Source organism: Streptomyces sp. NPDC051243 (assembly GCF_044455405.1).
Lineage (GTDB): Bacteria > Actinomycetota > Actinomycetes > Streptomycetales > Streptomycetaceae > Streptomyces.
On sequence record NZ_JBITES010000013.1, the window covers coordinates 1 to 54,441 of the forward strand.

53 protein-coding genes and 3 pseudogenes (1 of these 56 only partly in view) are annotated in these 54,441 nt (G+C 71.7%); 21 read left to right on the forward strand and 35 right to left on the reverse strand.

Translation table 11 applies throughout. The features are described 5' to 3' along the window. On the reverse strand, positions 1-629 hold a 629-nt coding region (locus ACIBAG_RS30630), incomplete at its 3' end, for a cbb3-type cytochrome c oxidase subunit I (protein WP_399109436.1). A gap of 105 nt (positions 630-734) precedes the next feature. Here ACIBAG_RS30630 and ACIBAG_RS30635 point away from each other — a divergent pair. Next, positions 735-1,268: an RNA polymerase sigma factor gene (locus tag ACIBAG_RS30635; protein WP_399109437.1), complete on the forward strand. Its 534-nt coding sequence runs from the start codon at positions 735-737 to the stop codon at positions 1,266-1,268. Continuing rightward, positions 1,261-2,250: a CU044_5270 family protein gene (locus ACIBAG_RS30640; RefSeq protein ID WP_399109439.1), complete on the forward strand. Its 990-nt coding sequence runs from the start codon at positions 1,261-1,263 to the stop codon at positions 2,248-2,250. The genes ACIBAG_RS30635 and ACIBAG_RS30640 overlap by 8 nt, the downstream gene beginning before the upstream one ends. Positions 2,251-2,310: 60 nt before the next feature. Here the strand turns inward: ACIBAG_RS30640 and ACIBAG_RS30645 are convergent, their stop codons facing one another. The 4 genes from ACIBAG_RS30645 to ACIBAG_RS30660 all read right to left on the reverse strand — a co-directional run bounded on the left by ACIBAG_RS30645 (position 2,311) and on the right by ACIBAG_RS30660 (position 4,597). Then, positions 2,311-2,577, reverse strand: coding sequence for a DUF4235 domain-containing protein (locus ACIBAG_RS30645; protein ID WP_399109441.1), 267 nt, complete (start codon positions 2,575-2,577; stop codon positions 2,311-2,313). After that, positions 2,574-3,026, reverse strand: a complete 453-nt coding sequence (locus ACIBAG_RS30650; protein WP_399109443.1) for a DUF3618 domain-containing protein — start codon at positions 3,024-3,026, stop codon at positions 2,574-2,576. Before ACIBAG_RS30650 ends, ACIBAG_RS30645 begins: the two co-directional genes overlap by 4 nt. Further along, positions 3,023-3,439, reverse strand: a complete 417-nt coding sequence (locus tag ACIBAG_RS30655) for a phage holin family protein (protein ID WP_399109445.1) — start codon at positions 3,437-3,439, stop codon at positions 3,023-3,025. Before ACIBAG_RS30655 ends, ACIBAG_RS30650 begins: the two co-directional genes overlap by 4 nt. 87 nt (positions 3,440-3,526) lie before the next feature. Continuing rightward, positions 3,527-4,597 carry a YihY/virulence factor BrkB family protein gene (locus tag ACIBAG_RS30660; RefSeq protein ID WP_399109446.1) on the reverse strand — a complete coding sequence of 357 codons (1,071 nt, stop codon included), beginning with the start codon at positions 4,595-4,597 and terminating at the stop codon, positions 3,527-3,529. A gap of 291 nt (positions 4,598-4,888) precedes the next feature. Between ACIBAG_RS30660 and ACIBAG_RS30665 the strand changes: the two genes are divergently transcribed. Next, positions 4,889-6,073, forward strand: coding sequence for an alanine--tRNA ligase-related protein (locus tag ACIBAG_RS30665; protein ID WP_399109447.1), 1,185 nt, complete (start codon positions 4,889-4,891; stop codon positions 6,071-6,073). A 41-nt stretch (positions 6,074-6,114) separates the two neighbouring features. Here the strand turns inward: ACIBAG_RS30665 and ACIBAG_RS30670 are convergent, their stop codons facing one another. Next, positions 6,115-6,480, reverse strand: a complete 366-nt coding sequence (locus ACIBAG_RS30670; RefSeq protein WP_399109449.1) for a nuclear transport factor 2 family protein — start codon at positions 6,478-6,480, stop codon at positions 6,115-6,117. 170 nt (positions 6,481-6,650) lie between these two features. Here ACIBAG_RS30670 and ACIBAG_RS30675 point away from each other — a divergent pair, with 170 nt between their 5' ends. Next, on the forward strand, positions 6,651-6,911 hold the full coding sequence (locus ACIBAG_RS30675; RefSeq protein WP_399109450.1) for a hypothetical protein: 261 nt from the start codon (positions 6,651-6,653) through the stop codon (positions 6,909-6,911). Positions 6,912-6,985: 74 nt separating this feature from the next. Here the strand turns inward: ACIBAG_RS30675 and ACIBAG_RS30680 are convergent, their stop codons facing one another. The 9 genes from ACIBAG_RS30680 to ACIBAG_RS30720 form a co-directional block, all read right to left on the reverse strand. Then, a complete protein-coding gene (locus ACIBAG_RS30680; protein ID WP_399109452.1) occupies positions 6,986-8,236 on the reverse strand; it encodes a type III PLP-dependent enzyme in 1,251 nt (416 codons plus the stop codon). Beyond that, positions 8,233-10,038 carry an IucA/IucC family protein gene (locus tag ACIBAG_RS30685; protein WP_399109454.1) on the reverse strand — a complete coding sequence of 602 codons (1,806 nt, stop codon included), beginning with the start codon at positions 10,036-10,038 and terminating at the stop codon, positions 8,233-8,235. The genes ACIBAG_RS30680 and ACIBAG_RS30685 overlap by 4 nt, the downstream gene beginning before the upstream one ends. After that, positions 10,038-11,234 (reverse strand): MFS transporter, encoded by a 1,197-nt coding sequence (locus tag ACIBAG_RS30690; RefSeq protein ID WP_399109456.1) that lies wholly within the window; start codon positions 11,232-11,234, stop codon positions 10,038-10,040. The genes ACIBAG_RS30685 and ACIBAG_RS30690 overlap by 1 nt, the downstream gene beginning before the upstream one ends. Then, positions 11,231-12,883, reverse strand: a complete 1,653-nt coding sequence (locus ACIBAG_RS30695; protein ID WP_399109459.1) for an IucA/IucC family protein — start codon at positions 12,881-12,883, stop codon at positions 11,231-11,233. Before ACIBAG_RS30695 ends, ACIBAG_RS30690 begins: the two co-directional genes overlap by 4 nt. Further along, complete coding sequence (locus tag ACIBAG_RS30700; protein ID WP_399109461.1) at positions 12,880-14,052, reverse strand: acetyl-CoA carboxylase biotin carboxylase subunit family protein; 1,173 nt, start codon at positions 14,050-14,052, stop codon at positions 12,880-12,882. Before ACIBAG_RS30700 ends, ACIBAG_RS30695 begins: the two co-directional genes overlap by 4 nt. A gap of 89 nt (positions 14,053-14,141) precedes the next feature. Continuing rightward, entirely contained in the window at positions 14,142-15,161 is a 1,020-nt protein-coding gene (locus tag ACIBAG_RS30705; protein WP_399109462.1) for an ABC transporter substrate-binding protein, read from the reverse strand. Positions 15,162-15,189: 28 nt separating this feature from the next. Continuing rightward, positions 15,190-16,005: an ABC transporter ATP-binding protein gene (locus ACIBAG_RS30710; protein ID WP_399109833.1), complete on the reverse strand. Its 816-nt coding sequence runs from the start codon at positions 16,003-16,005 to the stop codon at positions 15,190-15,192. Positions 16,006-16,049: 44 nt separating this feature from the next. Beyond that, positions 16,050-17,099 (reverse strand): FecCD family ABC transporter permease, encoded by a 1,050-nt coding sequence (locus tag ACIBAG_RS30715; protein WP_399109464.1) that lies wholly within the window; start codon positions 17,097-17,099, stop codon positions 16,050-16,052. Continuing rightward, complete coding sequence (locus ACIBAG_RS30720) at positions 17,096-18,088, reverse strand: FecCD family ABC transporter permease (protein ID WP_399109835.1); 993 nt, start codon at positions 18,086-18,088, stop codon at positions 17,096-17,098. Before ACIBAG_RS30720 ends, ACIBAG_RS30715 begins: the two co-directional genes overlap by 4 nt. Positions 18,089-18,295: 207 nt before the next feature. On the opposite strand from ACIBAG_RS30720, the gene ACIBAG_RS30725 reads away from it, so the two are divergent. Next, the gene (locus ACIBAG_RS30725; RefSeq protein ID WP_399109466.1) at positions 18,296-19,144 is read left to right on the forward strand and encodes a (2Fe-2S)-binding protein; all 849 of its coding nucleotides are present in this window, start codon (positions 18,296-18,298) and stop codon (positions 19,142-19,144) included. Positions 19,145-19,190: 46 nt separating this feature from the next. Here the strand turns inward: ACIBAG_RS30725 and ACIBAG_RS30730 are convergent, their stop codons facing one another. From ACIBAG_RS30730 to ACIBAG_RS30745, 4 genes are read right to left on the reverse strand one after another with little or no spacing between them, the layout of a single operon-like run. After that, positions 19,191-20,975, reverse strand: coding sequence for an ABC transporter ATP-binding protein (locus ACIBAG_RS30730; protein WP_399109469.1), 1,785 nt, complete (start codon positions 20,973-20,975; stop codon positions 19,191-19,193). Continuing rightward, on the reverse strand, positions 20,975-22,489 hold the full coding sequence (locus ACIBAG_RS30735; protein ID WP_399109471.1) for a TIGR00730 family Rossman fold protein: 1,515 nt from the start codon (positions 22,487-22,489) through the stop codon (positions 20,975-20,977). Before ACIBAG_RS30735 ends, ACIBAG_RS30730 begins: the two co-directional genes overlap by 1 nt. Next, positions 22,486-23,814 (reverse strand): FAD-binding protein, encoded by a 1,329-nt coding sequence (locus ACIBAG_RS30740; RefSeq protein WP_399109473.1) that lies wholly within the window; start codon positions 23,812-23,814, stop codon positions 22,486-22,488. Before ACIBAG_RS30740 ends, ACIBAG_RS30735 begins: the two co-directional genes overlap by 4 nt. After that, positions 23,811-24,581, reverse strand: coding sequence for an isopentenyl transferase family protein (locus tag ACIBAG_RS30745; RefSeq protein WP_399109475.1), 771 nt, complete (start codon positions 24,579-24,581; stop codon positions 23,811-23,813). Before ACIBAG_RS30745 ends, ACIBAG_RS30740 begins: the two co-directional genes overlap by 4 nt. Positions 24,582-24,831: 250 nt before the next feature. On the opposite strand from ACIBAG_RS30745, the gene ACIBAG_RS30750 reads away from it, so the two are divergent. Continuing rightward, positions 24,832-25,425: a transketolase gene (locus ACIBAG_RS30750; RefSeq protein WP_399109477.1), complete on the forward strand. Its 594-nt coding sequence runs from the start codon at positions 24,832-24,834 to the stop codon at positions 25,423-25,425. On the opposite strand, the gene ACIBAG_RS30755 is transcribed toward ACIBAG_RS30750, so the two are convergent. Continuing rightward, the gene (locus ACIBAG_RS30755; protein WP_399109479.1) at positions 25,418-26,011 is read right to left on the reverse strand and encodes a rhodanese-like domain-containing protein; all 594 of its coding nucleotides are present in this window, start codon (positions 26,009-26,011) and stop codon (positions 25,418-25,420) included. The two genes, ACIBAG_RS30750 and ACIBAG_RS30755, sit on opposite strands and share 8 nt — an antisense overlap. Before the next feature lie 64 nt (positions 26,012-26,075). Here ACIBAG_RS30755 and ACIBAG_RS30760 point away from each other — a divergent pair, with 64 nt between their 5' ends. Beyond that, positions 26,076-26,363, forward strand: a complete 288-nt coding sequence (locus tag ACIBAG_RS30760) for a metal-sensitive transcriptional regulator (RefSeq protein WP_399109481.1) — start codon at positions 26,076-26,078, stop codon at positions 26,361-26,363. Positions 26,364-26,426: 63 nt separating this feature from the next. Here ACIBAG_RS30760 and ACIBAG_RS30765 read toward each other — a convergent pair whose 3' ends face one another. The 3 genes and pseudogenes from ACIBAG_RS30765 to ACIBAG_RS30775 all read right to left on the reverse strand — a co-directional run. Continuing rightward, positions 26,427-27,176 carry a sulfite exporter TauE/SafE family protein gene (locus ACIBAG_RS30765; protein WP_399109483.1) on the reverse strand — a complete coding sequence of 250 codons (750 nt, stop codon included), beginning with the start codon at positions 27,174-27,176 and terminating at the stop codon, positions 26,427-26,429. Between the two features lie 81 nt (positions 27,177-27,257). Further along, on the reverse strand, positions 27,258-27,590 hold the full coding sequence (locus tag ACIBAG_RS30770; RefSeq protein WP_399109837.1) for a rhodanese-like domain-containing protein: 333 nt from the start codon (positions 27,588-27,590) through the stop codon (positions 27,258-27,260). Further along, positions 27,588-28,946 (reverse strand): annotated as a pseudogene (locus ACIBAG_RS30775) (rhodanese-like domain-containing protein); the annotation flags it as partial. The pseudogene ACIBAG_RS30775 and the gene ACIBAG_RS30770, both read right to left, overlap by 3 nt. A gap of 208 nt (positions 28,947-29,154) precedes the next feature. Between ACIBAG_RS30775 and ACIBAG_RS30780 the strand changes: the two are divergent. From ACIBAG_RS30780 to ACIBAG_RS30795, 4 genes are all read left to right on the forward strand, one after another. Further along, positions 29,155-30,243, forward strand: coding sequence for an S-(hydroxymethyl)mycothiol dehydrogenase (locus ACIBAG_RS30780; protein ID WP_399109485.1), 1,089 nt, complete (start codon positions 29,155-29,157; stop codon positions 30,241-30,243). Further along, positions 30,243-30,872, forward strand: coding sequence for an MBL fold metallo-hydrolase (locus ACIBAG_RS30785; RefSeq protein ID WP_399109487.1), 630 nt, complete (start codon positions 30,243-30,245; stop codon positions 30,870-30,872). The genes ACIBAG_RS30780 and ACIBAG_RS30785 overlap by 1 nt, the downstream gene beginning before the upstream one ends. Positions 30,873-30,924: 52 nt before the next feature. After that, positions 30,925-31,299: a DUF4180 domain-containing protein gene (locus ACIBAG_RS30790; protein WP_399109489.1), complete on the forward strand. Its 375-nt coding sequence runs from the start codon at positions 30,925-30,927 to the stop codon at positions 31,297-31,299. 106 nt (positions 31,300-31,405) lie between these two features. Beyond that, complete coding sequence (locus ACIBAG_RS30795; protein ID WP_399109490.1) at positions 31,406-32,320, forward strand: SDR family oxidoreductase; 915 nt, start codon at positions 31,406-31,408, stop codon at positions 32,318-32,320. Here the strand turns inward: ACIBAG_RS30795 and ACIBAG_RS30800 are convergent. Beyond that, complete coding sequence (locus ACIBAG_RS30800; RefSeq protein WP_399109492.1) at positions 32,311-32,859, reverse strand: hypothetical protein; 549 nt, start codon at positions 32,857-32,859, stop codon at positions 32,311-32,313. The two genes, ACIBAG_RS30795 and ACIBAG_RS30800, sit on opposite strands and share 10 nt — an antisense overlap. Before the next feature lie 50 nt (positions 32,860-32,909). On the opposite strand from ACIBAG_RS30800, the pseudogene ACIBAG_RS30805 reads away from it, so the two are divergent. Both ACIBAG_RS30805 and ACIBAG_RS30810 read left to right on the forward strand, forming a co-directional pair. Then, a pseudogene (locus ACIBAG_RS30805) lies at positions 32,910-33,708 on the forward strand (SDR family NAD(P)-dependent oxidoreductase). Between the two features lie 176 nt (positions 33,709-33,884). Continuing rightward, positions 33,885-34,586: a L,D-transpeptidase family protein gene (locus ACIBAG_RS30810; protein ID WP_399109494.1), complete on the forward strand. Its 702-nt coding sequence runs from the start codon at positions 33,885-33,887 to the stop codon at positions 34,584-34,586. Between the two features lie 49 nt (positions 34,587-34,635). On the opposite strand, the gene ACIBAG_RS30815 is transcribed toward ACIBAG_RS30810, so the two are convergent. Genes ACIBAG_RS30815 through ACIBAG_RS30830 form a run of 4 tightly spaced genes read right to left on the reverse strand, consistent with a single transcriptional unit; the run spans position 34,636 to position 39,140 of the window. Then, a complete protein-coding gene (locus tag ACIBAG_RS30815) occupies positions 34,636-35,838 on the reverse strand; it encodes a Gfo/Idh/MocA family protein (RefSeq protein ID WP_399109839.1) in 1,203 nt (400 codons plus the stop codon). A 14-nt stretch (positions 35,839-35,852) separates the two neighbouring features. Beyond that, on the reverse strand, positions 35,853-37,202 hold the full coding sequence (locus ACIBAG_RS30820) for an ABC transporter substrate-binding protein (RefSeq protein ID WP_399109496.1): 1,350 nt from the start codon (positions 37,200-37,202) through the stop codon (positions 35,853-35,855). Positions 37,203-37,224: 22 nt separating this feature from the next. After that, positions 37,225-38,157 (reverse strand): carbohydrate ABC transporter permease, encoded by a 933-nt coding sequence (locus ACIBAG_RS30825; RefSeq protein ID WP_399109499.1) that lies wholly within the window; start codon positions 38,155-38,157, stop codon positions 37,225-37,227. A gap of 17 nt (positions 38,158-38,174) precedes the next feature. Beyond that, positions 38,175-39,140: a carbohydrate ABC transporter permease gene (locus ACIBAG_RS30830; RefSeq protein WP_399109501.1), complete on the reverse strand. Its 966-nt coding sequence runs from the start codon at positions 39,138-39,140 to the stop codon at positions 38,175-38,177. 179 nt (positions 39,141-39,319) lie between these two features. On the opposite strand from ACIBAG_RS30830, the gene ACIBAG_RS30835 reads away from it, so the two are divergent. The 3 genes from ACIBAG_RS30835 (at position 39,320) to ACIBAG_RS30845 (ending at position 41,691) form a co-directional block, all read left to right on the forward strand. Further along, on the forward strand, positions 39,320-40,480 hold the full coding sequence (locus tag ACIBAG_RS30835) for an ROK family protein (protein WP_399109503.1): 1,161 nt from the start codon (positions 39,320-39,322) through the stop codon (positions 40,478-40,480). A gap of 100 nt (positions 40,481-40,580) precedes the next feature. Next, positions 40,581-40,766 (forward strand): hypothetical protein, encoded by a 186-nt coding sequence (locus ACIBAG_RS30840; protein ID WP_399109505.1) that lies wholly within the window; start codon positions 40,581-40,583, stop codon positions 40,764-40,766. An 85-nt stretch (positions 40,767-40,851) separates the two neighbouring features. After that, complete coding sequence (locus ACIBAG_RS30845) at positions 40,852-41,691, forward strand: EamA family transporter (protein ID WP_399109507.1); 840 nt, start codon at positions 40,852-40,854, stop codon at positions 41,689-41,691. 12 nt (positions 41,692-41,703) lie between these two features. Here ACIBAG_RS30845 and ACIBAG_RS30850 read toward each other — a convergent pair whose 3' ends face one another. Next, positions 41,704-43,074 carry a S1 family peptidase gene (locus tag ACIBAG_RS30850; protein WP_399109508.1) on the reverse strand — a complete coding sequence of 457 codons (1,371 nt, stop codon included), beginning with the start codon at positions 43,072-43,074 and terminating at the stop codon, positions 41,704-41,706. A 96-nt stretch (positions 43,075-43,170) separates the two neighbouring features. Further along, positions 43,171-44,187, reverse strand: coding sequence for a hypothetical protein (locus tag ACIBAG_RS30855; protein ID WP_399109840.1), 1,017 nt, complete (start codon positions 44,185-44,187; stop codon positions 43,171-43,173). Positions 44,188-44,212: 25 nt separating this feature from the next. Between ACIBAG_RS30855 and ACIBAG_RS30860 the strand changes: the two genes are divergently transcribed. Both ACIBAG_RS30860 and ACIBAG_RS30865 read left to right on the forward strand, forming a co-directional pair. Next, positions 44,213-45,391: a MalY/PatB family protein gene (locus ACIBAG_RS30860; protein ID WP_399109510.1), complete on the forward strand. Its 1,179-nt coding sequence runs from the start codon at positions 44,213-44,215 to the stop codon at positions 45,389-45,391. Positions 45,392-45,518: 127 nt separating this feature from the next. Then, complete coding sequence (locus ACIBAG_RS30865) at positions 45,519-45,905, forward strand: PPOX class F420-dependent oxidoreductase (protein WP_399109512.1); 387 nt, start codon at positions 45,519-45,521, stop codon at positions 45,903-45,905. A gap of 39 nt (positions 45,906-45,944) precedes the next feature. Here ACIBAG_RS30865 and ACIBAG_RS30870 read toward each other — a convergent pair whose 3' ends face one another. Beyond that, positions 45,945-48,608, reverse strand: a complete 2,664-nt coding sequence (locus ACIBAG_RS30870) for an alpha/beta hydrolase family protein (protein WP_399109514.1) — start codon at positions 48,606-48,608, stop codon at positions 45,945-45,947. Positions 48,609-48,851: 243 nt separating this feature from the next. Here ACIBAG_RS30870 and ACIBAG_RS30875 point away from each other — a divergent pair. Further along, positions 48,852-50,239, forward strand: a pseudogene (locus ACIBAG_RS30875) (Gfo/Idh/MocA family protein). Here the strand turns inward: ACIBAG_RS30875 and ACIBAG_RS30880 are convergent. Both ACIBAG_RS30880 and ACIBAG_RS30885 read right to left on the reverse strand, forming a co-directional pair. Further along, a complete protein-coding gene (locus tag ACIBAG_RS30880) occupies positions 50,221-50,634 on the reverse strand; it encodes a Zn-ribbon domain-containing OB-fold protein (protein WP_399109516.1) in 414 nt (137 codons plus the stop codon). The pseudogene ACIBAG_RS30875 and the gene ACIBAG_RS30880 overlap by 19 nt on opposite strands. Before the next feature lie 158 nt (positions 50,635-50,792). Next, complete coding sequence (locus ACIBAG_RS30885; protein ID WP_399109517.1) at positions 50,793-51,533, reverse strand: TetR family transcriptional regulator; 741 nt, start codon at positions 51,531-51,533, stop codon at positions 50,793-50,795. 153 nt (positions 51,534-51,686) lie between these two features. Here ACIBAG_RS30885 and ACIBAG_RS30890 point away from each other — a divergent pair, with 153 nt between their 5' ends. Together ACIBAG_RS30890 and ACIBAG_RS30895 are read left to right on the forward strand one after the other, a co-directional pair. Continuing rightward, positions 51,687-52,520: a hypothetical protein gene (locus ACIBAG_RS30890; protein WP_399109519.1), complete on the forward strand. Its 834-nt coding sequence runs from the start codon at positions 51,687-51,689 to the stop codon at positions 52,518-52,520. Between the two features lie 108 nt (positions 52,521-52,628). Continuing rightward, positions 52,629-53,405 carry a cellulose binding domain-containing protein gene (locus ACIBAG_RS30895; RefSeq protein WP_399109520.1) on the forward strand — a complete coding sequence of 259 codons (777 nt, stop codon included), beginning with the start codon at positions 52,629-52,631 and terminating at the stop codon, positions 53,403-53,405. Positions 53,406-53,410: 5 nt separating this feature from the next. On the opposite strand, the gene ACIBAG_RS30900 is transcribed toward ACIBAG_RS30895, so the two are convergent. After that, entirely contained in the window at positions 53,411-53,785 is a 375-nt protein-coding gene (locus ACIBAG_RS30900) for a hypothetical protein (RefSeq protein ID WP_062714808.1), read from the reverse strand. A gap of 351 nt (positions 53,786-54,136) precedes the next feature. Further along, on the reverse strand, positions 54,137-54,441 hold the final stretch of the coding sequence (locus ACIBAG_RS30905) for a MurR/RpiR family transcriptional regulator (RefSeq protein ID WP_399109521.1). Its footprint extends 619 nt past the window's final position; the window shows 305 of its 924 coding nt (coding positions 620-924); its start codon lies beyond the right edge, outside the window; the stop codon is at positions 54,137-54,139.

A 54,441-nucleotide genomic window follows, 5' to 3' on the forward strand; every position in this document is an offset into this window, starting at 1 on the left:
GCCGCCAGCACCGGGAAGGCCAGCAGGACCAGGACACCGGTCAGCAGCACGTTCCAGGTGAAGATCGGCATGCGGAACATGGTCATGCCCGGCGCACGCATGCAGATGATCGTGGTGATGAAGTTGACCGAGCCGAGGATGGTGCCGAAGCCGGAGAAGGCCAGACCCATGATCCACATGTCGGCGCCGATGCCCGGGGAGCGGACCGCGTCCGACAGCGGGCTGTAGGCGAACCAGCCGAAGTCGGCCGCGCCCTGCGGGGTGAGGAAGCCACCGACCGCGATGAGCGAGCCGAACAGGTACAGCCAGTAGGCGAACATGTTCAGCCGCGGGAACGCCACGTCCGGCGCGCCGATCTGCAGCGGCATGATCCAGTTCGCGAAACCGGCGAACAGCGGCGTCGCGAACATCAGCAGCATGATCGTGCCGTGCATCGTGAACGCCTGGTTGAACTGCTCGTTCGACATGATCTGCAGGCCCGGACGGGCCAGCTCGGCACGCATGAGCAGCGCCATCACGCCACCGATCACGAAGAACGCGAACGACGTGACCAAGTAGAGCGTTCCGATGGTCTTGTGGTCCGTGCTGGTCAGCCACTGGACGGCCTTGACGTCTCTGATCCTCTTCACGCCCCGCCTGTGTCCGCCCGCCGACCGGCCGTCACACTCTCAGGACGCGACAACAATCACGGAAACGGGTGTGACGATCCGGCGGGTGCCGGACACGAACGGAACATGAGCAACGACGAGATCTTCGCCGCTGCCTATCGCGAGCACTACTGGGCGGTCAGCCGCTATGTCGCGCGGCGACTGGACGGGCGCATGAGTGAGGTCGAGGAAGTGGTGGCGGAGGTGTTCACCGTCGCCTGGCGGCGCCGGGACGACCTCCCGGCCAGCCCGCTGCCCTGGCTGTACGGCGTGGCACGCAACTGCCTGGCGAACGCGGTACGCGGCTACGGGCGCCGTCGGCGACTGGTCGACCGGCTCGGCAACGACGACGCCGCGCACGGCCGGCACATCGAGGCCGGCCCCGACGCCGAGTCCCCCGGTGGCTGGGTGCACGAGGCGCTGGCCCGGCTGTCCCCGGCCGACCAGGAGGTGCTGCGCCTGACCGCGTGGGAGGAACTCGCCGTCGAGGAAGTCGCCGTGGCCCTTGGCTGCGGCAGACGGGCCGCGGCCATGCGGCTGCACCGCGCCCGCCGCCGGCTGAGAGCCGAGATCGACCGTATGAGCCCAGCGACCGCGCCCAAGGAACGAAACCATGGCTGACGAACTCGAACTGCTGCGCAGGGCCAACCCCGTACCGGTCGAGGGCCCGCACTACGGCGACGGCCCCCTGGACCACACCGCCGAACGCCACCTCGACCGGCTGCTGCGCGAACGCCCTCCCGCACCCCGCCGCCGCACCCGGCTGGCCTGGAGCCTCGCGGCCACCGCCGTGGTCGCGGCGCTCGTGTCGGCGCTGCTGCTCACCGGCCAGACCACCGCCCCCGCGGTCGCCGCGCCCCGGCCGCTGGTGGTACTGGCCGACTCCGCGCCGCTGCCCCTTCAGCGCCTGGCCGAGCGCGCCGCACAAGCGGCGTCCGCCGGCTCGCCCGCCCTGCGCAAGGGCACGCACGTGCAGTCGTGGAGCCTGGGGATGAGCGAGGACAAGCCGCCGATCACCCTCCCCGAGGAGCGCGTCGTGCGCTGGAACGCCGACGACAGCCACACGGAGATCGTCGTGGCGACCGACCCGCGCCACCCGGGCCGGCCCGTCCTCGTCGAGGGAGGCGGCGAGCCGCGTGTCGTCGACGACGGCCATGTCCTCAGCAGGCGGACGTATCCGCCCAGTTGGAGCGACGCGCCGCCCGAGTCACCGCCGCCCCACGACGCCGTAGGACTGAGCGCGTATCTGGCGGAAACGGTGCGCCCCTACCTGTCGGATCACAGCGAGCCGCTGACCACGCCCGAACTCCTCGACGCCACCGAGACCCTGCTCGACCACTGGACCCTGGGCGCCCGCGAGTCCGCGGCGCTCGCCCGGCTGCTGGCCGACGCCGAGGGACTGCGGCCCGTCGGCCGGGTGACGGACCGGTTGGGGCGCGGCGGGCAGGCGTACGTGTACGAGACGGCCGGCGCCCGCCGCATGCTGATCATGGATCCCGCCACCGGAGCCGTCCTCGGGCTGGAGACGACGTTCACCACGGCGGAGCCCGAGTACGGCGTCAAGGCCGGCGACGTGGTGTCGTACAGCGCCTGGATGCGCTGATCACACGCCGAGCCGCCGGGCGGTCGAGTCAGCCGTCTGCTCCTCGCCGGCGCACCGTCCTCAGCCGGGCCATGTTCCGGTCAGGCGGCGGGTTGCGACGGCCCCCGCCCGGTCCACGGCCGCCTTGACCCCGGCGAAGATGGCGCCCTGGATCGTGGCGGCCGTCAGGATCTCCCGCCAGTCGCGGTCCTCGTCGGTGGCGTCCGGCGCGTCCCTCTCGTGGCCGAGCATCTTCCAGGTCTGCTTGAAGGCCGCGCCGGCCAGCATGCCGCTGACGGCGCCGAGGGCGAGGCCCACGGGCTTGTAGGCGATCTTGGAGGTCTTCATCGGTGGCCTCCCGCGCGGCGGCGTGCCAGCAGCACGGCGCCGCCCACCGCGACGGTCCCGCCCACCGCGGCCGTCCCGGCCAGCAGCGCGCCCCGGTGCCGCTGGGCGATCCGCAGGCCACGGTCGGTCCGCGCCCGGATCGGCTCCGGTGTCCTGTCCTGCACCAGGTGGCCGGCCCGGGCCGCGGTGTCCCGGACCCGGTGGGAGGCCCGGTCGGCACTGTCCTGGACCGGCTGCGGCACCTTCTCCCGCAGGCGCCGGCCGACCCGGGCCGTCGTACGGCTCACCTGTTCCGCCGCCTCGTGGGCCTTGTCCTGGGCGCGGGCCCTGACGTCGGTCCGGGCGGCGAGCTCCTCCACGGTCCGGCCCAGTTCCTCGCGGGTGTGCTCGATCTCCCGACGCAGTTCCTCGGGCGTCGGGTCCTTGTCGGGCGTCGCGTCGCCGGTCATCGCTGTGCCCTTTCCTTGATCTCGGCCAGGTCGGCCTTGACGCTGTCGACGGTCTGCTCCGGGGTCGGCGGGGTGGCCCGTGCGACCTTCGCCCTGCCGAAGGCCGCCATCAGCGCGGCGACGACGAGCAGGGCCCCGGTGATGATCAGCGCGGCGGCCCACACCGGCAGCGGCACGGCCAGGGCCGCGATCGCGGTCGCGACCATCGCCTGCAGGGCGAGGAAGCCGACCAGTCCGGCTCCGCCGAAACTGGCGCCGCCCACACCGAGGCGCTTGCCCTTCTGCGTCATCTCCGTCTGCGCCAGCCGCATCTCGGCCCGGACCAGGTCGGTCAGCTCCTGAGAGGCCTCCTGGACCAGTTCGCCCACCGAGGCGTCGGAGCGGGAGCGGTACCGCGGGTGCGCGGTGGTCATGAGGTCACCTTCTCCTCTGCGTTGCGGTTCGCGGATGAGGCTGTTCCGCCGGGTACCCAGGGCGGCTCTCCCGTACCGTGCGGCACGTCATGGACCGCGCAGCCGGCGTCGGTCCTGCTCGTCCCAGGTGCGGGTGTCGCGCGGGGCGACGTACGGCTCCTCGTCCGGTGGGTGCCCGCCCGCGATCGCCCGCTGCCGGGCGGCCTCCGCGTCGAACTCGAGGCCCAGCAGGATGGCCAGATTGCCCACCCACAGCCAGATCAGGAAGACGATCACGCCCGCCATGGTGCCGTAGGTCTTGTTGTACGAGGCGAAGTTGGCGACGTAGAGCGCGAAGCCCGCGGAGGCGATCATCCAGATCAGCAGGGCGAGGAAGCTGCCCGGGGTGATCCACCTGAAGCCACGGATCCTGGCGTTCGGGGTCGCCCAGTACAGGATCGCGATCATGGTGGTCACCAGGACGGCCAGGACGGGCCACTTGGCGATGGCCCAGACGGTCAGGGCCGTGTCGCCGATGCCGAGCGAGTTGCCGACCTGCTGAGCCACCTCGCCGGTGAAGACGACGATCAGCGCGCTGAGCACGGCCAGCACCATGAGCGTGACGGTCACGCCGAGCCGCACCGGGAGGATCTTCCACACCGGACGCCCCTCCGGCATGTCGTAGACGGCGTTGGAGGTGCGGATGAAGGCCGCGACATAACCGGACGCCGACCACACGGCGAGGACGAGACCGACGACGGCCATGACCGAGCCGAGACCGCCGTTGCCCTGCAACTGCTCGACCGCGCGCGTGAGGATGTCGCGGGCCTCGCCCGGCGCGAGCCGCCTGATGTTGTCCAGCACCGCGTCGGTGGCCGACCTGCCGGCCAGACCGAGCACGGACACCAGCACCAGCAGGGCCGGGAAGAGCGACAGCACCCCGTAATAGGTCAGTGCCGCCGCGCGATCGGTCAGCTCGTCGTCCTTGAACTCTCGCAGCGTGCCCTTCAGCGCCGCCCACCAGGACCGTTTGGGCAGCTCGGTGGGTGTGTCGGGGGCCCGCCGCTCCACCTGCGCATCCGGACCGAACTGCTCCCGCGAGTCCTCGGGCGCCGACTGCGGGGGCGGACTGCGATGCTCCCGGTGATTCTTGTGCCTGGGCTTGAGAAGTCGAGTCATGAGCCCCGAGTATCCGGCCCGGCGCCGCTCACGCGCCCACGGCCCGATGCGCCGGGAATTGCCGGGACACCCGCGGCGCACGCTGTTAACGTCGACTCCATGAAGGTCATCAGGCACACCCGCACCGCAGCCGCGCGAGCGACCAGCTCCCCGGCTGCCGACGCCTGATCCCACTCCTCCCCGGCGGCCGGAAACGGACCGCCGGTGTGCGCCACCCTCTTCCTCCCGGTCGCGCTCCGCACCGCGGCTCGTTCCGGTCGCCATGACCCGACGACCCGAAGGAACACCGCGATGACCCCCACACCGACCACCGACCGGATCGTCCGCACCTTCACCGACTTCTTCCGTGAGCGCGGACACGAGCTGGTCACCGGCGGCACACTCCTGCCGCCGCCCTCCGACCCGGTGCTGTTCACCACCTCGGGCATGCACCCGCTCATCCCCTATCTGGAAGGCCGCCCGCACCCGCGGGGCCGGCGCCTGGTCAATGTCCAGCGCTGTCTGCGCACCAGCGACCTCGACGAGGTCGGCGACCCGACCCATCTGACGATGTTCGAGATGCTCGGCTCCTGGTCCCTGGGCGACTACGACCACTCACAGAGCCTGCGTTGGGGACACGAGCTGCTGCGTGACGGATTCGGTGTCCCGCCGGAGCGGATGCACGTCACCGTCTTCGGGGGAGACGACGAAGTCGGTCCCGACAGCCGATCGCTCGACACCTGGCGGGAGTTGGGGCTGCCCGTCGAGCTGACCGCCGACGAGAACTGGTGGTCCCACGGGCCCGTCGGCCTCTGCGGCCCCGATTCCGAGATCTTCGTCTGGACCGGTGACCCGGGCACCCCGCCTCAGGGCACTCCCACCACCGACCCCAGGTGGGTCGAGGTGTGGAACCACGTGAGCATGCGCTACCGCCGGCTCGGGGACGGCGGCCTCCAGCGCATCCCACGGCCCGGTGTGGACACCGGCATGGGACTGGAGCGGCTCGTGACCGTTCTGCAGGGCCACAACTCCGTCTACGACAGCGACCTGTTCGAACCCTGGACCAGGGTCCTGCCGCCGCTGTGGAACCTGGACGGGACGTCGAGGCGGCTCGTCTGCGACCACCTGCGGTCCGGCATCGTCGTCATCGGCGAAGGCGTGCGACCCGCCAACACCGGACGCGGCTACGTGCTGCGCCGGCTGATCCGCCGTGCCCTCACCACCCTGTGGCGCGACGACCCCGAGCGGACCTTGTCCGACCTGCCCGAGGAGGTCCTCCGGCACACGCAGGACCACTTCCGCCAAACGTGCGGAACGGGTCCCGTGCGCGAGGTGCTGCTGGACGAGGAACGGCGGTTCGGCAGGCTGCTGGAGCGGGGGCGTCGCGTGCTCGGCAGGCGGGAGTTCTCAGGCCCGCTGAGCGACGAGGACTACCGCTACCTCCATGACACCCACGGACTGCCGCGCGACCTCGTCACGACCCTGAGAACTCCCTGAGCAGGGAGAAACTCACCTCCAGCACGTCTCCCGCCTGTCTCCTACTCGTCCCACGCCTCGATCAGGATCTGCTGGGAGATCTTGCCGTCCCGCAGCGTGACCATCGACTCGGACAGGACACGCACCCCGTCCGCGTACTGGCAGGACTCGCTGTAGGCCGCGCGGTTGCCCTGGATGACGCATCCCTCCAGCTTGTGCGTCATGTCGCGGCTGTAGACGTCGTCGAGCATCTCGGCGATCTCGTTGCGGCCGTGCAGCACCCTGGGGTGGCTCGGCTGGCTGTTGCGGTTCACGACGCGCAGCTCCGCGTCGTCCGCGTACAGCGACAGAAGCGTCTCCGGGGTCTGACCTTCGATGCCCCGGCGCAGTGTCTCGGTGTCGAACGAGGGGCTTGTGGCGGTGCCCATGGTGACCTCCTTCGAGGCCCGCGGCAGGACGAGGGAGGGCCGCGAGGACCTCTCCTCCGAGACTCCTCCGCCCCGCCGGACTCGGCAAGCGCGGCCCGAGCGCTGGGCCTGACGGGTGAGCGCCGCCGGGCGGCCGTGTCCGGCGGTGGGCCGCCCGCGTTGCTGAAAGCATGATCTCAACACGACGTATCGCAGCCGCCGTTGGTCTCGCCGCCGGTCTCACCAGCCTCGCCGCTCCGCTCGCGAACGCGCACAACGCGGACACCCGGAACGCCGGCGCCCGGCTGAACCCGATCACCACGCTCGACTCGCTCGCCCAGACCGGCATCCCCCCGCAGCACCAGCACCGGGTCCCGCGGGTCTCCCAGCAGCTGGGCCACCTCGACCGCATCAACACCCTGAACCCGGCGCAACTGGGGCACCTCCGATAAGCCGCCGACCACACCGAAAGGGCCGCTCCGGTTCGAACCGGGCGGCCCTTCGTGTGCCGTGGGTGACGTGTTCGCTACCCGGCGCTCTCGGCCGGCGCCGACAGGAAGTGGAAGCCCGGCCTGGGATGCATCAGGAAGTCGTGGTGGGAGATGTTCCACGCGTAGGCACCCGCCAGCGCGAACACCACCCGGTCTCCGGCCCTGAGCCCGGCCGCGGGCACCCGGCGGGCCAGCACGTCCTTGGGCGTGCACAGCTGCCCGGCCACGGTGATCGTCCCCCGGGCCTCGTCCGTGGGGACTCCCATCGCGCTCCGCCGGCCGCCCGCCGCCGGCCGCGGCCAGGGGTGTGGCCAGGCGTCCACCGGCAGCACGGAACAGGGCTGGTCGTGGCCCTTCGTCGCCGGGGTACGCAGATGGTGGGTGCCCCCGCGCACGACGGCGAACTCCTCGCCGTGGCTGTGCTTCACGTCCAGCACCTCGGTGGCGTACCAGCCGCAGTACGCCGTGAGCGCGCGGCCCGGCTCGATCCGCAGGGTCAGCCCCGGGTGCCGCTCGGCCAGGCGGGCGAGGCCGCGGCCGTACTCGGCCCAGTCGAAGCGGCGCTCCGGGGCGCCGTAGTCGACGTGCATGCCGCCGCCGACGTTCACCTCGGCGAGTCGCACCCCGAGACTCGTCGCCCAGCTCACGACCGACTCCGCCACCGCGACCTGCTCGGCCGCCTCCAGGCCACTGGCCAAGTGGGCGTGGACACCGCGCAGTTCCAGGTGCGGATACGTCCCGTCGGAGAGGGACCGGACGACCTCGACGGCCTGTGCCGGGTCCATACCGAAGGGCGTCGGACGCCCTCCCATCGCCAGCGAGCTGCCCGCCAACGACCCGTCGGCCACCGGCAGGTTGACGCGCGGCAGCACCGCCACTCGCCGTCCCGGCGCGTGCGCCCGTGCCAACTCGGCGAGCATGCGCAGCTCGTAAGCGCTCTCCACGTGGAAGCGCTCGACTCCCGTCTCCAGGGCGGCCGTCACCTCGTCCGGCGTCTTGCCGGGGCCGCCGAAGGCGAGCGGCCGCCCCGGAACCGCCTTGGCGACATGGGTGAGTTCACCGCCCGAGGAGACCTCGTATCCGTCGACGTACGGCCCGAGCGCGGCCAGGATCTCAGGCTCCGGGTTGGCCTTGGCCGCGTAGTACAGCTCGACGCTCGACGGGAGGGCGGCCCGCACGGCAGCCGCGTGGCCGCGCAGTGCCGCCAGGTCATAGACGTACGCGGGCAGTTCGGCGGACGGCAGGGACAGGACGCGGTCACGGACCGCGGGTGTCGGCAAGGTCACCGGGCGCCTCCCGTCGTGTCACGCGGGCCCCCGGCCCTGGTCGCGCCGCCCAGGACGTCCTCGGCGAGCGGGGACGGCAGCCTGACGTATCCGGCCTCGCGGTCCGCCTTGCGTTCCCAGCGGGTGAGCAGGTTGGCCTTGGCGGGCAGCGGCACGCCGGCGAGCAGGGCCGCCAGGCGCGGCGGGCAGCCGAAGCGGTCGGTGTACGACTCGAGCGTGGCCCGCACCCGGCCCCACAGCGCGGCCTCGGCCCCCGGGTGCAGATCGGCGAGGGCGGCCAGCAGCTCGGCCACATGGTTGACCAGCAGGCAGTACACGACGCGGTCCCAGCCGCGCCGGGCGTCGTACGTCATCGGTCCCGCGACCTCGGGCGGCAGCGAGGCGAGCGTGTCCGCGTGGTGGTCCGGGACCAGCTTGGTGCCCTCCAGGTCGCGGAAGAGGACCTGGGCGGGCCTGCCGTCGGCGTCGACGCAGATCAGGACGTTCTGCAGGTGCGGTTCCAGGACCAGGCCGTGATCGAAGTACGCGGCGAGGACCGGCGGCAGGAGGAGGTCGAGATAGGCCGCCCACCAGTCCAGGGCCGCTTCCTCGCCCGCGCCGGCGAGGAGCCGGGAGAGGTGCGCGGCGCCGGTCGGGTACTCGTCGGCGACGGCCGCCGCCAGCAGGGCAGTGGTGCCCGGTGCGAGTCGCTGCGGCAGGCCCTCGCGGACGATGACGCCGAAGCCCTCGAAGAGCGCGCGGTCCGGCGTTCCGTCCGGGCCGGGCAGCGCCAGTGTGCGGTAGGCGGGCTCGCGCAGCACCGCACTGCCGGGGAAGCGCTCGGCCAGGTCGGCAAGGGCCGGGGCCAGCACGCGGGTGAGCGCGACGGCGCCCGACAGCTCGTAACTGCTGTTCTTGCGCAGGCAGTTGGTGATCCGCACGTTCAGGCTGAACTTCAGGAAGCTCTCCCCGTCGTACAGGGTGCGCACCGACGCGGTGGCGGCGAAGGGCCGGTCGCCGGGGCCGAGGTCGAGGACGTCGCCGCGGTCGAGGGCCGCGCGGAGCAACGGGTGCTCGCTGAGCGTCTCGTACTGCCAGGGGTGGGCTGGGAGCAGACGGTAGCCCTCGGGGACGTCGGTGCGCTGACCGTCCAGCGCGGCCACGGCCGAGGCGTCGGCGTACTCCTCGGCGATCAGGTCGGCGCGCACGGCCAGGTGCCGCAGCGGGAAGGCGGCCCCGGCCTCCGGGGCGTAGGCGGACCAGGCGCGGGGGTCGCCGGTGCGAGCCTTGGGCGTCGGGTGGAAGCGGTGGCCGAACACGAGGGACTGCTCGGAGGCGAGGTAGGCGGAGAGCCGGTCGGTCGGGCGCGAATCCGAGGAAGCCGGCTTGGTGGACAGAGCGGTCGCCACAGCCTCGTGGCTGGAGGCGATCTGCTCCAGGAACTCCTCGTTGCGCACGCCCGTACGCAGCGACAGCTCGTCGTGCGTGTATTCGGCGAGGCGCCGCCAGTCGACGTCGGCCCAGTCGCCGTCGCGCTGCTCTCTCACGGGGCCGGTGAACCGGTGCGCGCCGATCAGGGAGGTGCGGCGCAGGGCCACCCGCAGCAGGACGCCGCGCCGGGGCAGCCGCAGCAGCAGGTGGCCGTCGGCGACCACGCTCTGGTGCTCGGGGCCGGACACCTCGCGCAGCAGGCAGTTGAGCAGGGTGTGGGCCACCGCCTCGTCGGCGGTGGGAAGTTCGGCGGGGGCTGCGGTACTCCCGAGCGAGCGAAGCGAGTTGGGGGTACCCCCGGACGAAGTCTGGGGGACGGTCAGGGAGGGCATCAACGGCTCCGGCGGGTGCGGTGGTTCAGTGTGGGGAGGAGGGTCGCGAGGACGGTGACGGCAGCGGCCGCGCCGCCGATCAGCACGGGTGCGGCCGGTCCGAAGCGGGCACTGCCCGCCGCGGCGGCCAGGCCGGCGGCGACCGCGCCGGCCTTGGAGAAGAACTCGAGCGATCCGAACATGCCGCCCGGCGCACGCCCCTTGGCGCAGTCGGCGGCCAGCACCGACAGGCACACCAGGCCGAGGGTGAGTCCCACGCCCAGCAGCAGCCGGACGGCGATCAGCGAGGTCAGCGAACCGGCGGCCCCGTGCCCGCCGAGCCCGAGCGCGATACAGGCGAAGCCGAGCGCCAAACCGGCCCGCGGACGGTCCCGGAACGCGGCGTGCACCGCCAGTGCCGACACCAGATAGACCAGGTGGGGCAGGGCGAAGAGCACCCCGGACAGGGCCGGCGAGGTCCCCGGGACCCTTTCCTCGACGAGCGCGATCAGGTAGGGGAAGGAGACAACCGTGGAGAAGACGAAGGCGAACTCCAGGGCGTACAGCACTTTCAGCGAGACCACCGGGTTCGCCTCGCCGGCCGTCTCCGGCTCGCTTCGCTGCCGCTCGGCGGTCTGCGGTTCGGGCAGCGCGGCGAGCAGCAGGGCGGCCGTCAGCGGCAGTACGGCGAGCAGCGCGTACTGGCGGTGCGGGGAGAGCCAGCCCGACAGCGAACCGACCACGATCGGGGCCAGGACCAGGGCTGCCCGCGCGCTCCCCTGCATCAGGGTGAGCGCCTTCGACAACGCGGCGCCCTCCAGCGCGGCGCCCAGGTAGCCGTTGGACGCGGCGAACGTGCCGCCCAGGATGCCCTGCAGCACCAGCGCCACCGTGAAGGTGGCCAGCGAGTCCGCCCACCCCGCGAGCAGGAAGGACACGGCCAGCCCCAACTGGGCGCGCAGCAGCAGCCGTTTACGGCCGAACCGGTCCGCGAGCCGCCCCCACAGCGGGGCGCCGAGCGCGCCGAACACGGTCGGCACGATGTAGAGCACCCCGGCCCAGCGGGCCTGGCGGTCGCCCAGCTCCGGCAGGATCTCGGTGAGATACGGGGGCAGGCCCAGCGCCGCGAACGACGCCACGAAGTAGCAGCCGGCCACCGCCCGCACCTGTCCGCGCCCGAAACCCCGCCGCGGTATGCGCAGCGCCTGTGCGCTCATGCCGGACCACCGCAGGGCAGCAGGTAGTTGGGTCCGGTCGTGTAGTGCTTGTTGATGTCGGCCGCGCCGGAGCGCTCCTTGGACAACAGCGTCCCGGCCGACACCATCGCCTTCACCGGCAACCGCGGGGCGTCCAGGACACGGGCGCGCAGGACGGCCCCGGCGTCGCCGCCGAGCCGGTCCACGGCCTCCGACAGCCGGACGCGGATGAGATCCAGCAGGGCCGCGCGGTGCTTCGGCAGGCCGAACGCGTAGGACCCCGCGCACAGATGGACGGTGATCGTGGCGAAGACGTCGGCCACCGGGCCGTCGTCCCTGCCGAAGACGCGCCTGTCGTCGAAGGCCCATGGCCCGGGGAGCACGGCGTCCAGCCGCTCGGCGTTGACGCGCGGCCCGTCGTTGTCCTTGAACAGCAGCCGCAGCTCACCCGGCCGCAGCACCAGCGAGATGTTCTGCTGGTGCGACTCCAGCGCGATGCCATAGCCGAACAGTGTGGTCTGCCAGTCGAACAGCAGCGTCAGGAAGGCGTCCAGGAGGGCGAGCGGGTCGCCGCCGAAGAAGCGGTCGGCGAGCCCGTCGATCACCAGGCGCCCGTCCGGCGCCTCGGCCAGGAGCGCCGCCAGCGGTACCACCGTGCAGTCGTCGAGGCCGGCCGGGTAGCGGCGGCACAGAACGGCCAGCAACTCGTGCCCGGCGTGGGCGTACGTCGTCTCGTCGGCGTGCAGGACCGACTCCTGAAAGCGGGGCTCGCGGGCGATCACCGCTTCCAGCAGCCGCTGGCCCACCGCGCCGTCGACCAGCGTTCCTGGCTTGATGGTCCGCTTGTTGCGCAGCCCCAGCGTGGCGGTGGCGAGCGGCAGTTTGAGGTGCACGGACGGATCGGCGACCGTGGCCACGGTCCGCATGGAGAGGGTCGGTACGACGTCCAGGTATGCGCGGTCGGCCGGCGCGGCGTCGCCGGGCAGGGCGTCGACGGTCAGGGGATGGACAGGCAGCATCACATGCGTGTCCTGCAGCTCGGGCCGGGCGAGTGTGTGGGGCGTCGGCCAGAACTCCGGCAGCTTGCCCGTCAGGGTGACCCTGTCCCGGGGCACGGCGAGCCAGCGCAGTGCGAAGCGCGGACCGAACTCGGGGGCGTACGCGCGCAGTTGGTCCTCCGTCAGCCCGGAGCGGCCGCGTGCCGTCGGGTAGACGGGGTGGTCGTGGCGGGCGGCCAGCGTGTCGTACGTCAGGCTGCCCCCGAGGCCCGTCCCGTCCGTGAGCCGGGCCATGATCTGCGCCCGTGTCGTCGAGTGCAGCCGCATGGTCGCCAACGTCTGACGGCACTCCTCGGCGAACGCGTCGAAGCCGCCCCGATCCTCGGCATCGGCGAGCTCGCGCAGCGCGCCCAGCACGGTGTCGCACGACGTCAGCTCCGCGCCGTCCGACTCGCGCACGAGGAGCGGCAACCGGGCCGCGTACGCGCACTGGAAGCCGTCCTCGACGACCGGCAGCAGCAGGACGTCCTGTGCCGTGGGGAGCCGTAGCCAGAGACCGTCCTGCTTGTGCACGATCGTGCTGCTGGTACGCAGGCCGACCACGTCCTCGCGAAGGAGTGCGCTGAGTACCCGGATGAGGAGATCCGCCGCGGAAGTGTCCGTCGCGGTCACGGCTGGATCTCCCACTGCCGCTCGGCCAGGAACTCGGCCACCACCCGGTCCACCGTTCGCTGGTCGGGGCCGGTGGCGCGCAGCACGCCGAGGTAGTCGCGGTTGGTCATGTAGAGCTCGTGCCGCTCGCCCACGGACCGCAGCGGACGGTACGTCAGCCGCACACCGTCGACGTCGAGATCCGTGCTCCGGGGGGCGTCGACCAGGGTGCCGGCGCGGTCGGCGCACGGGTACTCAAGGCGGGCGGCGCCGTCGCGGCGGGCGCCCAGGTCGGCCGGGAGCGGCTCGCCCAGGTGGGTGCGCAGGATGTGCTCGAACAACGGGATCCGAAGCAGCCGGGCCAGCAGCAGGTCGCACTGGTCGCCGATGGCCCGGTAGTTGACCTCGATGATCCGCGCCCGCCCCTCGTGCACCACGAACTCGGTGTGGCAGGCGCCGAACCCGACGCCCAGCGCGTCCAGTTGCGCCAGGACCTGCTCGACGACCGGCTCGGGATGGGCGGGGACGAAGGTGAGGCGCTCCTCGATGAAGTACGGCGGCGGCGACAGCTCGGTGTGGAAGCCGCCCAGCACATGGCGGACGTTGCCGTCGCCGAGGGTCTCCAGGGTGAACAGCTCGCCGGGGAGGTACTCCTCGACGACCAATACCGAGCCCGGGCGGCGCTCCAGGATCTCCTTGGAGCGGGTCATCAGGTCCTCCGGGCCGTCGACGAGGACGACGTCCTCGCTGGCCACGCCCTCACGCGGCTTGACGACACAGGGGTACGGCGCGTCGAGCGCGGCCGGTTCGGTGAGCTCGGCGGACCATACGGTGTCCACGCCGGCCGCGGAGAGGCGGCGGCGCATCTCGGCCTTGTCCTTGCAGCGCAGGGTGGCCCGCCAGTCCTTGCCAGGGAGATCGAAGTAGGCGGCGGCCAGGGCGGCCTGGGTCTGGAGGTGGTCGCTGTTGGTGAAGACGGCGTCGGGGCGGTGGTGGGTCGAGATCCGGGTGATCACGGCCCGGAAGTCCCGGACGTCGCACTCCAGGACCTCCGTCTCCGGGTAGATGCGGCGGTGGGCGTCGGGCTGGTCGGTGAGGACGGTGACGTCCAGGCCGAGCCGGGCGGCGGCGGGCAGGAAGCCCTCGGTCACGGCGTCGGTCGGATTGAGGGCGAGCAGGTACAGGCGCATGGCAGGCAGACAACTTCCGCTGGCGGGTGGGGGGGTTGGGGCGGGCCGGGCCTGGTCGGACACGGCCCGCCCCGGAGGAACAGCGGTGGCTACTTCGCCGGGAGCTCCACGCCGGTGGCCTTCGCCACGTCCTTGAGCATCTCCTCGGCGGCCTGGACACCGATGCCGGACATCCACGTCTCGTCCGGGACCTCGAAGACCTTGCCGTCCTTCACCGCCGGAAGGCTCTTCCAGACGGGGTTGGAGACGACCTGCTGCTTCTGGGTCTTGTCCTCGGCGTCGGCGGCGGTGACGAAGATCAGGTCGGCGTCGGCCTGGTCGATCTGCTCGGGGCTGACGTCCTTCATCGTGACCTCGGGGTCGCTGGAGATCTGCGACTTCGGGCGCTGCAGGCCGATGTCGTCCAGGACCACGCCGCTGTAGGAGTTGGACTGGTAGAGGCGGGTCGGACCGGCGATGAAGCGGACCACGGACGCGGTCGGCATGGCGTTGCCGTTCTTCTTCTTGATGGCCTCACCGAGCGCCTTGGCCTGCGTCTCGTACTCCTCGAGCTTGGCCGCGGCCTCCTTCTCCAGGCCCAGCGCCTCGGCGTGGACCTTCAGGTTCTCCTTCCAGACACCGCCGGTGGTCTCGGTGAAGACGGTCGGGGCGATCGCGCTGAGCTTGTCGTAGACCTTCTCGTGCCGGACCTTGGAGGACAGGATCAGATCGGGCTTGAGCGAGGCGATCTTCTCCAGGTTCGGCTCAAGCAGCGGGCCGACGTCGACGGTGTCCTTCAACTCGCCGTCCAGGTACGTCGGGAAGCCGCCCGAGGTCTTGAAGTGCGGGGCGACCGCGCCGACCGGGTCGATGCCGAGCAGGGTGACGTCGTCCAGCTCGCCGGTGTCGAGAACGACGACCCGCTTCGGCTGGGAGGGGATCTCCACGTCGCCCATGACGGTCTTGAGGGTGCGCGGGAAGGCGGAGCTGTTCTTGGCGGCCTGAGCCGTGTCGCCGTCCTGGGCGGAGTCCTCGCTGCCGCAGGCGGCCAGCACGGCCGTACCGAGTACGACGGCGAGCAGCACGGCGATGAGCCGGCCGATTCCGCGCAGGGGAGATCGCTTGAACATGGGCGGTCTTTCTGTGAGTGGGGACTGATCAGGCGGACGCGGCGGAGTGCCGCACCGCGCTGCTCCTGGGGACGACCAGCGGGGTACCGGTCTCGGGGTCGGGGATCACCCGGCAGTCCACGTCGAACACGGACTTGACCAGCTCCGCGTCGAGGACGTCGGCCGGGGTTCCGGCGGCGGCGAGGCGGCCGTCCTTGAGGACCACCATGTGGTCCGCGTAGCGGGCGGCCTGTCCGAGGTCGTGCAGCACCATCACCACGGTGCGGCCGGCCTCGGCGTGCAGCGCGGCGACCAGGTCGAGGACGTCGAGCTGGTGCCTGAGGTCGAGGAAGGTGGTGGGCTCGTCGAGCAGCAGCAGGTCGGTGTCCTGCGCCAATGCGAGCGCGATCCAGGCCCGTTGCCGCTGGCCGCCGGAGAGGCGGTCGACGGGGTGGTCGCGCAGGGCCGTGGTGCCGGTGCGCTCCAGGGCCTCGTCGACGGCCTTCTGGTCGGCGGCGGACCAGGGGCTCAGCAGTCGTTGGTGCGGGTACCGGCCGAGGCGTACGAGCGCCTCCACGGTGATCGCCTCGGGGGTGACGGGCTGCTGCGGGAGCAGACCCATGCGGCGGGCCAGCGTCCGCGCGGGCATGCGGTGGATGTCGGAGCCGTCGAGCGTGACGGTGCCGGCGGCCGGCGCGAGGAGCCGGCTCAGGCCCCGCAACAGGGTTGATTTTCCGCACGCGTTGGGGCCCACGATGGCCGTGACGGCACCACCCGGCAGCGTCAGGTCGAGGCCGCCCACCACGAGCCGGTCGCCGTAGCGCAGGTCGAGGCCCTGGGTCGAGAGCTGGTTGGCGGTGGTCATGTGCGGCTCCTGCGGACCGGTGGGGAGTTCTGTGGGTACGCCGGTCATCCATGGCTCCTCTGGACGGGCGAGCTCTGGCGCAGCATCAGCACCAGCAACCAGGGCGCGCCCAGCGTGGCGGTGACCGCGCCGACCGGCAGCCCCTCGATCGGCAGCAGGTGCTGCACGACCAGGTCGGAGGCGAGCAGCAGCACCGCACCGGTGAGCCCGGCCAGGGCCAGGGACGCGGCGGTCGGCGGCCCGGTGACGAACCGCACGATGTGCGGGACGGCGAGCGCCACGAACGTCACCGGACCGGCCAGCGCGGCGGCCAGCGACGCCAGCACGACGGCGAGGACGAGCAGTCGGAGCCGTGCCCGGGAGGTGCGCAGTCCGAGCGCGCCCGCCGAGTCGTCCCCGAGGTCCAGCACCGCCAGCTGGCGGTTCATCACCAGTGCGGCGGCGAACGCCACCACCATGGCGCCGCCCGAGCCCCACACCTCCGCCCAGGTCCGCCCGTACACCGAGCCGGTGATCCACTGCAACGCGGAGCCGGCGAGCTCGGCCGGGAAGCGCACGATCATCAGGTTCACGGCGGCCGCGAGCCCGGCCTGCACGGCGAGCCCGGTGAGCACCAGCCGGGTGACCGCGAGCCCCGAGCCCCAGGCGAACACGCCCAGCAGCAGCGCCGCGAGCAGCCCGCCGCCGAGGGCACCGATCGGGATCAGCGCCTGCGAGGCCCCGGCGGCGATCAGCGCCACCGCGCCCAGCGACGCGCCGCCGGTGATCCCCATGACGTCAGGGGAGGCCAGCGGATTGCGGAACAGCCGTTGCAGGACACAGCCCGCCGCGCCCAGCCCGGCACCGGCGACGATCGCGGCAACGGACCGCGGCGCCCGGAACTCCTGCACCACCAGTACGTCGCCGGGATCCCCGAGGCCTATCAGGGCGCGCAGTGCGGTCCCGGCGGGCATCGGGATCTCACCCGTCGTCAGGGAGACGGTGAGCAGGGCGAAGAGGGCGAGGAGACCGGCACAGGCGAACACCAGCACGCGGCGGCGGACCTGGGCACGGGCCGTGGACTTCGGCCGGACGGTGGCGGTCACGGTGCTCATCGGGCCACCCTCCGAGCCAGCAGCGCCAGCAGCGGCGCGCCGAGGAACGCGGTGACGATGCCGACCTCCAGCTCCGAGGGGCGGATCACCATCCGGCCGAGCACATCGGCCGCGAGCAGCAGCAGCGGACCGGCGATGAGGCAGCCGGGCACCAGCAGCCGGTGGTCGCCGCCGAGCAGCGGCCGTACGAGATGGGGCGCGGCGAGCCCGATGAAGGCGACCGGACCGGCCACCGCCACGGCCGACCCGGCGAGCAGCACGACCGCGACACCGCCGGCCAGCCGGATCCGGGCCACCGGAACGCCGAGCGCCTGGGCCGAATCGTCGCCGAGGGCGAGGGCGTTGAGGGCGGGCGAGACGGCCAGCGCGAGCACGAGGCCGAGCAGCAGGGTCGGCAGCACCGGCCACAGCACGTCGAGGGTCCGGCCGGAGAGCGAGCCGGCCAGCCAGAAGCGGGCCTCGTCCAGGGTGCGCTGGTTCATCAGCATCACCGCCGACGTCCAGGACAGCAGCACCAGTTGGAGGACGGTGCCGCCGAGCGCCAGCCGTACGGCGTCGATGTCCCCGGCACGCCGGGCCAGCGCCTGTGCGAACAGGGCGGCGCCGGCCGCGCCCGCGAACGCGAACCACACATACTGTCCAGGGCTGTTGAGCTTCAGCGCGAAGATGGCGACGACGACCGAGAACCCGGCGCCCGCGTTGATGCCGAGCGTCGTGGGCGAGGCGAGCGGATTGCGGGTGATGCCCTGCGCGACGGCTCCGGCGACCCCGAGCGCGGCCCCGACGGCCAGGCCGATGACGGTGCGCGGCAGCCGCAGCCCGGTCACCACGAGCGCGTCCCGCCCGTGGGCGTCGGCAAACAGCGCGTCGGCCACCGTGGGCAGGGAAACGGAGCGGGCGCCGAGGGCGAGGCTCAGGGCGGCGCAGAGGGTGAGGGCGGCGAAGCCGATGACGAAGATCGGTAGGTGTTTCAGGGCACGCGAGGGCACACCTGTGGGAGGTGCGCCCTGTGGGGTCGCAGTCACGAGCAGTGAGATTAGGTTAGGCTTGCTTTATACTTCAACTGCTGTGCGATCTCTGTGATGTTCGCAATAGAGGATCACTTTCGACGCGTGATCATGCCGCTGTCCTGCGACGATGTGTATAAGGTAAGGCTTGCCTCACTGGTGTTCGCACATTCCCGCACTGGAGCGCCGATGTCCCTGGCCCTGACGCCCCCGCCGGCCGGTGCCCTGCCCCGGCGCACCCTCGGCGACGTCTACCGTCGGCTGGCGGATCTCTGTGAGGCCCTGTCCGTACGGGTCGCGGAGCCCGGCGCGGACGCCCCACAGGCCGGGGTCACGGCGGCCGAGCTGATGTCGGAACCGGCGGCCGTCGAGGCGCTCGTCGACGCCGAGGCGGCCCGCATCCAGGAGCGCCACCACGTCGCCCCGCGCCGCGACGTGGCCGCCTCGCGCGCCCTGCACGACTACGCCTGGTCGGTCGCCCTGCTCATGAGCGGACCCTGGTACCTGGAGCGGCGGGTGCCGCGCATCAGGGCCGAGGAACTGCGGCTGGATCTCGCCTCGGCCGTCTTCACCATCACTCCCGGCAGCGGCTACGCCTGCCTCCCCGACGACCCGGCGGCCGACAGCCCCGGGGCGCTGACGGTCCCTCATGAGGAGGCGCTGCGCGGTGAGTTGAGGACTGCGGTCGCCGAGCACATGGACCCCCTCCTGACAGCGATCGGCCCGCTGGTACGCCGTGGCCGGCGCGCCCTGTGGGGCATGGTCGCCGACGACCTCGTCTCCGGCATCTGGTACCTGGGCCGCCTCCTCGGTCGCGAGGGCGACGCGGTACGGGCGGCCACCGAACTGCTGCCGGGTGCCGTCGCCCCGTACCCCGGTGGCGCCGGCTTCCGCTACCTCACCACGGAGGACGGACGACGGCACCCGACGCGCACCCGCGCGGGCTGCTGCATGTACTACACGATCCGCCCGGCCGAGGCGTGCGCCACCTGCCCCCGCACCTGCGACGCGGAACGCCTGCGCAGGCTGGAGAGTTGAGCGGCCCCTCGCTGGGGCCGCGGAAGCCTTCCTGCGGACGGTGACGTCACCCGGCGGTCGCCAGGAACTGGGTCGCCGCCAGCTCCGCGTAGAGCGGGTCGGCTGCGACGAGTTCGCGATGTGTGCCCACCGCACGCACCCGGCCCGCGTCCATCACCACGATCCGGTCGGCCATCGTCACCGTCGACAGCCGGTGCGCGACGACCAGCACCGTCGTCGTACGCGCGACATCGGCGACGGTGTCGCGCAGCGCCGCCTCGTTCACCGCGTCCAGCTGCGAGGTCGCCTCGTCGAGCAGCAGCAGCCGGGGACGGCGCAGCAGTGCGCGGGCGATGGCGACGCGCTGCCGCTCCCCGCCGGACAGCTTCGTGCCGCGGTGCCCGACGAGTGTGTCGAGACCGCTGGGCAGCCGGGCGACCAGGCCGTCGAGGCGGGTCGTCTTCAGCACGCGCGTCACGGCGTCGTCGTCCGCGTCGGGGTTGCCCAGCAGCAGGTTGTCCTTGAGCGATCCCGACAGGACCGGCGCGTCCTGCTCCACATAGCCGATGGCGGACCGCAGTTGGGACAGTTCCCAGTCCACCAGGTCCCGCCCGTCGAGCGTGATGGTCCCCGCCTCGGGGTCGTAGAACCGCTCGATGAGGGAGAACACGGTGGTCTTGCCCGCGCCCGACGGGCCGACGAACGCCGTCATGCCCCGCGCGGGCACGGCGAACGTCACGCCGTGGTGGACGTAGGGCAGATCGTCGGCGTACCGGAAGCGGACGTCCTCGAAGGCCAGCGCGGCGGGTTCCACCCCGGCGGCGGGCAACGGCGCGGGCTCGGCGGCCGGTTCGGCCGGCAGCCGCAGTGCCTCCTGGATCCGGGCGAGCGCCGCCGCGCCCGTCTGGTACTGCGTGATCGCGCCGACCACCTGCTGTATCGGCGACATCAGATAGAACACGTACAGCAGGAAGGCGACCAGCGTGCCGACATCGACCGCCCCGGTCGCCACCCGCGCCCCGCCCACCGCGAGCACCGTGATGAAGGCGATCTGCATGGCGAGCCCGGCCGTGTTCCCCGCCGCCGCCGACCACTTGGCGGCCCGCACGCTCTGCCGCCACGACTCCTCGGCCGCCTCGTGCAGGGTCCGCTCCTCGCGGTGCTCGGCACCGGACGCCTTCACCGTGCGCAGCGCGCCGAGGATGCGTTCCAGCGAGGCCCCCATCACACCGACCGCGTCCTGCGCCTGCCGGCTGGCCCGGTTGATGCGCGGCACGATCACGCCGAGGATCGTGCCGGCACCCACGATCACGGCGAGTGTGACCGCCAGCAGCACCGGATCCACCAGGCCCATCATCACCACCGTCGCCACCAGCGTGAGCCCGCCCGTGCCGAGGCCGACGAGGGAGTCGGTCGTGACCTCGCGCAGCAGCGTGGTGTCCGAGGTGATGCGGGCCATCAGGTCGCCCGGTTCACTGCGGTCCACGGCGGTGATGCGCAGCCGCAGCAGATACGACGACAGCGCCCGCCGCGCGCCGAGCACCACCGACTCGGCGGTGCGCCGCAGCACGTACGAACCCAGCGCGCCGACCGCCGCGTTGGCCACGACCAGCCCGGACATGAGCAGCAGCGCCCCGGTGATGGCCCGGTCGTGGGACAGGTCGTCGATCAACTCCCGTGCCACCAGCGGAAGGAGCAGCCCGGTGGCCCCCGTGACCAGCGACAGCACAGCGCCCGCCAGCAGGGCCCACCGGTGGGGCCGTACGTATCCGAGGAGCAGCCGCCAAGTGGGCTGGTCGGTCGGCGCTTTCGCGATGGTCACGGTGCTCCTCCGAGTCGGGCGGGGAGCCATCAGGCTACGTCGGCACCTCTGCGAGGCGCAGGCCAGTCCTTCGACACGGAGAGCACGACCGGCCGCTCGTCCCCGTGGGACAGACAGTCCTGCACCATGCCCGCCAGGACCTCGCCCGGCCCCAGTTCGAGATAGGAGGCCACTCCGTCCCGCCGCATTCTGTCGACCGCGTCCATGAAACGGACGGGATCCCGCAGCGCCCGCACCCAGCGGTCCGGCCCGGCCGCCTCGGCACCCGTCGGCTTGCCGGTGGTGTCGGAGACGAGCGGGATGCGCGGGGCACGGAGATCCATCGTGCTCAGGACGCGCCGGTAGTCGTCCAGCAACGGGTCGATATGCGGGGAATGAGGCGCAAAGTCCGCTCGCAGTACATGCGTCCGGCGCCCCCGGGCCGCCCACTCCGCGCAGACCTCGGCCACAGCCTCCTGATCCCCCGAGACGACCACGGACCGCGGCCCGTTGACCGCCGCGATCACGGCCGCGGGACCCAGGCGCAGTTCCTCGGGCGAGGCCTCCACCGCCGCCATCCGGCCCCCGGGCGGCAGGGTGCCCAGGAGCTGCGACATCGTGCCGACCGCTCGACAGGCGTCGGGCAGCGAGAACACGCCCGCGACATGCGCGGCCGCCATGTGCCCGGCCGAGTAGCCGAAGAGCACGTCCGGCACCAGCCCCTGGCTCTCCAGCAGCCGGTACTGCGCCACCTGAAGCGCGAAGATCGCCGGCCTCGCGAACACGGCGCGATCCAGCAGTGCGCCCTTGGGCGTCCCGGCCGGGGCGAACATCACCTCCCGCAACGGCACGTCGAGGTACGGGTCGAGCAGAGCGCAGACCTCGTCGAGGACGCCGGTGAAGACCGGGAACGCCTCGTACAGGTCGCGGCCCATGCCGGGCTGCTGGGACCCGGTCGCGGAGAACAGGAACGCGGTACGCCCCCGCGGCAGCGCCACCGGAGCCGGCTCGCCCGCCACTGCTGACACGCCGGACGTCAGCCGTGCGACCACCTCTTCCGCCGATCGGCACACGATGATCCGCTCCAGATCCCCCGGGCGCAGGAAGCCCTCGTCGCGCGCGTGTTCAAGGAAGGAGACCAAGGGGCGGTAGAAACCGAACGGGTCGAGCAGCAGACACGGCTTGCGGTGAATCCGCAACTGCGCCCACGACAGCACTTCCAGGAGTTCCTCGGCCGTGCCCAGACCACCGGGCAGTGCTACGAAGGCGTCAGCCGATTCGCCCATGCGCGCCTTGCGCTGATGCATGTCCTCGACCACTTCGAGGTCGGTGAGACCGGTATGGGTGATCTCGTACGGCAGCATGAGGCTCGGGACGACCCCCGTCACAGTGCCGCCGGAGGCGAGGGCCGAGTCCGCGACCGCACCCATCAGGCCGATCCGGGCACCGCCGTAGACCAGCCGCAGGCCCGCCTCGGCCAGGGCACGGCCGAGTTCGGCGGCGATCCGCATATGGTCGGGCCGGTTTCCGGGGGAGGACCCGCAGAAGACGGTCACCGTGGTCATGCCCACAGCCCGTACCCCCTGGTCAGGACCCGGTAGGGGTCGTAGCGATCCTTGGCGCGGACGAGATCCGGCCACACTGGGCCGAAGTGGGAGCGCCAGTCCTGCGGTGTCATGGGCAGCGCACCGCCCGGCAGGAGGACACCGCCGAGGGTCCGGGCCCGCTCGTACAGCGCCCGGTTGGCGTCGACGAGTCGCTGTACGACGTCCGGGGCGCCGGGCGGTGCCGTGCGCATCAGGGAGAACAGGCACAAGAGTTCGCCCTCGGGCCTGCGCAGCAGTGGCGTGCGCAGCGCGCGCCCCGTCAGGGGGCGCAGCTGGACCGTTCCGCAGACGCGCAGGCCTTGCTGGGCGTCCTCCGACAGCACGGCCGGAACGAAGGAGGGTACGGCCTCCTCCGGCAGCAGCATCGTGAACCACGGGTGCGGGCGGTCCCACTCACCCGTGGCACGCAGCAGCCGCTCGTCACGGTCCAGCCGGTGCAGATACTCCCCGTACGACAGGTCCGCGATCTCCTCGGTGTCCCGGTCGTGGTCCAGTTCGCCGATCAACGGCTCGTCGTCGATGCGCGGTCGCTCGGTGCTCGGGCGTCCGGGGTGCGGCGCGACCGCCTCGATCATGTACCGCCAGCTTCCGCCCAGGTCCGGCCGCACCTGGCCGGCGACCTGGCTGAAGCGGCTGTCGCGGGCCAGCCGCCGCTGGTCGGTGACATAGGTGTCCGGGGTGTCGTAGTAGAGGCGGTAGCGGCGCACATGGGTCGGTGCGGGCATCAGCGCCAGGGTGGCCCTGACGATCAGGGCGCACTGGCCGAGCCCCGCGAGGACGGCGTGGAAGAGGTCCGGACGCAGGTCGGGGGAGCAGGCCAGCAGCTCACCGGTGCCGGTGACGACCTCCACCTCCCGCACCCAGTCGGCGACCAGGCCGTACCGGTGGCTGGAGCTGCCGAAGCCGCCGGTGCTCAGCACCCCGCCCACGCTGCCGCCGAGGTGGTCGGGCAGCACCGGCGGGGCGAGCCCCTCGGCGAGCGAGGCCCGTACGACGTCTCGCCACAGCGCGCCGGCACCGGCGGTCAGGATCCGCTCGGCCGGCTCACAGCGCACGTCGTCGAGCCCGGTCATGTCGACGACATAGCCGCCGTGCGCCTGCCCCTGCCCGTACAGCGCCTGTCCGCCGCCGCGGGCGGAGACCGCAAGCCCGCGCGGCCCGGCGAAGGAGAGGAGTTCGCCCACCGCGACGGCGGAGCGGGCCGTGATGACGTCGAGCGGACGGGAGCCGACTATGTGCCCGAAGTCGGTGGCGGCCCGCTTCATGTCCGCGGTTCCTTTCATGCTGCACGCTCCAACATATCGACGTCGAATCCGGGGCCCCTCATGGAATCGTCGAAAATTTCAGTGAACACGCGGTGCTGCAGATAACCGTGCTCCGCGTGCCGTTCGGCGATCAACCCGGCGATCCGGCCGAGAATGTGCTCGGAGATGTGCTGTTTGTGAATGGTCTTCACGTCGAGCCCATATTTCGCGCAGCATTCGAGCACGGCCTCGAATCCGTTGACGGAGGCCGCCAGCCACCGCTGGCGGGGGTCGCGCCACAGCGCGGCCAGTTCTTCGAGCAGGCCGGGGCCGGGCGGATCGGGGCTGAGCATCGCGCGAGCCCTGCGGGTGAGGGCGGCCAGGTACTCGTCGCGTTCGGGAAGGGGGAGGACCTGCACCGTCAGCCGCCAGGACAGCTCCGGCCGGCGGGCGCACAACTCCCGCAGCAGGGAGATGGAGCCACCCTCGACGATCACCAGCCGATGCCGTCCGGCGAGCCGTTCCACCGTCTCCACCAGCGCATCCGTGGCATCCGTCGCGGACAGGTCGCCGTCGGCGAACGTCCGGTCGCCGAGCCAGTGCCGGCACACGCCGGGGACGTCCGCTCCGGCGCGTGCGCTCGTGGTGGCGAGGTCGGTGAAGCACTGCAGGCGGTCGGCGACGACGATCGGGGCGCCGGTCAGCCGGGCCAGTTCGGTGGCTGTCGCACTCTTGCCGACGCCGGTCGGCCCCGCGATCAGATGGACGAACGGACGGGCCGAGGGAGACGTCTCCTCGTCGGTCATACGGGCTGTTCCCTTCCGGGATTTCCATGGGAAAAGTTTCCGTCAAGTTGCGCGGTGCAGGCGGTTGCGGAAAGCAGGAAATGCCTGGACCGGGCAAGCGGAAGTCAGATTCCCACGAGTCGGTTGATACTTCAAGTACACAGTGATCATGGGGTAACTTATTGAAGTCAGAGCCCCAAGAGCGGCCGTCGCGCCGGATTCTTAACGAATTCATGACGTGCCGCTGCTGCCGTCCTCGGAAGGATTTGCCATGCACTCCGACATGCTGCAGGCTGCCGCCGCCTCCCTGCCCGCCGCGCAGGCCGGCGACGCCGCCGAAGGTGCCACCGTCCTTATCGGCTACGGCGCCGCGGACGAACTGACCAGGTTCGCCGCCGACCCGCGGTGGACCGTGCACGTCCCCGGCCATCCGGCCGAGGTGCGCGACGCCGTCCGGCGCGCAGTGGAGTGCGGCGTGCGGACGTACGTCCATCTCTCCGGTGAAGCCAACGCCGAACCGCGTGGCCTGAGGGAGGGCTTCGAACTCGTCCGGGAGGGCCTCGACGGCGTGGTCCTGGCGGTCGGCGCCACCCTCGACCCGGTCCTGCGCGCCACCGCGGGTCTCGACCTGGCTGTGCTCTACGCGGCCACCGTCCGGCCCTTCGACGAGGTGGCCCTGCGCACGGCCGTGCTCGCCGCCGACCACGCCGACGTCATCCTCGTCGAACCCGGCTTGTCCGGGCTGTCGGCCCAGCAGGTCGCCCGTACCCTGATCCACGTACCGCACCGGCTGTTGGCGCTGGGGCGCGCGGACAGCCTGGACGAGGCTGTGCTCGCCCGGGCCGTCCGGGATTTCCTCAGGTGACCGCGGGCCGCCCGCGCTCGGCCAGGGCGGCCAGCGTTGCCTCCAGGTCGGCGGGGCGCGGGCGGTTGAACGGCAGCTTCGACAGCAGTGCGGCCATGCCGCAGGTGTTGGTGAGGGCCGAGAACACCAGGCCGCCCGCGATCCCGGCGGAGAGCAACTGCCAGGCCGGGTGCAGGAATCCGAGGGCGAGGCCGGCCAGGACGATCGTGCCCGCGGTAAGGCGGACCTGGCGCTCCATGGCCCACGCGCCGCGCGAGCCCGGCGCCGGCCTGCGCAGTTCGTGCCCGCGCCCCGCCCAGCCCTGGGTGCCGCCCGTCAGGGTCAGGGCCCGGATGCCGTGCCCGGCGAGGACACGGCACGCGTTCTGCGAGCGGGCGCCGGAGGCGCAGACGACCAGGAGCTCGCCGGGCAGCCGCCGGAGCGCGGGCAGGGCTCGGTCGAACTGGTCCAAGGGGATGTTGAGGGCCTCGGGCAGATGCCCGGCCGCGTATTCGCCCGGCGTACGGACGTCGATGACGGTCAGGCCGGGCAGTCGGGTACGGGCCTCGTCGGCGTCGATGGCGACCGGGTCGAGCTGTGGGTTCACGGGAAGTGAGATCCTTTCGGGGGGTGGGGGTAAAATACCCCCGAGGGTATACGGAGGAGTGATCGTGGAGCTGCAGTTCGAGGGCGACGAGCTCAAGTCGGTGCTGAACCGCCTGCGCCGGGCGCAGGGACAGATCTCCGGAGTGATCAAGATGATCGAGGAGGGCCGCGACTGCGAGGACGTCGTCACTCAGCTCGCCGCCGCCTCCCGGGCGCTGGACCGGGCTGGCTTCGCGATCATCGCGACCGGGCTGCAGCAGTGCATCACCGACGCCGACAAGGGAGGCCGGGACGGCGAGACGACGGAGCAGATGAAGGCCCGACTGGAGAAGCTGTTCCTGTCGCTGGCGTAGGCGTCACGGGCGTAGAGGGACCGGCACGGGGGTCACCGGCACGGGATTCACGCCCCCGCGGCGTCATACGACGGCGTCGGCCCCCATGAACAGGGCCACCGCCAGCAGGGCGTACGCGAAGATCCGCTGGAGCGTGCCCCCGGAGACCTTCCCGGCGAGCCGCTTGCCGTCCCAGGCCCCGAGCACCGCGGCCGCGGCGAAGGGCCCGACGGCGGTCCAGTCGACCGACGCTGCCGAGCCGGCCCGAGCCGCCAGCGCGACCAGCGAGTTGACGGCGATGACCAGCAGGCTCGTGCCCACGGCGGCCCGCATGCGCAGCCCCACCACGTTCACCAGGGCGGGTACGGCGAGAAAGCCACCGCCCACCCCGAGCACCCCGGTCACCGCGCCGAGCCCCGCCCCGGCCTGAACGACCCGACCGCGACGCACCGGCACCTCGTCGTGCCGTACGGCGGCCGACGGCCGGAGCATGCGCAGTGCGGCGACAGCGGCGATCACCGCGAACGCCCCGGTGAGCAGTCCCGCGGGCAGCCGCCCGGACACCGCCCCGCCGACCGCCGCGGGCACCAGTCCGGCCGCCGCGAACAGCGCCCCGGCGCGCCACCCCACGGTGCCCTCGCGGGCGTGCGCGACCAGCGCGGTGACGGACGTGAGGGCGACGACGACCAGACTGGCGGTGGCCGCCGCGGCCGGCCCGAACCCCAGCAGATACATCAACGCGGGTACGGCCAGCACACTGCCGCCACCCCCGAGCGCCCCGAGCGCGAGCCCCGTTGCTGCACCGGCGAGCAGGCCGAGGACCAGGGCGCTCACCGGGGGGTGCCCGGAGTGCGGGGCCCGGCGAGGCGGGCCGGGGAGGGCGCGACGGACAGCTCCCGCGCCCCAACGGTGCCCTCACTCACCACCGCGCGCCCCCGACTCCGCCTCCACCGAAAGCCCTGCCTCGGCCCAGGCCGCCATGCCCCCGACGACGTCCACGACATCGGTGCCGCGTGCCGCCAGCAGTGCCGCGGCCTCCCGGGAGCGCTTTCCGGAGCGGCAGATCGCGACGACCGGCCGGCCCTGCGCGGCCGACGGGAGCGGTTGCCCGGACAGCAGTGACGACAAGGGCGCGAGTACGGCGCCCGGAGCGTGTCCCGTGGCCCATTCGCCGGGCTCGCGCACATCGACGAGTACGGCGTCCGCGCCCACCCGCTCAGCGGCCTCGGTCGCGGTGATACGCGCCATGGGGAGCCCGACGTCGTGCGCCGCCGCGAACCCGTCGTCCACGGCGACCACGTCACGTCCCGCCGCGTCGAGCAGCGAGGCCGCGATGGCGGCCCGCATTCCGCCGGCACAGTGCACCCACACGGTGCCGTCCGGTATCTCCGCGAGACGGTCGCGCAGCCGGTGCAGCGGAATGTGCACCGAGCCCCTGATGTGACCGGAGTCCCGCTCGGAGTCGCGCCGCACGTCCAGGATCACGACACCGTCCGCTGCTGCCCGTTCGGCGGCGGCCAGGTCGGCGAAGGTACCGCGCGGGAACGAGCGCGGGCGCTCGCCCGGCCGCGTCCAGTCGGCGGGTGAGCCGGTGGCGGCCGCGGCCGGCCGGTCGATGCCGACCCGGACCAGTTCCCGCTGGGCGTCGGCCAGTTGGGCCGGGCTCTCGGCGAGCAGCGTGACCGGCTTGCCCCACGGCAGCAACCAGGCCAGATAGGTGGCCAGCTGCCCTTCGGCCTCGAAGTTGAGCGACCCGGCGACATGCCCCTCGGCGAACGCGACCCGGTTGCGCAGATCCACCACCCACTCCCCGGCGGCCAGCCGCGCCGCGATCTCCTCGGCGTCGGCCGGGCGCGGCGGTGTCAGGTCCACCGGCGCCGGACCTCGAGCGTTCGCCGGACCCATGTGCGCGTAGTACGCCGGAACGTCGTCCAGCCCCGCGAGCAGGTCCGCGACGAACGCGTCCACATCCTTCACCAGGGCGTCGTTGACGGCACGCTCACGCCCGATGGTCGTCGCCGCACCGCCCGCCGCCCGCGTGGCGGAGCAGAAGCTGCCGAAGCCGTGCGTCGGCAGGACCGCCGTCTCGTCCGGAAGCTCGACGGTCAGCCGGTGCGCGGAGTCGTACTGTGCCCGCGCCAGCCGCCCCGTCAGCCGCGGTTCGACCAGATCGGGCCGCCCCACCGTGCCGATCAGCAGGGAGCCGCCGGTGAAGACGGCCACCGCGCGCCCGGACTCCTCCAGGACGTACGAGGTGTGGTGCGGGGTGTGCCCGGGAGTGGCCAGGGCGCGCAGCACCAGGCCGTCCGCGATCGGCGTACGGTCCCCGTCGGAGACCGGCACCCGCTCGTACCCCACCCGCGCCGAGGCCGGCACGAGATAGGCGGCGCCGGTGATCCGTGCCAGTTCCAGGCCGCCGGTCACGTAGTCGTTGTGGACATGGGTCTCGGCGACATGCGTGACGCGCACGCCCCGCCGGGCGGCGGCCGCGATCACCCGGTCGATGTCCCTGGGCGGATCGACCACCACGGCGCTGTGCGCACCGCCCGCCAGATAGCTGCGGTTGCCGAGCCCCGGCACGTCGATGGCGTCGACGAAGTACACGGCAGTGCTCCTCTCCTGGTCTCCTCGTGAAACCCCTCGGGCGAATTACCCCCAGGGGTATATGGCCAACATAGCAGAGATACCCTGGGGGGTATTCCGGACGGGTGGCCGGAAGGTGATGTGAAGAGCCCTGTTCCGTCTCTTTACTGATCAGTCGCATCTAGGGTCGGGAGTGGACCGAGAGCCGCCGAGGGAAGGGTGGAGCACCATGGCGCAGGAAGTTCGCGGTGTGATCGCACCGGGCAAGGACGAGCCGGTGCGGGTGGAGACGATCGTGGTGCCCGATCCGGGGCCGGGTGAGGCCGTGGTGAAGGTGCAGGCCTGCGGGGTGTGCCACACCGACCTGCACTACAAGCAGGGCGGCATCAGCGACGACTTCCCCTTCCTGCTGGGGCACGAGGCGGCCGGTGTCGTGGAGTCGGTGGGGGAGGGCGTCACCGATGTCGCGCCCGGCGACTTCGTCGTCCTCAACTGGCGTGCGGTGTGCGGTCAGTGCCGGGCCTGTCTGCGCGGACGCCCGTGGTACTGCTTCGACACCCACAACGCCGAGCAGAAGATGACCCTCGCCTCGACCGGGCAGGAGCTGTCCCCGGCGCTCGGCATCGGCGCGTTCGCGGAGAAGACGCTGGTGGCGGCCGGGCAGTGCACCAAGGTGGACGCGTCGGTGGCGCCGCAGGTCGCGGGTCTGCTCGGCTGCGGCGTGATGGCCGGGATCGGCGCGGCGATCAACACGGGCGGCGTAGGGCGTGGCGACAGCGTCGCGGTGATCGGCTGCGGCGGCGTCGGCGACGCGGCGATCGCCGGCTCACGCCTGGCCGGGGCCGCGCGGATCATCGCCGTCGACATCGACGACCGCAAGCTGGAGACGGCCCGCGCCATGGGCGCCACGCACACGGTCAACTCCCGCGAGACCGACCCGGTGGCGGCGATCCGCGAGCTGACCGGCGGCTTCGGCGCCGATGTGGTGATCGAGGCGGTGGGCCGCCCGGAGACGTACCAGCAGGCGTTCTACGCCCGCGACCTCGCCGGCACGGTCGTCCTGGTCGGGGTACCGACCCCGGAGATGAAGCTGGAGCTGCCGCTGCTGGACGTCTTCGGTCGCGGCGGGTCCCTCAAGTCCTCCTGGTACGGCGACTGCCTGCCCTCCCGGGACTTCCCGATGCTGATCGACCTGCACCTGCAAGGGCGCCTGGACCTGGCGGCGTTCGTCACCGAGACCATCCAACTCGGCGAGGTGGAGAAGGCGTTCGAGCGGATGCACCACGGCGACGTGCTGCGCTCGGTGGTGATGCTGTGATGGCCGCCCGCATCGAACGCCTCGTCTCCTCCGGGCAGTTCCGCCTCGACGGCGGCACCTGGGACGTCGACAACAACGTGTGGATCGTCGGCGACGACCACGAGGTGATCGTCATCGACGCCGCCCATGACGCGGACGCCATCGCCGAGGCCGTCGGCGACCGGCGCCTCACCGCGATCGTGTGCACCCACGCGCACAACGACCACATCGACGCCGCGCCCGAACTCGCCGACCGCACCGGCGCCGTCATCTGGCTCCACCCCGACGACCTGCCGCTGTGGAAGCAGACCCATCCGGACCGCGACCCCGACGCCCATCTCGTGGACGGGCAGATCATCGAAGGCGCGGGAGCCGACCTGACCGTGCTGCACACCCCGGGGCACGCGCCCGGCGCGGTATGTCTGTACGACCCCGGCCTGGGCGCCGTCTTCACCGGTGACACGCTCTTCCAGGGCGGCCCCGGCGCCACCGGCCGCTCCTACTCCCACTTCCCGACGATCATCGACTCGATCCGCACCCGCCTGCTCACCCTCCCGCCCGAGACCAAAGTCCTCACCGGGCACGGCGACGCGACCACCATCGGCGCGGAGGCGCCGCACCTCGAGGAGTGGATCGCCCGAGGCCACTGAGGCCGGAAAACCCGTGGTCGGGGCCCGCGACGCGACCGTACGATCGCGCCCCATGACCACCAACACGCTCGTGACCCTGCACGATGTACGCGTCCTGCGCTGCGCTCCCGACGGCCCGCCCCTGGACGGGGAGCGCGCCGCGCTCGATCTGATCGGCGACGCGTTCGGGCACGACGCCGAGCTGGTCGCGGTGCCGGTGGAGAGGGTCTCCGACGAGTTCTTCCAGCTGCGGTCCGGTGTCGCGGGCGCGGTCATGCAGAAGTTCGTGAACTACCGGGTGCGCCTCGCCGTCGTGGGCGACATCTCCCACCACATCGCCGAGAGCACGGCCCTGCGCGACTTCGTCCACGAGACCAACAACGGCGGCCACATCTGGTTCCTGCCGACCTACGACGAACTTGACGGAAAGCTGCGCCCGGCCGGGTGACCCTGCCGGGACAGCCCACACCGTCCCCGAAAAGACGACAGAAGATGTCCGGCTTACCCGGCATCCTCAAGAACGACATCGCTCGCACAGGGTCGGGAGGCCGGACATGTCACAGCCGCTGAAGGACAAGGTCGCACTGGTCGCCGGGGCGACACGGGGAGCCGGACGCGGCATCGCCGTGGAACTCGGGGCAGCCGGAGCCACCGTCTACGTGACGGGACGCAGCACGCGCACCCGCCGATCCGAGTACGACCGCCCCGAGACCATCGAGGACACCGCCGACCTGGTCACCGAGGCCGGCGGCCACGGCATCGCCGTACCCACCGACCACCTCGACCCGGCCCGGGTCCGCGCCCTCGTCGACCGCGTCGCGGACGAACAGGGCCGGCTCGATGTCCTCGTCAACGACATCTGGGGCGGCGAGAACCTCTTCGCCTGGGACAGTCCCGTCTGGGAGCACGACCTCGACAAGGGCCTGCGGCTGCTGCGGCTCGCGGTCGAGACGCACGCGATCACCAACCACCACGCCCTGCCCCTGCTCCTGCGCCACCCCGGCGGACTGGTGGTGGAGATGACCGACGGCACCGAGGAGTACAACCGCGACCACTACCGCACCTCCTTCTTCTACGACCTTGCCAAGGCGTCCGTCCTGCGCATGGCCTTCTCCCTCGGCCACGAACTCGGACCGCGCGGCGCCACCGCCGTCGCGCTGACCCCGGGCTGGCTGCGCTCGGAGATGATGCTGGAGCACTTCGGCGTGCGCGAGGACAACTGGCGCGACGCCCTCGACCGCGTCCCGCACTTCGCCATCTCCGAGACCCCGCGCTATGTGGGGCGCGCCGTCGCCGCACTCGCCGCCGACGCGGATGTGGCCCGCTGGAACGGCGAGTCCCTCTCCAGCGGACAGCTCGCACAGCACTACGGCTTCACGGACCTCGACGGCAGCCGCCCCGACGCCTGGCGCTACCTCGTCGAGGTCCAGGACGCGGGGAAGCCGGCGGACACCACAAACTACCGCTGAGGCGGCACCGGGCCGGCCGCGCCGATCGGCCAGCGCGCGGAGTGGCCCGGCGGGAGGCCGAGGTCCTCGCGCACCGCCGTGTAGTAGCCCTCACGCCCGGCGCGCTGCCGCTCCAGCAGCGCGTGCCAGGCCTCCCGGTCCTGACCGCCGTCGTGGACGAACCGCTCCATCTCCATCACCGTCACCACCCAGGCCCGTGCCTTCTCCACCACGGCGACGCTCCCCAGCATGATCAGCGCCTCACCCGTGGGATCCCGCTCGTCGTTCGCCTCGGCCAGCAGCGGCCGGGCCTCCTCGGGGGTGAGGGGATGCGGATGCGTTCCGTGGCCGTTCGTGGCGGCGACCCGGTAGGCCACGGTGACCGTCTTCTTCACCGACCGCGCGTAGTCGGCATACACGGCGAGCCGCCGCTCCTCCCAACGCGCCGCCTGCTCCCGCCGAAACCTCATCTGATCGCCCCGCACGACCACCAGATACGAACCGATGGCGCCGATCACGACGCCGACGAGCGCGGGGAGTTGCTGCATGAACACCGACATGAGCGCACGCTATCTGCCCGGATGATCGTCTCGGTACTACGGTTCGGCCCATGACGGACACCACGCGCTTCGCGGGTCACGGGGTTCTGATCACCGGCGCGGCCCGAGGCATCGGCGCCGCCACCCGCACGCCGTCTCGCCGAGGAGGGCGCGCGTGTCCTGGTGACCGACAGGGACGCACCCGAGGCCGAGAGGACAGCGGCGGAGCTACGGCGACGAGGGTTCCAGGCAGAGGCGCGGGCGTGCGACGTCGCCGACCGCGACTCCGTCGAGGCGGCCGTCGCCCATGCCGTGGATGTCCTCGGCTCGCTCGACGTCCTGGTCAACAGTGCCGCCTCCTGCACCCCCGACACCCCACTCTTCGAGGACGCCCCGGACGACGCATGGGCCCGCGACCTCGACATCACCCTGACCGGCCCCTACCGCTGCTGCCGCGCCGCGCTCCCGCACCTGGCCGCCACCGGTCGCGGCGCCATCGTGAACGTCGGCTCCGTCAACGGCCTCCAGGACTTCGGCAACCATGCCTACAGCGCCGCCAAGGCCGGCCTCGGCTCCCTCACCCGCACACTCGCCGGCCACGCGGCAGCCCGAGGAGTCCGCGTCAACCTGGTGGCGCCGGGCACGGTGCGCACCTCCGCCTGGGAGGGACGGGACGCCGACCTGGACGCGGTCCGCGCGCTGTACCCCCTCGGCCGGGTCGGCGAACCGGAGGACATCGCCGCCGCGGTCGCCTTCCTGGCCTCCCGCGACGCGGCCTGGATCACCGGCACGACGCTCACCGTCGACGGTGGCCTCACCGCGGTGAACACCGGGTTCCGGGCAGCGATCCGTCACCCTGGCGACGCCTGAGGCTGCCGTCACATCGAGAGGCGACCGTCACATCGAGTGAGCCCCGCCTGCCCGGCCCTCCCGCCTGCCGGAATTTCACCGTTCGGTCACAGACCGCACGGGACCACAACCGAGACCCCCACCCGCCGGTCTACCAGGCAGAAGTCCAGAGCCGCACGTAACGAAAGGGCACGGCCATGGGGGACATACGCAGACGGCGCGCCGTCGCACTCGGCATCACCGGCGGACTCGTCGCACCGCTCACGCTCACGCTCGCCGCCGCGCCGGCACAGGCGGCCCCGAGCTGCACGACCCAGACCGGCCCCTATCAGAAGCAGGTCGAGAAGTTCCTCGGCCGACCGGTCGACGGCAAGCAGTCCGCCGCCGACTGCAAGGCCATCCAGGCCTTCCAGACCAAGCACGGCATCTACCCGAACGCCGGCTACGCGGGGCCCGTCACCTGGGGCGTGATGGACCTCATGAACAAGCAGAAGGCCGTCGGCAACAACCCCAACAAGGACGGCAAGTGCCCCGTCAACAAGGGACGCATCGCCTGCGTGAACCTCACGCTCCAGCTGAGCTGGATCCAGGACGGCAAGAAGCTGGTCTACGGCCCCGTACCGGTCCGCACCGGCCGTAACGGCTACGAGACGCGCACCGGCCTGAAGAAGATCTACTGGCGCAACATCGACCACGTGTCGAGCATCTACAACGTGCCCATGCCCTACGCCCAGTTCTTCGACGGCGGCCAGGCCTTCCACTCGGTCGGCGTCAGCATGTGGAACCCGCCGGGCTCGCACGGCTGCGTCAACATGACCAGGACCGACGCGAAGAAGTACTGGTCGCTGTTGAAGAACGGCGACGACGTCTACGTGTACGGCCGCAAGCCGGGCACCTGACACACGCAGGCACCCGGCTCGCGAGAGAACGGGGGAGACGGGGGAAACGTCACGCCTCGGGTGCGTCCCCGAAGTCCGGGATCTCCAGCCTGACCCCGCCCTGCCGCGCGGACTCGTGCGCGATGATGCCCGGCAGGGTGTAGCGGGCCGCCACCCACGCGTTCACGGACGGCAGGGTGCGGGTGTTGACCGCGGTCACGAAGTCGTCGACCAGGAAGTGGTGGCTGCCCTCGTGGCCGTTGTGCAGGTTGTCGAACTCCCTCGGCAGCCGCGAACGGTCGTGCACGGGTGCCGAACCCGAGGTGAATGCGGCCCGCAGCTCCGGAGCGATGTGCTGGAGTGACGGATCGTCAGGAGACAGGGTGGGCTTGGGCTCCAGCAGCTCGCTGATGTCCTTCACACCCTTCTTGTCCTGCCACAGGGCCACAGTGGCGAGCTGTTCCATGCTCGCCTCGGTGCCGAAGAACCGGAAACGAGACTCCCGTATGTGGGAGGGATAGCCGACCCGCCGGAACTCGTTCGTACGGAACGAGCCGCCGCCCGCGACCTCGAACAGCGCGGTCGCGTTGGACACGTCGTTGTCGAACTGGCTGACCGACCTGTCGAAGACACCGTCGCCCCGGTCGTCGACGACACCGATCGCCGACACGCTCACGGCATGCGTCTGCCAGGCCCCGAGCACCCCGCCCACCGAGTGTGTCGGGTACAGCAGCGGGGGATAGGAGGCGGTCGCCTTCCAGCCCTCGCCGCCGCTGTACTGGTACGCCTCGTAGAACCCGAGATCCATGTCGTGGACGTAGTCGCCCTCGGCGTAGAAGAGCCGTCCGAAGGCGCCCTCGGCGATCTGGTTGCGGGCGTGCACCGTCGCCGGGTTGTACTGGCTGGTCTCGCCCATCATGTACGTCAGACCGGTCGCCTTGACCGCGTCGATGATCGCCGCGATCTCCTCCGTGGTGATCGCCATGGGGACGGCGGAGTAGACGTGCTTGCCGGCGTTCAGACCCTGGAGCACCAGCGGGCCGTGCGTCCAGCGCTGGGTGAAGACGGCGACCGCGTCCACGGCCTTCGACTCCAGCATGGCCTCGTACGACGGGAACGTACCGGCCAGTCCCTGTGCGTCGGCGAGCTGCTCGGCCCGCTCGGGCAGCAGATCGGTGACGTACACGTCGCCGACACCGGGGTGGGCCTGGAACAGCGTGGCGAACTGGCCGGAGAACTGGCCGGCGCCGACGATGCCGAGGGAGAACGTCATGAAGTGTGTGCCTTTCACTGGCCGAGGATGAGGTTGATCTGGTCGTTGGTCTTGGTCAGGCCGCTCACCGGGGCGTCGTTGGCGTAGACGTCCTGCATCGCGGGGCGCATCAGGGAGTACACGTCCGCCGCGTAGTCGGTGATCGGGAAGGAGAAGGTGGTGGAGTTCTTCTCGTCGGTGACCGGTTCGGTGAAGGCGGACACGTCGATGCCCTTCTTCTTGTACGCGGCCACCGCCGCGTCCGTGCCGTCAGGGGTGGCGGGGAAGACGATGCCGTAGCCGCCGACGGTCTTCTGGCACTCGTTCGAGGCCAGGTACCGCACCCATTTCTTCGCGCCCTCCTTGTTGCGGGCGTTCTTGGTGATGGAGTCGGCGAGGCCGTTCATCATGGTGGCCCGCTTGCCGGTCGGGCCGATCGGCGTCGGTGCGGTGCCCACCTCCAGGCCCTTGGTGCCGTAGTAGGTGGAGATCATCCAGGCGCCGTCGAAGGCGGTGGCCGCCTTGCCGGAGGCGACCTGGGCGTTGGCCGGGTTGGCGCCGTCGGTGTAGTCGGTGAAGGGCGCGAGATAGCCCTTCTTCGCCAGGCCGAAGTACCAGTCGACCACCGACTGGAAGGTCTCGCTGTCGTACTGGTACTTGGTGCCCCAGCGCGCCTTGTCGGTGTAGTTCCAGCCGGCCGAGGCGGCGAACGGGCTCCAGGTGGTCTGGCCGTCGCCGTCGCCCGCGCCGCCCGTCGCCATCCCGTACACCTTGACGTTGTTCTTGTCGAAGCCCTCCTCGTCCCCGCGCTTTCCGTTCTTGTCGACGGTCAGATGCGCGATGACCTTCTCGAAGGTGCCGCCGTCCTTCGGGTTCCAGGAGAGGGAGTTGAGCTCCTCGGCGGTGAGCCCGGCCTCCTTCACCATCTTCCGGTTGTAGAAGAGGGCGACCGTGTCCCAGTCCTTGGGCGCGCCGTAGCGGTGGCCGTCCTGGCCCGTCCAGTTGGCGCCGAGCCCCGCCTGGTAGGCGGAGTTGTCGATGCCCAGGTCGTCCAGCGGTTCGAGCACCTGCAGATCGGCGAACTGACCGAACTTCTGGATGTGGTCGGTGAAGACGTCCGGCTCGGTGCCCGCGATGAAGCTCGCGGTGAGCTTGGTCCAGTAGTCGGCCCAGCCCAGCTGGGTGATCTTCACCTTCAGGCCCGGGTTCTGCTTCTCGAAGCCCTTCGCACAGGCCTGGTACGCGGGCAGCTGGTTGGCGTCCCACAGCCAGTAGGTCACCGTGTTGCTGCCCGATCCGGCGGCACCGCCCTGCGCGCAGCCCGTGGCCAGGGACAACGTCAGCGCCCCGCTCAGCGCACCTGTGCGCGCGGCGATCGTACGCATCCGAACTCGCATCCCCGTCCCCTTACTTGATCCCGGTGAAGCTGATGGAGCTGACGATGCGGCGTGCGAAACAGGCGAACAGCACGAGCATCGGGAGGGCGGCGATCAGGGTGGCCGCCATCAGGCCGGACCAGTCGTAGCCGGTCTGCGGGGTCTGCGCCCGGAAGATGGCCAGCGCCACGGTGAGCACGCGCGAACTGTCGCTGTAGGACACCATCAGCGGCCAGAAGTAGTCGTTCCAGGCGGTGATGTACGTCAGCAGCCCGAGCGTGAGGATCGGCGTGGACGCCATCGGCAGCATCACCCGGAAGAAGATCCGGATCTTCCCCGCCCCGTCCAGCAGGGCGGCCTCCTCCACCTCCCGGGGCACGTTCATGAAGAACTGGCGCAGGAAGAACACCGCGAACGGCGTCATGAACATCGTCGGCAGTGCCACGCCCAACAGGCTGTCCACCAGGCCGAGTTGCTTGATCAGGACGAAGTTGGGCAGCAGCGTGAAGATCGCCGGCACCATCAGCCCGGCCAGGAACAGCCCGAACACCTTCTCCCGCCCGCGCCAGCGCAGCCGGGCGAACGCGTACGCCGCCATGGCGGAGAAGAAGATCTGGCAGACGGTGACCAGCGTCGAGACGATCACCGAGTTGATCAGATAGCGCCAGAACCTGAGTCCGCCGCCCGAGCCGCCCTGGGCGATCGCCTCCTCGGTCGACTGCAGGCCGAGTGCCCGCTCGAAGCCTCCGGTCGTCGGATCGACCGGCAGCGCGTCGCCGGGATGGGCGGCGAGCGCCGTGTTCGAGGACAGCGCGGTGCGCAGGATCCAGTAGAACGGCAGCAGTGTGATGAGCACGATGGCGGCCATCGCCGCCCAGGCCGCGATCCGGCCGGGGGAGAGCCTGCGGCGCTGTGTGCGCCGTACGTTCGGCACCTTCGTCGTTGTCACTGTCACGGCAGCCATGTCGGTCGCTCCCTTCCTCAGCCGAGGTCGCTCCGGCCGGCCCGGGTGAGCCGGTACTGCAGGACGGTGATCGCGCTCAGTACCACCAGCAGGGCCACCGACATCGCCGAGGCGTACCCGAACTGGAAGCGGCCGAAGGCGGCGCCGTAGATGTAGTACTGCAGGACGTTGGTGGCGTTCGCCGGTCCGCCCGCGGTCGTCACCGCGACCGTGTCGAACACCTGGAACGAACCGATCACCGTCATGATCAGAACGACCGCCAGGACGGGCCTGAGCAGCGGCATGGTGATCCGCCAGAACATCCGCCACTCGCTCGCGCCGTCCACCTTCGCGGCCTCGTACATGTCGTTGGGGATGGCCATGAGCCCCGCGAACAGCAGCAGCGCGGTGTATCCGACATGCCGCCACACGTTGATCAGGGCGATCGTCGGGATCGCCCAGGTCTCGTCCGCCAGGAACGGGATCCGGTCGAAGCCGAGACCCGCGATGATCTCGTTGCCTATGCCGAGCTGGGTGTCCAGAATCCAGAGCCAGACGATGCCCGCGACGACGTTGGACATCAGGTACGGCGTGAGCACGATCCCGCGCAGCACCGTCGACTGCGTCAGCCGCTGCAGCAGCACCGCGATGGCGAGCGCCGACACGGTCTGCACCCCGATGTTGATGACCACGTACTCGACGGTCACCACCAGCGAGTCCCAGAAGATCGGGTCGTTGACCATCCGCACGTAGTTGTCCAGGCCCACCCACTGCGCCGGTGTGAGCAGGTTGAAGCGGGTGAAGCTCAGGTAGATGCCCCGCAGCGTCGGCCAGAGGAGAAAGACGGCGAAGCCCAGCAGCGCCGGGGCGATGAACACCGCGGCGAGCCGCCCGTCTCCCTGGTTCTCGCGGGTCGGCGCCCGCCGTGTCCGCTGCTTCGTCCCTGCCCCCTCGGCGCCGCCCAGCGGCAGACGCGACGGAGGGCTGCTGGAGGCGATGGTCATCGGGAGACTCCCTCGTCTGCGGCTCGTCCTCGGCCACTTACTTTTGTGGCGGAAGAATCCATGCGTCAAGAGGTGCGTCAACATCTTCTGTACGGCGGGTATGTCGCCCTACACTGGCCTGGTTGATTTCGCGGGGAAAGAAATCCTGCGGGGGAAGATCATGTGGGAGTCTGACGACCATGAACCCAGTAGCCGCCAGCTGGCTTCCTCTCAGCCCCGGTGAACGCTCGGTCGCGATCGAGGTGCTCCTCGGTGGCCCCCTCTCGCGCACCGAACTCGCCCGGCGGCTCAACCTGTCCGCGGGCAGCCTCACCCGGCTGACCAAGCCGCTGATCGAGTCGGGCCTCCTCGTCGAGGTCCCGGAGGCGGGCGCTCCCGCGGAGGTGCGTCAGGGGCGTCCCTCCCAGCCGCTGGACGTCGTCGCCGAGTCCCGTTCCTTCGTCGGGTTCAAGATCACCGAGGACATGGTCTACGGCGTGGTGACCACGCTCAGGAGCGAGATCGTCGCCCGCCATGACCGCCCCCTGATCACTCACGACCCCGCAGAAGTCGTGGATCTGCTGGGGGAGATGACCGAGGAACTCGCCGCCGGTCATCCCCGGCTCGCGGGCATCGGCATCGGTGTGGGCGGTCTCGTCGAGGAACGTGCCGTGGTCGGGGAGTCCCCGTTCCTGCACTGGAGCGACGTCCCGCTCGCCGAGCTGGTCGAGGAGCGCACGGGGCTGCCGGTCGTCGTGGAGAACGACGTGGCCGCCCTCGTCGAGGCGGAGGCCTGGTTCGGGGCCGGGCGCGGCCTCGACCGTTTCGTCGTCCTCACCATCGGCGCCGGCATCGGCTACGGACTGGTGCTGGGCGGCAGGCGGGTGCCGTACGCCGAGGAGGACCGCGGCTTCGGGCGGCACTGGATCGTGAACCCCAACGGGCCGCTCACCCCCGATGGTGCGCGGGGCAGTGCCGTCTCGCTGCTGACCATCCCCAACATCCGCTACCAGGTGCAGGCCGCCACCGGCCGGGACCGGACGTACGAGGAGATCCTGGAGCTCGCCGCGGCGGGTGAGGCGATGCCCGCCCGGGTCATCGAGGAGGCGGCCCGCGCGCTCGGCACGCTGGTCGCGCAGATCGGCAACTTCGTGCTGCCGCAGAAGATATTGCTCGCCGGGGAGGGGGTGGGCCTCATGGACGTCGCCGGCAAGACCGTGACGGAGACCATCCGCGCCCACCGGCACCCGCTCGCGGCGCCGATCGACCTGGAGACCAAGGTGTCCGACTTTCACGACTGGGCGCGTGGTGCCGCCGTGCTGGCGATCCAGGTGCTCGTGCTGGGAGCGGCGGATGCCTGAACTCGGCCGTGTGTATGGACAGATGGACGTGATCAGCAACACGGTCCGATATGTCCGCATTGAGTGTTCTTACTCACAGCGCCTTCACCTCCGGCGCCGTATGCTTCACAACATGTCCACCACTGTTGAATTCGCCTCCGAGCGATCGGCTGACGAGGTCAACGAGGAGATCCGGGCGCTGTGGCGCCGGTCGGGCGGGACACTGAGCGTCGAGCAGCGCGAGGAGTACCAGCGCCTCGTCCTGGAGTGGGCCGCAGCGGCCCCCCAGCAGGAGAAGGCGGCCTGAGCACTCGCCTCGGCCCGCTCCCGCACACCCTCCTCGACACGCCTGGCCACGCATCGGAAGACCCTGCCGGGGCACTCCCGTCCCGATGGGTGCCCTTCTCGCTCTGACCTCGGCCGTCATCTACGGAGTCGTGGACTTCGCCGGCGGCATCCTGTCCCGGCGCGCCCACTTCGCCGCCGTCACCGTCCTCGGCCAGCTCGGCGGCCTGCTCCTGGCCACCACGGCCGCCCTCCTCGTACCCGCCCCCGCCGTCCGCCCCACCGATCTGCTCTGGGGTGCCCTGTCCGGCGTCGGCAGCGGGGCGGCGATGCACTTCCTCAACCGGGGGCTGAGCCACGGCGCCATGAGCACCGTCGTCCCCGTGAGCGCGGTCACCTCCGTCTCCCTGTCCGTGCTGTGCGGGGTGCTGCTGCTCGGTGACCGGCCAGGGGCTCTCGCCTGGGCCGGCTTCGTGGTCACCGTGCCCGCCCTCTGGCTCGTCGCGGACGACCGCGGCGCCCTGCCCGGATCGGTGGCCTCGGGCGGTGTCACCGACGGTCTGCTCGCCAGTGCCGGGGTGGCCGTGCAGTATCTCGCGCTCGGCCAGGCCGCGGCGGCGAGCGGACTGTGGCCGGTCGCGGCGGGCCGCGTCGCCGCCGTACTGGTACTGCTGCCGGTCGCCGTTTGGCACGGACGGGAGATGAGGCTGCCGACGCGGGACCGTACCCAGGCGCTGCTGATCGGAGCGGGAGCGGCGCTCGGACTCATCCTCTACCTGCTCGCCACGCAGCAACAGTTGCTGGCCGTCGCCGTCGTCCTCGCCTCCCTCTACCCGGCGCTCCCCGTGGTCCTGGGATTCGTCCTCCTCCACGAACCCCTCACCAGGCGACGCGCGATCGGGCTCATCGGCGCGGCGGCGGCCACCGTCCTGCTGACCCTGGGCTGACGGACGGCCCGGTCACCCCCAGGTCGCCGAGTAGTAGCGCCGGTACGCCTTGCGGTCCTGTTCCGCCCGGATGAACCGGGTCGCCACCAGCGCGACCAGGCTGCCCGCGACGACCAGCAGACCGGGACCGACGTTCTTCGGGTCCGCGAGGCGGGACAGCAGCGTCGAGGCGTCCGTGCCGCCCACCGAGGCCGACGAGCCGGGCGACGCGTCACCGGGGGCGACCGCACTCTGCGTCGGAGGCGCGGACGGCGCCGGCGAGGCGCCCTGGCCCGCACCGTTCTGCGCCGCCACGATCAGCTTGACGTCCAGCGCCTCGAGCGCCTTCGTCACCGGCTGGAAGAACGTCGTACCGCCCGCGTTGCAGTCGCCACTGCCGCCCGACGTCACGCCCAGGGCGATCCCCTCGGAGAACATCGGACCGCCGCTGTCCCCGGGTTCGGCGCACACGTTCGTCTCGATCAGCCCCGTGACCGTCCCCTCCGGGTAGTTGACGGTCGCGTTGACCCCGGTCACCTCGCCGTCGCGCAGCCCGCTCGTGCTGCCGCTGCGGAACACCCGCTGCCCGACCGCGGGATCCGCGGCGCCGGTGATCCGCACGCCCTTGCCGTCGCCGATGGACACGACGTCGGCACCGGCGCCCGCGTCACCGCTCGCGTACTCCACGAGGGAGAAGTCACCGCCGGGGAAGTTCTGCTGGACCGTCGGCCCGATCTGCTGGTTGCCCCGGTTGTCGGCGAACCACACCGAGCCGTTCGGCCCGCAGTGCCCGGCGGTGAGAATGAAGTCGCGCCGGCCGTCGGTGACGTTGAAGCCCGCCGAACAGCGGCCGGCGGTCGACAGCAGCGGCAGCGCGCCGTTCAGCCGCGTCGTGAACGTGCCCTCGGTGCGCTCCATGCGCACGAAGCCGCCGATGTCGCCCGCGACCTCGGTCATCCGGGACCAGTCGGCGGCGGAGACGGTGCTGTCACCCCGTACGACCACCTCGTTGGACCGGTAGTCCATGACCCACGCCGTGCCCGCCACCCGCGGCGCCGAACGCAGCGTCGACGTCGCCGACTTCAGCTCGTCCATGCTGTGGTCGACCATCTTCGCCTCGGCACCGGCCTTGCGTACCTCGGCGGCCGCCGCCTCGTCGGTGACCGCGACGACCGGCTTCCCGTCGGCGTTGATCCAACTGCCCGCCGTACGGGACGTGCCCAGACCGGACACGAGATCGCTGCCGGTGTCGGCGGCCGACGCGGCGTAGGTGCGCGGGACGGCGGAGGCGTCCGGTGGTTCGCTCGCCACGGCGCGTGTGACCATCGTTCCTCCGAGGAGGAGTCCGCCGACCGCCGCCAGCCGTGTCACTCGCCGGACGAGACGTCGTCGTGCGTGCCTCATGCAGGGCTCCCGAACCAGTACAGCGCGGCGTCAACGCCGCGGGGCCCTCCCGTAGTTGAGCACCCTCTCTCCATACGTGGCGCGGCCCGCCCGTGTTCACCGCACAGGTGATCCCTCTTGGTCCGGTGTCCGCCCGAGCACGGCCCAGCTGCGCTCGTCGCCCCAGACGGACGCCGGATCCACATACGGACGCAGCAGCGCGGTCAGCGCCGGATCGCCGCGTCCGTTCAGCTCGTCGGAGGCGAGCTTGCGGGCGATCCCCGCGAGGAAGTCGGCGAGCTGCACCCGCGGATCGAGCCGCGAGTGCACCAGCCGCAGCCCGCCGAAGCCGACACCGGCCCGCCGGGCCGTTTCCCCGATCCAGGCGACGCGTTCCGGCGTCAGCATGTTCTGCCGGTCGTGGACCAGACACACCGACTGTCCGCCGGCACTCCACAGCGCGGCCGTATTCACAATGGCGGGCAACAAGGGGTTGAGGACGGGAATGAGCGGCGGCCCGTCCAGCAGCCGCGCCCGATAGGAATCCGCCAGTGGCCGCGCGGCCGCGAGCAGTTTCAGTGTTCCGGCCACATCCGCACGGCCGTCCGCGCACCGCAGTGCCCGTACCGCGCGGAAGAATCCCTCGACGGGTTCCTGCGCCGCACCGTCGTTGCGGACTCTCAGCAACTGGTTGGCCGCCGCCAGGAATTCCCGCCAGGGCTCTTCGCCGAAATCCCGCCGTCCCGCCCGGTACAGGCCGAGCGCCGCGCCGGCGTCGCCCAGCAGCAGGCCGACGGCCCGGTCCACGACGAAGTAGGCCTTCTCGATCAGATGCACCCGGGCGTTCCCATGGATCGGACCGGTGGGCGCGAGCAACCATTCCAGCACCGCCCGGTGTTTCTCCCGCAGCAGATGGTTCGCCTTGTACTCCTCGGCGGGCGAGCGAATACGGTCCCGGATCTCCCGCACATGGCCGGCGGCCGATTCCACGGGCAGCCGCACACTGGCGTGCGCGAACACATCGGTGTTCCCGCCGGTGAGATTCTCACCGTCCGATCCGGACTCGTCGCAGGCCACTTCCAGGAATCCGCCGCCCGTCACCGGCCATTCGCCGTCCTCGCCGTTCCCGGCCACCGCACAGCCCCCTATCTTGTGCCCCATGACCAGGATCCCGCACGAAACGGCCGGTGAACCAAACCCTTTTCGCGCCCTCACCCTCGACCGGCTGCGATGCCGCACGAGCATGAAATGGCGCGCCTACCCCGACGACGTGCTGCCGCTGTGGGTGGCCGAGATGGACGTACCGCTCGCCGAACCGGTCGTCCGTGCGCTCACCGACGCCCTCGACCTCGGCGACACCGGTTACCCGGCGGGCACCGGCTACGCGGAGGCGCTCGCCGGGTTCGCACAGAAGCGGTGGGGGTGGGACGGGCTCGCCGTGGAACGGACGGCGATCGTGCCCGACGTGATGCTCGGCGTGGTCGAGATGCTCAAGCTGGTCACCGGGCCGGGCGATTGCGTCGTGGTGAACTCACCCGTGTACCCGCCGTTCTACCAGTTCGTCGGGCACATGGACCGGCGGGTGGTCGAAGCCCCGCTGGGCCCGGACCTGCGCATCGACCTCGACACCCTGGATGAAACCTTTCGCCGGGTGACCGGGAGCGGCCGCCGCGCCGCCTTTCTGCTGTGCAGCCCCCACAACCCGACCGGCACCCTGCACACCGCGGCGGAACTGTCCGCCGTGGCCGCCCTCGCCGACCGCCACGGCGTGCGCGTCGTCGCCGACGAGATCCACGCACCGCTCACCGCCGGCGGCGTCGACTTCGTGCCGTACCTGAGCGTCCCGGGCGGCGAGAACGGGCTGTCAATGATGTCGGCGTCGAAGGCCTGGAACCTGGCCGGCCTCAAGGCGGCCCTCGCCGTCGCCGGACCCGCGGCCGCCGCCGACCTGGCCCGCCTGCCCGAGGAGGTCAGCCACGGGCCGAGCCACCTCGGCGTCATAGCCCACACCGCCGCCCTGCGCGACGCCACCGGCTGGCTCGACGCCGTGCTGGCAGGCCTCGACGAGAACCGGCGCCTGCTCGCGGACCTCCTCGCCGAACACCTCCCGGCGATCACCTACCGCCCCGGCGACGCCACCTACCTGGCCTGGCTCGACTGCCGCGCTCTCGGCCTCGACCAGGACCCCGCGGAGGTCTTCCTGCACCGCGGCCGGGTCGCGCTGAACTCGGGGATCCCGTTCGGGACGGGCGGCGCGGGCCATGTACGGCTGAACCTGGCGACGTCGCCCGAACTGATCACGGAGGCCGTACGGCGGATGGCCGTGGCCCTCCACTGACACGGCCCGCGTCGGGGCGCCGGACACGGCCGGGGCCGGGACCCGGCATCGCAGGGGCGGGCGACCCGACACGGCAGGGGTGGGGCGCCCCGATCGGCACCCCACCCCGCTGCCTAGACTTCCCGGCATGGACGACACGTCGCTGGACCGGCTCGGAGCGGGCAAGTACCTGCTCATCACCAGCTACCGCAAGAACGGCACCGGCGTGCCCACGCCGGTCTGGGTGGTCCGTGACGGGGACGCGCTGGGTGTGTGGACGGTCGCCGACTCCTGGAAGGTCAAGCGCGTCCGCGCCCGCGCCGACGTCCTGGTCGGCCCCTGTGACCTGCGCGGCAGGCCCACCGGCGAGCAGGTCCCCGCCACCGCCGAGATCTGCGACGAGGCGACCAGCGCCCGCTACCGCCGGCTCATCGCCCGCAAGTACGGGATCACCGGCCGCCTCACGCTCCTCGGCAGCCGACTGCGCCGCGGTGTCGACGGCACAGTCGGCATGCGCATCACCCTGACGAACTGACCCGGGGCATCGACGTCCGGTGCCGGGTCACGGGCCATGTCACGGGGAGTCCACCACCGTTCCCGTCACCACCGGCGCGCCGGGCAGCGGCTCACCGGCCTCGTCGGCCAGCTGGAGACGCATGGACTCGGCGGGCTCGGCCACCGTGTCCTTGAGCGTCGGCACCACCAGCTCCGTGCTCTTCTGCCCCGCCTCGACGGACGCCCACAGATAGAGACCGTTCACCTTGGACAGCGGGCGTTCCGGATCGGGGGACTCCCCGGTGTTCGCCAGCAGCCAGCGCGGGTCGACGTCCTTCGTCGACAGCTCCTGACCGTCGGTGACCGGCAGCAGCACGAACGATCCGCCGACCTCGACATCGGCCACGGCGGACAGCGACACCCGCCACTTCAGCGGCTGTCCCTCGGCCACCCGGTCCGCGATCGGGGTCACGGAGATCGAGGGCATCGGGTCGTCGTTCCGCGCGGTCACCCCGCCCCGGTGGGCGCCGACCACGGAGGTGCGGACCGCCTTCACGAACACGTCGTGCTGCAGGTCGTAGCCGTAACGGGTGTTGCCCTCGACCTTCACCGGTACGTCGATGTCGTGCGCGCCGGGCCGGACCGTCACCAGCCGGTCCGTGACCCTGCCCGTGACCGGGTCGGCGACGAACAGCCGTACCTGCCCGCTGCCCTGCCCCGAGACCCGGACCGGCACCCGGTAGGTCCGCACGCCCGAGGCCCCTTCCTCGACGGTCAGCCGGCCGATGTCGACGCGGGGCAGCCGTGCCTCGCGCACGACCGGCGTGCCCGGCCGCCAGGCCCAGGCGTCCATCAGCCAGGCCCGCCCGGACCGCGTGCGCGGCGTCAGCTCCAGGGACTTGACGTGCTTCAGGTCGAGCGCGGCGGCGTCGTCGGCCCCGATCGGCACCCGAACCTCACGGCCCCAGAACGAGGCGGTCCGTTCCGACCCCGGCAGCCCGTCGACCTTGACCCGGCCGAGGGTGCGGTGCCGTCCGGCGGTGTCGGTGACGGAGACGTCCAGCTGCGTTCCGGTGGTGTTGGGCGGCACGATGACGCGCAGCGCGAGCGCCTTCGCGCCCGCGAGGGACAGCGGTCGGTCGGGGCGCACCCGTGCGGGGGATCCCGCCGAGTTCCAGCTCAGCGCGACCGCGCGGCGGCCGGGCTCACGGTCGGTCTCCCAGCGCGCGAAGTGCGGTGAGGTCCCGGCCCTCTCCGAGGACAGGCAGGCCCTGGCCGCGGCGGGGTCCACCGCCGAGCACAGCCGGGCCCCGCTCACGGTGACCTTGGTGTCCGGCAGGAAGCCCGCGCCGCGGTTCGCGCCCACCGCGTGGGTCAGGACGTGCGCGGGATCGGCCGAGGGCGCCCGGCGGGCCGAGCCGTCGAGCAGCGGGCGGACCCGGTCGTCCCCGGCGACGAACAGCCGTGCCGCCGCCGCGATGTAGGTGGCGCCGGCCTTGTGCTGCTGGTCGGCGGTCAGCCGGGTCTTCGCGCCGGGGGAGCAGACCGGGTCGGGCTGCTCCTCGTCGTGCCAGAAGTCGTCGTCGGCGGGCGCCTCGGCCTGCCCCGGCGTCCATTCGCTGTTGAAGTAGTTGTGGTTGGCGCCGACCATGTACACGGCGCTGTGCAGCGCGGTGCCCCGGCTGACGTGCCGGGTCCCGTCGACGTACAGCTCGCCCTGCAGATCGGAGACATCGCCGTCACAGCCGGGCAGGATCGTCATCGACGGCACATCGGGGACCGGGTTCTGGCCGAAGATCGTCGGGCCGATCAGGACGTTGCCGCGAATGCGCCAGCGCACCGGGCCGTGATAGCCGTCCTGGGCCGCGGGCGGCGGGTAAAGGCTGTCCATCGCGGCCCGGTTGACGCCCTCGCCGCCCCGCGAGTGCCCCACCAGCAGCACCCGGGACAGATCGGCCTTCGGCGCCTTGCGTACGGCCGCCGGTGCCGTGCCCGGGTGGGCGGACCAGTCGGCCCAGCGGGCGAGGTGCTGCCGTACGAGCGAGGAACGGGCCTGGGCGCCGCCGTCCTCGGCCTGCCAGTCCTGGGCGTTGACGCCGTTGGCGGAGATCGACACCGTCACATAGCCCTGGGAGGCCAGGAGCCGCTGGTCGCGCAGATAACCCCGGTGGCTGGGCACCGGCTTGGCGCCGGCCGCGCAGGGCCAGTCGCCGCTGATCCCGCCCTGCGGTGTGTAGCAGGTGAAGTGGCGTCCGTGCAGGAAGAGGGCGAGCGGACGGCGGCCGTCGGCGTCCTTGGGCGCCACCACCACGGCCCGCATCTCGACCGGCTCGGCGAATCCGGGCAGCCGTACGGGGGCGAGGTCGTACTCGCCCGTCACGGTCCGGAAGGCGCCCGGCTTGCCGGGGTCGACCTGGTTGGCCGGCGGGCGCTGCGGGACGGGCACCGCCGCGCGAGCGCCGGAGGCGGGGACGGATGCGTCCAACCGGCGCCCGGCGGCACGCACTTGAAGGTCACGAACCGAGTCCAGGCGGACCCCGTCGAGGCCGAGCCGGAACGTGCGGCCGTCCTCGGCGGGGGCGGGACGGCCGAGCAGGCGGTCACCGGCGTAGAACTCGACCCGGGCGTCCCCCATCGGCACCCGCTCGTCGGACCGCCACACCAGCTTCCGGGCAGAGCCCTCACCCGTGATGGTCCAGTCCGGCGGAAGTTCATCACCGCCTTCGGCCGATCCCGCCGGCATTCCTGCATCGGACGCCCGTTGAGCCTGCGCCCACCCTGGCGACGCCCCCACGATCGCGAGCACCGCCACAGCGGTGACCCATATGCGCCGGGCACGAGTCACGTGCCCCTCCTTCCGTTCGCTCCGGGACGGTCGATCCCGGGCCTCACTCCGGGAGGACGGAAGGCGCTAGTTGTGCGTTGCCTGTGAAGAAAGCGAAAAGTGACGGGTGTTGGGGCGAACCAGGGTGGAAAGGCCACCCCGATGAGCCGAACTCCCCGTCACCGCGCGGCCGTTGTCGGCACCGGTCACCGCGCCCAGACCTTCACCCGGGCCCTCGCCGAACGCCCCGACCACCTGGTCGCAGCCCTCTGCGACCCGAGCCCCACCCGCATGGCCTTCCACAACCGGCTGCTGGCCGAGGCCGGCGCGCCCACGGCCACCCGGTGGGAGCCGGATCGCTTCACGGACATGCTGGCCGAGGAGGAGATCGACGAGGTAGTCGTCACGACGGTCGACGCCGAGCACGACCGGTACATCGTCCCCGCCCTCAGGGCCGGCTGCCGGGTGGTCACCGAGAAGCCGATGACCGTCGACGCGGACCGCTGCGCCCGCATCCTCGACACGGTCCGGGAGACCGGCAACTCCCTGACCGTCGCCTTCAACTACCGTTTCAACCCCGTGCACGAGAAGGTCCACGCCCTGCTCGCCGAAGGCGCCATCGGCGAGATCCTCTCTGTCCACTTCGAGTGGCTGCTGGACGTACGCCACGGCGCCGACTACTTCCGCCGCTGGCACCGGGAGAAGGACCGCAGCGGCGGCCTGATGGTGCACAAGTCCGGCCACCACTTCGACCTGGTCAACTGGTGGCTCGCGGACGAGCCGAGGGACGTCTTCGGCTATGGGCGGCTCGGCTTCTACGGCCGTGCGGCGGGCGAACGCCACGGGCTGCACCGGGACTACGACCGCGCCCACGGCGCCGACCGGGCCGCCGACGACCCCTTCGCCCTGACCTGGCGGCCGACGACACGCTGCGCGCCCTCTACCTCGACGCCGAGCGGGACGACGGGTACGTCCGCGACCGCAACGTCTTCGGCGGGCCCGTCACCATCGAGGACGACATGGCCGTCCTCGTGCGGTACGCCAAGGGAGCGACGATGACGTACCACCTCACCGCGTACTCCCCGTGGGAGGGCTACCGGGTGATGTTCAACGGCAGCGGCGGGCGCTTGGAGCTGGAGGTCGAGGAGAGCCGCTGGCAGCGGCCGACGACCCGGATCGGCTCCGCGAGCGGAGCCCGGCACGGGGACACGGCCGCCGAGCACGCGGGCGGCGCGCGGCTCACGCTGCGTCCGCTGTGGCGGCCTCCGGTGGACGTTCCGCTCGTGACCGCCCACGAGGCGCACGGCGGGGGAGACCCGCGCATGCTCGACGCCCTCTTCGGCCCTGTCGATCCCGCGCACTCGGCCGACCCGGGAACGGCCGCGCACCCCACGGCCACCGAACGCGACGGCGCGCTGGCCCTCGCCGTCGGGCTCGCCGCGAACCGGTGCTTCGAGACGGGACGGCCGGTCGCCGTACGGGAGTTGGTCCCGGGGCTGGGGGAGGCGTCAGGCGGTCAGCGGCAGGCGGCTCAGGTCCAGGCCCGGTAGGGCTCGTCGACCAGCTGGAACACCGGCTCGCCCCGGACCGGGTCCTTCGCCGTGGACAGCCGGACCCGGTCCCCGCTGTGGATGCCTATGGGCGGGCCCATGACCCGGCCGCGTACCACGAACCCCTCGGCCATCTCGACGAGCGACACATTGCGCGCGGCGGGCGTGTTGCGGTGCACCACGGTGGAGTGGCGGACCGTGCCCACGCCCTCGCTGCGCTCCGTGCGCAGCTCGCTGCCCTGGCAGACCGGGCACAGCAGCCGGTGGTACATGGCGGTGCCGCACCAGGTGCAGCGCTGGAAGAGCATGGCCTCCGTGTCCGGGGCCGCGGGGTCGAGGAGGCCGGCGGCGAAGCCGGTGGTCTGACGAACAACGCTGCCTGAGTGGTGGTACACGCTGGTCAACTCCCTGCGCTCGGCCGGAATCCCACGTGCTCGGGGCATCCGGGCACGCATGTGCGCGGCTCACTGTGCCACCGTGCACATCGGCAGCGTATGGCACTCAGTGCCAGACGTAAAGGCACTCCGTACCCTGAATCTGGCGGGTGTGCGGATCAGTCACGCCCGAGCGTGGTCTCGATCTCCTGAACGACCCGCCACAGCGGAGCGCCGCGCCGGGACACGACGACCACCACGTCGTCGGGCTGCTCGTCGACGGCGGGGCCCGGGGCGGGGGCGGCGCCGAAGGCGGACTGCACATAAGCCAGCGCGTGGTCCACTTCGGTGTTCGAGTCGCCCTGGCCGTCCGACCGCAGCCACGAGCGCAGCGCGTTGTTGTGCGCCGCGACCACGGCGGCGGCGATCACGTCGGCCTGCAGGGTTCCGTCGCGCCGGCCGGCGAAGCGCTCGCGCAGATACTCGGCGAGGGCGCGCTCATAGCGCCACACCACGGACAGTTCGTAGGCGCGCAGCCCAGGCACCTTCTTGGTGAGCCGGTAGCGCTGCACCGAGAACGCCGGGTTCTCCGCGTACATGCGCAACACCAGCCGGGCCGCGTCGCACACCCGCCGCACCGGCTCGTGGTCGTCGTCGCCGGCGGCCAGGAAGGCCGTCATGTCGGTGAGGCACCGCTCGTGGTCGGGGAAGACCACGTCCTCCTTGGACGGGAAGTAGCGGAAGAACGACCGCCGGCCGACACCCGCCAGCGCCACGATGTCGTCGACGGTGGTCTGCTCGTAACCCCGCTCCAGGAACAACCGGAAAGCCGCCGCGATCAGTGCCTCGCGCATCGGGGGCTTCGCCGTCCCGGCCTCCGTCTTCTCGTCGCCGCCGGGGGTCGCGTTGCTGGAGCTCATGGACGGGAACGTAGCACCACAGCGGGCTCGATGGCACTCAGTGCTGTCGCTGCAGGGTACTGAGTGCTGTCGGTTCCCGGCGCGGACGACCCGGCGAGGGTCCGCTGCCGCCGGTCCGCGTACGATCGGCTGCCGCCCAGCCGAGGAGCCCGCATGCCGCCCGCCCGACCCCGCATCCTGTACGTCACCGACCTGGCCTACCAGGCCCGCGGGCGCCGCTACTGCGACGAGGACGTCTTCCTCACCTCCCGGCTGCGTGACGACTTCGACCTCGCCCTGTGCCATCCCCGGGACGCGGCCGCGCTCATGGACGCCTTCGACGCGGTCGTCGTCCGCAACAGCGGCCCGGTCCTGGCACACCAGGACGCGTACGACGAGTTCCGCCGGCGCGCGACCGCCGACGGGACGCGCGTCTACAACCCGCTCACCGGGAAGGCCGACATGGCCGGAAAGCAGTACCTGCTCGACCTGACCAGCGCCGGATACCCGGTCATCCCCACCGTGGACCGTGCCGAGGATCTGAGCCGCCTGCCCCGGACCGACCGGTATGTCGTCAAGCCCAGGCTCGGAGCCGACTCCATAGGGCTGCGGATCGTCTCCGCCGACGATGTGCGTGAGGCGGCCGACGGCGACGTCCTCGTCCAGCCGTGCGTCGACTTCGCCTACGAGGTCTCCTTCTACTTCGTCGACCACGACTTCCAGTACGCCCTGTACGCGCCGCACACCGACCGGCGCTGGCAACTGGAACCCTACGAACCCGCCGACGGCGACCTGGAGTTCGCCCGCCGCTTCATCGAGTGGAACGGCATCCGCCACGGCATCCAGCGCGTCGACGCCTGCCGCGCACCGGGCGGCGAGCTGCTGCTGGTCGAGCTGGAGGACCTCAACCCGTATCTGTCGCTGGACGCCCTGGACGACACACGACGGGACGCCTTCGTCGCCGCGATGAGGGCGTCCCTGCACCGTTTCCTCGCCGTGGAGGCCTGACCGGGGCCGCGCGCTCGCCGGGCTCCGCTGAACCGGCGGGACGCCAACCCCGTATCACTTCCCGGGGATTGGCGAACCCCGTGCAGACGGGGACGGAAGGAGAGCGGTGTGTCCACACGGCCCGACCCCGAGGAGCCGGACGACGGCCAGGTCCTGGAACCGATCCACGTCCTGCGCCCGCGCCGTACCGACGCCCTCGCTGAGCTGTTCAAGGAGTGGGAGGAGGACAACGGCCGCTACGAGACCGTCGCCGTGCCCGCGCCCCGGCCCGGCGGCGAGGACGCGACCCAGGAACTGCCGGCCGTCGCCGAGGGGGCGAGGCGCACACGGCGGGGCGGCGCCGAGGCCGGTCCCGCCGTCCCCGGCCCCGGATTCCGGCGCACCGCCATCGCGGTGGCCGTGACGGCGGCCGCTGTCATCGGCTTCGGCGGCGCCCTCCTGCTTCCCGGCCGCGACGACGACGCCGAGGCCCGGGAGCCCGCCCCGTCGGCGACCGCCTCCGCGTCGGCCGAGCCCGCGCCGCCCGCCGCGGACGCACCTGGCGCGGGCGAGCCCGGGGACTCCGCCTGCACGGCCTCCGTCCGGACCGTCAACAGCTGGCAGGGCGGCTTCCAGGGCGAGGTGACGGTCACCAACGCGCCCGCGTCCTCGGCGTCCGGCTGGACCGCGACGGTCGTACCTCCCGACGGGGCCCGTCTCACCCAGGTCTGGGACGGCACCCTCGACACGACCGCGGACGGCAGGGCGACGGTCTCCAACGCGTCCTGGAACGGTGCCCTGGCCCCCGGCGCGAGCGTCACCTTCGGTTTCCTCGCCGCCACCTCGGACTCGGCCGGCGAGCCGTCGGCGACGGTCACCTGCGCGGCGACGGCAGGGGCGGAGTGAGGCGCTCAGCGGCCGTGGTCGATCAGCGCCTGGGACACCGCGCGCACGCTGCGGGCGATGTGCTGCAGCTGCATGACCTCAGCGGCGTACAGCTTGATGGTGTGCTCGATGACCGACTCGGGCATGCCGAGCGCGGGGAGGTCGGCCCGCGCGGTCTGCAGTGCGGTGCGCGCGACCCGGATCTCGTTCTGGACCTGGATCTGCGCGTGCCGGGCGAGCAGGACCGGATGGCGGATCAGCGCCGGGTAACTGGCGTAGCGGGCCGGCACCAGCTCGCGCAGCCACTTGGCGGCGGAGCGCTCCCAGTCGTAGGAACCGGGGGTTTTGACCTGGCACGGCCAGTCAGGGGTGATGCGCGTGGTCGTCAGAGGCATGGTCATCGCTTCCGGGTGTGCGGCGTCGTATGGGTGTCCGACGGGTCGGGGCGGCCCCGGTCTAGGGGATGACCGGGGCCGCCGCCACGGGCGCTCGCGCATGCGATGCCCGACCGAACAGCCCGGGCGCCGACGCGGGTAGGAGACGGCGGCTTCGGCTGTTCGCGGAGGAGCCCGGAAGGCAGGCGGCGTGCGCACGGCGGATGGGGTGACGTGCGCATGAGCGGACCGACTGCTTTCGGCGGGCGGATGGTGCGTGTGAAGTATTTATATATGCCGTCCGCTTTGCAAGACGTATGAAAACATTCATGCGTGATTTGAACGGAATACAGCCGCTGTGCACTGCTTTGGCCGGGGTCAGTCCCGCAGGAAGAACTGGTGCTGGTCGGAGATGTGCTCGTACTCCTCCAGCCGCGCCTGCGTCCGCTCCGGGTCGGCGTCGGTCATGGCCTGCAGCAGGGCGGCGGCCATCACGCCGGGCGCGGCGTACGAGTCGAAGACCAGCCGGGAGCCGGTGCCGGTGGCGAAGACGACGTCGGCGGTGTCGGCCACCGGCCCGAGCGCCAGGTCGGTGATCAGGGCGACCTTGAGGCCGGCGCTGCGCGCGACCCGTACGGCCGTGAGCGTCTCCTGGGCGTGTCGCGGCATGGAGAACGCCAGCA

Excerpts from the sequence above, each read along its gene's own strand:
- ACIBAG_RS30635 (WP_399109437.1), top strand. The coding sequence starts at position 735 with ATGAGCAACGACGAGATCTTCGCCGCTGCCTATCGCGAGCACTACTGG.
- ACIBAG_RS30640 (WP_399109439.1), top strand. The coding sequence starts at position 1,261 with ATGGCTGACGAACTCGAACTGCTGCGCAGGGCCAACCCCGTACCGGTC.
- ACIBAG_RS30645 (WP_399109441.1), bottom strand. The coding sequence starts at position 2,577 with ATGAAGACCTCCAAGATCGCCTACAAGCCCGTGGGCCTCGCCCTCGGC.
- ACIBAG_RS30650 (WP_399109443.1), bottom strand. The coding sequence starts at position 3,026 with ATGACCGGCGACGCGACGCCCGACAAGGACCCGACGCCCGAGGAACTG.
- ACIBAG_RS30655 (WP_399109445.1), bottom strand. The coding sequence starts at position 3,439 with ATGACCACCGCGCACCCGCGGTACCGCTCCCGCTCCGACGCCTCGGTG.
- ACIBAG_RS30660 (WP_399109446.1), bottom strand. The coding sequence starts at position 4,597 with ATGACTCGACTTCTCAAGCCCAGGCACAAGAATCACCGGGAGCATCGC.
- ACIBAG_RS30665 (WP_399109447.1), top strand. The coding sequence starts at position 4,889 with ATGACCCCCACACCGACCACCGACCGGATCGTCCGCACCTTCACCGAC.
- ACIBAG_RS30670 (WP_399109449.1), bottom strand. The coding sequence starts at position 6,480 with ATGGGCACCGCCACAAGCCCCTCGTTCGACACCGAGACACTGCGCCGG.
- ACIBAG_RS30675 (WP_399109450.1), top strand. The coding sequence starts at position 6,651 with ATGATCTCAACACGACGTATCGCAGCCGCCGTTGGTCTCGCCGCCGGT.
- ACIBAG_RS30685 (WP_399109454.1), bottom strand. The coding sequence starts at position 10,038 with ATGCCCTCCCTGACCGTCCCCCAGACTTCGTCCGGGGGTACCCCCAAC.
- ACIBAG_RS30690 (WP_399109456.1), bottom strand. The coding sequence starts at position 11,234 with ATGAGCGCACAGGCGCTGCGCATACCGCGGCGGGGTTTCGGGCGCGGA.
- ACIBAG_RS30700 (WP_399109461.1), bottom strand. The coding sequence starts at position 14,052 with ATGCGCCTGTACCTGCTCGCCCTCAATCCGACCGACGCCGTGACCGAG.
- ACIBAG_RS30705 (WP_399109462.1), bottom strand. The coding sequence starts at position 15,161 with ATGTTCAAGCGATCTCCCCTGCGCGGAATCGGCCGGCTCATCGCCGTG.
- ACIBAG_RS30710 (WP_399109833.1), bottom strand. The coding sequence starts at position 16,005 with ATGACCACCGCCAACCAGCTCTCGACCCAGGGCCTCGACCTGCGCTAC.
- ACIBAG_RS30715 (WP_399109464.1), bottom strand. The coding sequence starts at position 17,099 with ATGAGCACCGTGACCGCCACCGTCCGGCCGAAGTCCACGGCCCGTGCC.
- ACIBAG_RS30725 (WP_399109466.1), top strand. The coding sequence starts at position 18,296 with ATGTCCCTGGCCCTGACGCCCCCGCCGGCCGGTGCCCTGCCCCGGCGC.
- ACIBAG_RS30730 (WP_399109469.1), bottom strand. The coding sequence starts at position 20,975 with ATGGCTCCCCGCCCGACTCGGAGGAGCACCGTGACCATCGCGAAAGCG.
- ACIBAG_RS30735 (WP_399109471.1), bottom strand. The coding sequence starts at position 22,489 with ATGACCACGGTGACCGTCTTCTGCGGGTCCTCCCCCGGAAACCGGCCC.
- ACIBAG_RS30740 (WP_399109473.1), bottom strand. The coding sequence starts at position 23,814 with ATGAAAGGAACCGCGGACATGAAGCGGGCCGCCACCGACTTCGGGCAC.
- ACIBAG_RS30745 (WP_399109475.1), bottom strand. The coding sequence starts at position 24,581 with ATGACCGACGAGGAGACGTCTCCCTCGGCCCGTCCGTTCGTCCATCTG.
- ACIBAG_RS30750 (WP_399109477.1), top strand. The coding sequence starts at position 24,832 with ATGCACTCCGACATGCTGCAGGCTGCCGCCGCCTCCCTGCCCGCCGCG.
- ACIBAG_RS30770 (WP_399109837.1), bottom strand. The coding sequence starts at position 27,590 with ATGGCGCGTATCACCGCGACCGAGGCCGCTGAGCGGGTGGGCGCGGAC.
- ACIBAG_RS30780 (WP_399109485.1), top strand. The coding sequence starts at position 29,155 with ATGGCGCAGGAAGTTCGCGGTGTGATCGCACCGGGCAAGGACGAGCCG.
- ACIBAG_RS30785 (WP_399109487.1), top strand. The coding sequence starts at position 30,243 with ATGGCCGCCCGCATCGAACGCCTCGTCTCCTCCGGGCAGTTCCGCCTC.
- ACIBAG_RS30790 (WP_399109489.1), top strand. The coding sequence starts at position 30,925 with ATGACCACCAACACGCTCGTGACCCTGCACGATGTACGCGTCCTGCGC.
- ACIBAG_RS30795 (WP_399109490.1), top strand. The coding sequence starts at position 31,406 with ATGTCACAGCCGCTGAAGGACAAGGTCGCACTGGTCGCCGGGGCGACA.
- ACIBAG_RS30800 (WP_399109492.1), bottom strand. The coding sequence starts at position 32,859 with ATGTCGGTGTTCATGCAGCAACTCCCCGCGCTCGTCGGCGTCGTGATC.
- ACIBAG_RS30810 (WP_399109494.1), top strand. The coding sequence starts at position 33,885 with ATGGGGGACATACGCAGACGGCGCGCCGTCGCACTCGGCATCACCGGC.
- ACIBAG_RS30815 (WP_399109839.1), bottom strand. The coding sequence starts at position 35,838 with ATGACGTTCTCCCTCGGCATCGTCGGCGCCGGCCAGTTCTCCGGCCAG.
- ACIBAG_RS30820 (WP_399109496.1), bottom strand. The coding sequence starts at position 37,202 with ATGCGTACGATCGCCGCGCGCACAGGTGCGCTGAGCGGGGCGCTGACG.
- ACIBAG_RS30825 (WP_399109499.1), bottom strand. The coding sequence starts at position 38,157 with ATGGCTGCCGTGACAGTGACAACGACGAAGGTGCCGAACGTACGGCGC.
- ACIBAG_RS30830 (WP_399109501.1), bottom strand. The coding sequence starts at position 39,140 with ATGACCATCGCCTCCAGCAGCCCTCCGTCGCGTCTGCCGCTGGGCGGC.
- ACIBAG_RS30835 (WP_399109503.1), top strand. The coding sequence starts at position 39,320 with ATGAACCCAGTAGCCGCCAGCTGGCTTCCTCTCAGCCCCGGTGAACGC.
- ACIBAG_RS30840 (WP_399109505.1), top strand. The coding sequence starts at position 40,581 with ATGCTTCACAACATGTCCACCACTGTTGAATTCGCCTCCGAGCGATCG.
- ACIBAG_RS30845 (WP_399109507.1), top strand. The coding sequence starts at position 40,852 with ATGGGTGCCCTTCTCGCTCTGACCTCGGCCGTCATCTACGGAGTCGTG.
- ACIBAG_RS30850 (WP_399109508.1), bottom strand. The coding sequence starts at position 43,074 with ATGAGGCACGCACGACGACGTCTCGTCCGGCGAGTGACACGGCTGGCG.
- ACIBAG_RS30860 (WP_399109510.1), top strand. The coding sequence starts at position 44,213 with ATGACCAGGATCCCGCACGAAACGGCCGGTGAACCAAACCCTTTTCGC.
- ACIBAG_RS30865 (WP_399109512.1), top strand. The coding sequence starts at position 45,519 with ATGGACGACACGTCGCTGGACCGGCTCGGAGCGGGCAAGTACCTGCTC.
- ACIBAG_RS30870 (WP_399109514.1), bottom strand. The coding sequence starts at position 48,608 with ATGCCGGCGGGATCGGCCGAAGGCGGTGATGAACTTCCGCCGGACTGG.
- ACIBAG_RS30885 (WP_399109517.1), bottom strand. The coding sequence starts at position 51,533 with ATGAGCTCCAGCAACGCGACCCCCGGCGGCGACGAGAAGACGGAGGCC.
- ACIBAG_RS30890 (WP_399109519.1), top strand. The coding sequence starts at position 51,687 with ATGCCGCCCGCCCGACCCCGCATCCTGTACGTCACCGACCTGGCCTAC.
- ACIBAG_RS30900 (WP_062714808.1), bottom strand. The coding sequence starts at position 53,785 with ATGACCATGCCTCTGACGACCACGCGCATCACCCCTGACTGGCCGTGC.